The organism is Gemmatimonadaceae bacterium, from assembly GCA_036504815.1.
GTDB lineage: Bacteria > Gemmatimonadota > Gemmatimonadetes > Gemmatimonadales > Gemmatimonadaceae > PNKL01.
Window position 1 is genome coordinate 1 of record DASXUN010000011.1, and the last position, 57,671, is coordinate 57,671.

Consider the following 57,671-nt stretch of genomic DNA (forward strand, 5'->3'; position numbering starts at 1 on the left):
CGCTGCGAACGACGCCGAGCTGCTCGAGTGCGGGGACATCCGGACGCGCGCCAGCGAGCCGCTCGCGGCGCGCCTGGCCGACATCTACGAGGGGGTGCGTGAACTGCTGGCGCGCCACTCCCCACAGGCGATGGCGGTCGAGGACGTGTTCTACGCACGGAACGTCCGCACGACAGTGGTGCTGGGGCACGCCCGCGGCGTGGTGTTGCTGGCGGGACAGCAGGCCGGGCTCCCGATCTACGAGTATCCGCCGGCGGAAATCAAGAAATCCGTCACGGGAAGCGGCGCCGCCACCAAGGAACAGGTACAGTTCATGGTGACCAAGCTGCTGCGCCTCAAGCACGCGCCGGAACCGGCCGATGCGGCGGACGGCGTGGCGGCGGCGCTGGCCTGTGTGCTGCGCGCCGAGGTGACGCGACTGATGGAGGCGGCCCGATGATCGCACGCATCTCCGGCACCCTGCTCGCGGCGGACATCGACCGCATCGAGGTGATGACGGCCGGCGGCGTGGCGTACGCGCTGCAGATCCCGCTGTCGGTCGCCGAGTCGCTCCCCCGCCCCGGCGGCACCGTCGACCTGCACACGGCGCTGGTCGTGCGCGAGGACAGCTGGACGCTGTATGGCTTTGCCACGGCGGCGGAGCGCGCGCTGTTCCAGCGCCTGATGGGAACGACGGGCGTGGGTCCCGCCCTGGCGATGAACCTGCTCTCGGCGCTCGGCGGGGATCGCCTGGTGCGCGCCGTGCAGGAGAACGACCTCGCCACCCTCACGCGCGTGCCGCGGGTCGGCAAGAAGCTGGCGGAGCGGCTCGTGCTGGAACTGCGCGACAAGCTCGTGGCCAGCGGCGAGGCGACGGCGCCGGGTCGGAAGGCCGCGCCGACCGGACCGGGGGCCGACGCGGTGCGCGCGCTGATCGCGCTCGGGTATCAGGCCAGTGAAGCCGAGAAGGCCGTCCTCGCGACGATCGCCGAGAGCGGCGCCGGCGACACAGCCGACCTGATCCGCACCGCATTGACTCGCATCTCCAAACGCTGATCCCGACGGGTGCCGGCCTGCGCCGGCGCGCGCGTGACGCCGACGCGCGCGGTTTACACGAATCCACACCGACGTACATTCAGGCATGTCCCGCCCCGAAATCACCACGCCCGAAGTGCTCGCCGAGGAATCGGTCGTTGAGCTGTCGCTGCGTCCGCAGCGGCTCGCCGAGTTCATCGGCCAGGCGAAGGTGAAGGATGCGCTGCGCATTTACATCGACGCGGCGCGCGAGCGAAAGGAGCCGCTGGACCACGCGCTCTTCTTCGGTCCGCCGGGACTCGGCAAGACGACGCTGGCGGAGCTGGTGGCGCGCGAACTCGGCGTGAACATCCGCACCACGAGCGGCCCGGCGCTCGAGAAGCCGGGCGACCTCGTGGGAACGCTGACGAACCTGCGCGAAGGCGACATCCTGTTCATCGACGAGATCCACCGCCTGCGGCCGATCATCGATGAGTTCCTCTATCCGGCGATGGAGGACTACAAGATCGACATCCGCCTGAGCGAGGGACCGAAGGCGCAGACCATCACCATGCCGGTGGAGCGCTTCACGCTGATTGGAGCCACCACGCGCCTCGGCATGCTGACGGCGCCGCTGCGCGCGCGGTTCGGCATCGAGCTGCGGCTCAACTATTACCCGGCCGACGAACTGGAGCACATCGTGCACCGCACGGCCGAGGTGATGAAGGTGGAGATCGACGCCGAGGGGGCCCGGGAGCTGGCGCGGCGCGCCCGCGGTACGCCGCGCGTGGCCAACCGGCTGCTGCGCCGCGTGCGTGACTACGCGCAGGTGCGGGCGGCCGGGATCGTCACCGAGGCGGTGGCCCGCGAGGCGCTGGAGATGCTCGACGTCGACCACTTTGGCCTCGACGAGATGGATGCCCGGCTGCTGCGCACCATCATCGAGAAGTTCGACGGCGGTCCCGTGGGCGTGCAGACGATCGCCGCGGCGGTCGGCGAGGACGCCGATACGATCGAGGAGGTGTACGAGCCCTTCCTCGTGCAGAACGGGTTCCTGCAGCGCACGTCGCGCGGTCGCATGGCGACGGCGCTGGCCTACCGGCACTTCGGCTACACGCCGCCTGCGCAGCACGGCGATGCGCAGGGCTCGCTGCTGTAGCATGCGCACGGCGCGCCGCCTCCGTGCGGCGCCAAGCCGTCGAGCGACTCGCGCATGAAAGGGACCCGCACCAGCGACTACGACTTTCACCTGCCGGAGGGGCGCATTGCCCAGACGCCGGCAGCGCGGCGCGACGCGTCGCGATTGATGGTCGTGCACCGGGAGACGGGGGCGATCGAGCATCGGCACTTTGCCGATCTCGCCGACCTGATCCCGGGCGGCGATGTGCTGGTGCTCAACACCACGCGCGTCTTCCGCGCGCGGCTGCTCGGCAAGCGCGACTCCGGCGCGCCGGCGGAGATCCTGCTGCTGCGACGGCACGAGGACGGCCGCTGGGAGGCGATGGTGCATCCCGGGGGCAAGCTCAAGCCCGGCCGCACCGTGCACATCGCCCTCGGGTTCGATGCCATCGTCGAGGAAGTGACGGAGCGCCGCACGCGCATCGTGCGTCTCGTCACGGCGGGGGGCGAGGCGGCGATGATCGAGGCCCACGGGCACGTCCCGCTGCCGCCGTACATCGAGCGTGGCGACGCGGCCGCCGACGTCGAGCGGTACCAGACCGTCTACGCGCGGCAGACCGGTTCGGTGGCGGCGCCGACGGCAGGACTGCATTTCACACCCGAATTGCTCGCCATGCTCGACGCGCGCGGCGTCGAACGCGCCGAGGTGCTGCTGCACGTCGGCGCCGGCACCTTCAAGCCGGTGGACGTCGAGGAACTCGCCCAGCACGTCATGCACGACGAGTGGTACTCCGTGTCGCCGGCGACCGTCGACCGGCTGAACGCCGCGCGCGCGCGCGGCGGCAAGGTCTGGTGCGTGGGCACGACCTCGCTGCGCACGCTCGAGAGCGTCGTGGACGCGCAGCGGGTCTTCCACGCCGGCGAGGGGGAGACGCGGATCTTCATTCATCCGCCCCGCCGGGTGCTGAGTGCCGACCACCTCGTGACGAACTTCCACCTCCCCCGCTCGACGCTGCTGATGCTCGTCGCAGCCTTTGCGGGCTACGACCTGACGATGCAGGCGTACGCCACGGCGATGGCCGAGGGGTACCGGTTCTACTCGTACGGGGATGCGATGGTCATCCTGTGAGTGGGAGCGGAACGGGGAGGGGGTAGAGGCGTAGGGACGGGAGAGGGGAGTCGGAACGAGGAGGGAGGTCCCTGGCGCTCGAGGGGGGCCTCCCTCCTCGTTCCGAATCCCTTCTCCCCTCGCTGGGCCTCTACCCCCTCCTCGTTCCGCCCCCCGTCCCTTCGCGTGTAGCTTTCCTCATGTTCTCGTTCGACATCCAGTCCTCCTCCGGCCGCGCCCGCGCTGGCGTCTTCCGCACCCCCCGCGGGGTGGTGGAGACGCCGGTCTTCATGCCGGTGGGGACGCTCGCCACGGTGAAGGCGCTGGATCCGGACGAACTGCGCGGGATGCACGCCCAGATCATTCTCGCGAACGCGTACCACCTGCACCTGCGCCCCGGTGACGAGCTCGTGCAGCGACTCGGCGGCCTGCACCGGTTCATGGCGTGGAACGGTCCCATTCTCACGGACTCCGGCGGCTTCCAGGTTTTCTCGCTCGCGTCGCTGAACCGGGTGGACGAGGACGGCGTCACGTTCCGCAGCCATATCGACGGCTCGTCGCGGCACTTCACGCCGGAAAGCGTGATGCACATCGAGACGAACCTCGGCGCCGACGTGGTGATGCAGTTCGACCACGTCATTCCAGGCCAGAGCGAACTGGGCGCGGCCAAGGACGCGAGCGAGCGGTCCATCCGCTGGCTCGCGCGCTGTCGCGCCGAGTTTGACCGGTTGCATGCCGCACCCGAGGCGCCGCGCCAAACGCTGTTTCCCATCGTGCAGGGCGGCATCCATCCCGAGCTGCGGCAGGCAGCCGCGCGGTCCATCGCCGATCTGGGTGAATGGGACGGCTTCGCCATCGGCGGGCTGTCGGTGGGCGAGGCCAAACCGGACATGTACGCGATGCTCGAGACGTGTGACGCGGCGATTCCGGCCGACCGGCCGCGCTACCTGATGGGGGTCGGCTACCCCGAGGACCTGCTCGAGGGGGTGGCCCGCGGCGTCGATCTCTTCGATTGCGTGGCCCCCACCCGCATGGGGCGCAACGCCGCCGCGCTGACGCCGGACGGGCGCGTCAACATGCGGCGCGCCGAGTTCCGCGACGACGACCGGCCGATTGTCGAGGACTGCGGATGCGCCTGCTGCCGCCGCTTCTCGCGCGCCTACGTGCGCCACCTGGTCCAGGCCGACGAGATGCTGGGTGCGCGCCTGCTGTCGCTGCACAATGTACATTTCCTCATCGCGCTGATGCGCGAGGCCCGCCGCCGCATCGTCGCGGGCGACTTCGACTCGTGGAGCCGCGACTGGCTCGCACGGTACCATTCGCAACCCACCCGCTCATGAACGCCTTCGTGCCGATCTTCGCGCAGACCGCAGCTCCCGCCTCCGGCGGCGGCTCGCTGATGCCGTTCCTGTTCCAGCTCGCCGCCATCATGGCGATCTTCTACTTCCTCATGATCCGTCCGCAGCAGAAGCAGCGGAAGCAGCTGGAGACGGCCATCATGGCGCTCAAGAAGGGCGATGGCGTGGTGACCACGGGCGGCATCGTCGGCGAGGTGGTGCACATCAAGGAGACGATCGACGAGGGCAAGCCCGGCAAGGGGATGGATGATCTGGTGACCATCCGGACCGGCGACACCAAGGTCGTGATCCAGCGTCGCGCCGTCGCGCAGGTCTTCACGCCCGGAGGCTCGTCGGCCGCGTGAGCGTCCTGCCCATCCGCGTGCTCGGCGATCCGGTCCTCCGCGAGGAGACCGCTCCGGTTGCCGAGGTGACCGACGAGATCCGCCGGCTGATCGACGACATGTTCGACACGATGTATGCGGCGCAGGGCATCGGCCTGGCGGCGCCGCAGGTCGGGCGCACCGAGCGCGTGGCGGTGGTGGACGTCGAGGGGGCGGTCTACGCGCTCGTGAACCCCCAGATCATCGCCGCACAGGGACCGAAGGCCAAGGCCGAAGAAGGCTGCCTGTCGATCCCGGATGTATACGGCGACGTGGAGCGTCCGTCGCGGGTGACCGTGCGCGCGCTTGACCGCGACGGCCAGTCGTTCGAGGTCACGGCCGAAGCGCTGCTGGCGCGCTGCTTTCAGCACGAGATTGACCACCTGCACGGCAAGCTGTTCATCGACTACCTCAGCTACCTCAAGCGGCGCAGCGCGCTGGCGCGGTGGGAGGAGGAGAAGGACCGGTACCCCGGCTGCATCCGGCACCTGAAGGCGGGGGCCCACGCCAGCGAGCATCCCGAAGAGGAGCTCTAGTGCGCATCCTCTTCTGGGGGACGCCCGATTTCGCCACGCCGCCGCTTCGCGCGCTGATCGGCGAGGGATTTGACGTTGTGGGCGTGGTCACCCAGCCGGATCGGCCGCGTGGCCGGTCGCGTTCGCAGCTGGATCCGTCCCCGGTGAAGCAGGTCGCCCTTGAGGAGGGGCTCCCGGTGCTGCAGCCCGAGAAGCCGCGCGGGGCCGACTTTGTGCAGTCGCTCCATGATCTCGCCCCCGACCTCTCCGTCGTGGTGGCGTACGGGCATATCCTCCCGCGCGACGTCATCGACCTGCCGACGAAGGGGACGCTCAACATCCACGCCTCCGTCCTCCCCGCCCTGCGCGGGGCGGCGCCGATTCAGGCGGCCATCGCCGAGGGCTACGAGGAGACCGGCGTCACGATCATGCGCATGGTACCGGCGCTCGACGCGGGACCGGTGATTCACACGCTCACGACGCCCATCGAGGCCGACGAGACGGGTGGCGAGCTGACGTTACGGCTCTCCGAACTCGGCGCGACCGCGCTGATCGAGGCGCTCGCGCTCATCGAACTCGGCGAGGCCACCGAGCAGGGGCAGGATGACGCGCGGGCAACGTACGCCAAGAAGATCGAGCGCGAGGACGCGCGGGTGCACTGGGACCTGCCGGCGGACGTCGTCGCGCGGCGAATTCGCGCGTATGATCCGAAGCCCGGCGCCTGGAGCAGCGTGCGCGGCGGCGAGGTGCGGCTCTTCGGCGCCCGGGCGATCGAGGACCGCGCGGGAACGCCCGGCGAGGTGCTGGAGACGGACGAGATGGGGATGATTGTCGCGTGCGGCAGCGGCGCCGTCGCCATTCGCGAGGTGCATCCGGCGGGGAAGCGCCGGATGGCGGCGCTAGATTGGGCGCAGGGACGCTCCGTGATGGTCGGAGACAGCTGGGGCTGATTGAGGATATGGAATTCGGATTGCGATTCCGGCGTGCGATTACGGATTGCGATTGACGATCTCCAGCAAATGGGGCGCCCGGCTGAGGCCGGGCGCCCCATTCGTCTGTCGCTCTCCTCGATCGGAATCCGTAATCGCGGTTACGGCGACGCCTGCTGTCCCTTCACGATCCGCGGGGTCAGCACAGGCTGTCCATTGACGCCGGCGGTGCGCTGGCCAATCTGGCCGTACTCATTGTCGCCCCAGCAGTAGACGGTGCCGGCGGTGGCGGTCGTGCCCCCACCCGACGTGGTACCGGTCACGCCGCAGGTGAAGAGCTCCCCAGCGCTCAGCGAACGCCAAGTCAGGGAGCCGCCGACCGTCACAGGTACCGCGGTGGCCGGCGTCACCTGCGTGCCGTCGCCGAGCTGGCCCGCATTGTTCCGTCCCCAGCAGAGCGCGGCACCGGCGGTCGTGACGCCGCAGGTGTGATACTCACCCGCCGTCAGCGATGTGAACGTCTGCCCCGAGGCTGCGGGGACCGCCACGTTCGAGAATGAGGTGCTGGTATACGCGGCGGCGTTGCCCAGCTGTCCGTAGCCGTTGCTGCCCCAGCAGAGCACGCTGCCGATCGGACTTGTGGCACTCGTGCTCGCACTGACGATCGCACAGCTGTGCGCGGCGCCGACAACGAGCGACGTGGAGTCCATCTCCGTGACCAGCGCCGGCAGGGTGACGGCGACCGGAATGTTCGATGTCGCCACGGCGCCGTTGCCAAGCTGACCCGACGAGTTGAACCCCCAGCAGGACGGCTTCACGGTGCCGGCGCCGGCGTAGCGTGGCATGGCGCAGGTATGGAGCGAGCCGGCGGCGATGCCAGACCACGTCGACAACGCCGGAAGCACCGCGACGTAGTTCGAAGCCGTGACGAACGTACCGTTGCCCAGTTCGCCTTCGTCGTTCGTCCCCGAGCAGTAGGCAAGCCCTGACGGGGTCGTCATGCACGTATGGCGTTCCCCCGTGGCGATCGTGTTCACCGTCGTGGGCGGCACGAAGGTCACCGCGGTTGGCAGCGGTTGCAGCGTGCTGCCATTCAGGCGTCCCCAGCAGTACATCTGCTTCGCCACGGTGATGCCGCAGCCAAAGGTGCGACCGAGCTGAATCGTGCGGAACTGGAGGAACGGTCCGAGGAGCGTGTCGCTCGCCGTGACGGCGGCGGAGGGCGCGTACGTCGTCTTGAGCGTGCCCTTGCCAAGTTGCCCATCGTCCCCATAGCCCCAGCAATAGGCCCGATCGTTCGTGCCGATGGCGCAGGCCTGGTAGTTGCCAGCGAACACCTGAGTGAAGTCGATCCAGGCCGACGCGGTGAACGAGACGCGCTCCTGCCGCGGCATCAGTCGCGCGCGCAGGAACTGTGTTCCCGGATTCGGGCCCAGCGTCCAGGTCGTGGACGCCAGCCCGCTGGCGTTTGTGGTCGCCGTCGCCACCGAGACGCTGCCGCCTCCGGCGGTAGAGTCGGCGAAGTTCACGACGTCTCCCGAGATGGGATTGGAGAAGCGGTCGGTGACTTTCACGGTGATCGTGCCGGCGTTAGCACCCACGGCGGCTGAGGTCGCCGGACTCACGGTGGTCGTGAAAACCCGACTGGTATCCGGCGTGGCGGTCGCGGTGAACGCAATCGGCGCGATGCCGGTGACCGTGGCGGACGCCGTCTGTCCCGTGGCGGCAGTCCCGAGGACCCACGTCGCGCTGGCGTTGCCGGACGCATCCGTGGTGTCCGCGACGGCGGCGACTGACCCACTGAACAGGCCCGCGGCCCACGTGACGCGCTTGCCGGAAACGGCGTAACCGAACTGGTCCTTGACGTTGACGGTGAGTTGCTGCGCCAACGGCGCGGCCACCCGTCCGGTTTGCGCATTGCCGGCGACCAGCGTCAGTCGCGAGGCCGGACCCACGCCGGCCGTCGCCGTGAAGACCACGCTGTCCTTCACGTAGCTGCCCTGCAGGATGGCCACCGCCTTATTGGCGCCGAGCGTCGAGCCCAGCGTCCATGTCACGGACGCGAGGCCGGTTGCCGACGAAGTGGAGGCGGGCGGGTTGATGGTGCCACCGCCGTCTCGCACCTGCCAGAGCACCGTGGCGCCGGCCACCGGTTGTCCGCCGGCGTCGACGACCTTGACCGTCAGGACCTCGGCGAGCGCGGCGCCAACCGAGCCGCTCTGCGAGTTGCCGGAGAGCAGTTTGAGGCTGGCAGCGAAATCCTGCGGCTTCACCGAAGTGGGACCCGTGGTTGCCTCGCCGCACCCGCCAATGAGGGCGAGGATGGCGAGCGTCGCAGCGGTTCCAGTGGTGACAAGCTTGCGGCCGTGCATTCGCACTCCGTGCTGAGAAGGACGGGGGAGACGAATATCGTAATCCAATGGGCATGCCGCAAACCGGCACCTGTCGCGGTGCCAGTTCGCTGCTTTCTATGGACGGGCCGGGAGGTCACGAGGTAACGGTGATCCCGGAAGCGTCCAGAGGCCCCCCCTGCTATTATACAGGATCTTCCGCTCGCCGCCTCTGCCCGTGACCCACCGCAGCCACACCTCGGCCTCGATCAGCACCCCGGTGACGGACGCGCGCCGGGCGGCCGCCGACGTATGCGCCGACCTGCGGGCGGGGGTCCTTTTGGGCGCCGCGCTCGAGCGCCGCGGGGTGCGGCTCGAGAATCGGGACCGCCGGTGGGCCCAGGAGCTCATCTATGGGATGCTGCGCCGCCGCGGCTGGATCGACCACGCGCTGATCTCGCGGGTGCGCGGCGGCCTGGCCCGGCTCGACGGCGATCTTGCCGACTTGATCCGGCTGGGCGCCTACCAGCTGCTCGAAATGGGAAGCGTCCCGGCCTACGCCGCCATCGCGCAGACGGTCGAACTGGCCAAGCAGCGTCACGGCCTGGGCGCCAGCAAGCTGGTGAACGCCGTCTTGCGCCGACTGGACCGCGAACGCTCCACGCTCGGCGCCGACCTCCCGACCGATCCGGTGGATGCCCTGGCCACGGAATTCTCGCATCCGCGGTGGCTCGTCGCCCGCTGGGCGGAACGCTGGGGGCCGGAGCCGACGCGCGCCCTGCTCGAGGCGAACAACCGCGAGGCGCCGGTGATCGTGCGCCCGTGGGGCCTGGTGCGCGAACAGCTGGAAGCGATGCTCGAGACCGCCGGCCTTCACGTGGCGGACGCCCCGCTCGCGGACGATGCCATCCGCGTGGTGGGCTCGGTCAATCTCGTGGAGCTTCCCGCCTTTACGCAGGGCTACTGCTTCGTGCAGGATCCCGCGGCCACGATGGTGACTCGCTACGCCGCGATCCCCGCCGGCGGGACCGTCGCCGACCTCTGCAGCGCCCCTGGGGGGAAGAGCGTCGAGCTGGCCCGACGCGCGGACCTCGTGGTCAGCGCCGACCTCTCGGTCGTGCGCCTCGGGCGACTCCGGGCCACCAAGCAGCGGCTTGAACTGGAGAATGTCGCGCCGGTCGCCTTCGACGCGAAGCAGCCCGCAATCAGCCCCGTGGATGCCGTGCTCGTGGACGCACCCTGCACCGGGACGGGCACGTTCCGGCGCCATCCCGATGCCCGCTGGCGGCTGCGGACGAGCGATCTCGCGGTGACCGCAATGATACAGCGCGATATCCTGCGTTCCGCCGCGCAGCTGGTGAGGCCGGGCGGACTGCTGATCTACTCCACCTGCTCCCTTGAGCCGGAAGAAAACGAGGTGCAGGTGGACGCCTTCCTCGCCGCGCACCCCGCCTGGCGGCTCGAGCCGCCTCCCGCCGGCGCCGTGCCCGACTCGACCCTCGACCACGGCTTCCTGCGCGTCCTGCCGCACGTGCACGGGGCCGATGGCGCGTTCGCCGCGCGCCTCCGGAGCCCGTAAATGAGCGCTGCCAGCGTGCGCATCGCCCCCTCGCTGCTTTCCGTCGATTTCGCCCGTCTCACCGCCCAGCTCGCGATGATCGAGGCGGGCGGCGCCGACTGGCTGCACGTGGACGTGATGGATGGCTGCTTCGTGCCCAACCTGACGTTCGGCGCCAAGGTCATCGAGACGTGCGCCCGCGCCACCAAGCTGCCGCTCGACGTGCACCTGATGGTCGTCGAGCCGGAGAAGTACTTCGACAGCTTTGCCAAGGCCGGCGCCGCCGTTATCACCATTCACGCCGAGGCCGCGCCACACCTGCACCGACAGGTCGCGCGCATCAAGGAACTCGGGTGCAAGGCCGGCGTGGCACTCAATCCCGCCACTTCGCTCGAAGGCGTGCGGGAGGTTGCCGCCGATCTCGACCTGCTGCTCGTGATGACGGTGAACCCCGGTTTCGGCGGGCAGGCGTTCATCCCCGGCTCGTACGACAAGATCCGGCGCGCCCGCGCCCTGCTCGATGCCGCCGGCAGTCGCGCCGCGCTCGAAGTGGACGGCGGCATCGCCCGCGAGACGATCACCGCCTGCTGGCGCGCCGGCGCCGACACGTTCGTCGCCGGCAACGCCGTCTTCAGCGCGGCCGACCCCGCGGCCGAAGTGCGGGCGCTGCGCGCGCGCTGCGCGGAGTCGGCGTGACGGCGCGCCGCCAGTGGGCGATCGTCGCCGGTGTCGTGGTGGTGCTGGCCGGTGCGCTCTACGCCGCGACGCGCATCTTCGGTGCCGACCTGTTCCCGGTGGCACCGGGCTCCAGGGCCCCGGAGTTTCACGCGGCCACCATGGTCGCCGGCGGCCCGAAAACCAAGAACATCACCGACTATCGCGGTCAGGTGGTGCTGCTCAACATGTGGGCCACGTGGTGCGGCCCGTGCAAGCAGGAGATGCCCGGCATCCAGGCTCTGCACGATTCCCTGGGACCTCAGGGACTGAAGGTCGTCGCGATCAGCGTGGATGATCCGGGCTTCGACGACGCCATCCGGAGCTTCGTGGCGGAGCACCGACTGACGTTCGAGATCCTGCACGAGGGAAGCGGCACGATCGAGCGCGATTACCAGACGAGCGGGATTCCCGAGACGTTCGTGATCGGGAAGGACGGCGTGATCCGCAAGCGCGTCATCGGCGCGGCCCAATGGAATTCCGAGGCCAACCTGAAGCTGATGCGCGGGCTCCTCGCCGAGGAAGCGCCGTAGGCGGATGCGCGTCCTCGGCATCGAGAGCTCCTGCGACGAGACGTCGGCCGCGGTGGTGAGCGGCAGCGGCGACGCCGTGCGCCTCGACTCGCTCGTGATCCTCTCGCAGGACGTGCACCGCATCTTCGGGGGCGTCGTGCCCGAGATCGCGTCGCGGGCCCACCTCACCGCCGTCGTGCCGGTCACCCGGCAGGCGCTGGCCGATGCCGGGCTGCCGTCGACGGGCGACGGCCTGGACGCCATCGCGGTGACGCATGCACCGGGACTGGTCGGCGCGCTGCTGGTGGGCGTCGCCTACGCGAAGGCGCTGGCAACGGCGTGGCAGGTGCCGTTCCTCGGCGTGCACCACATGGAAGGACATCTCTTCGCAACCGCGCTCGATCACGCCGACGCGGTGCCGCCCTTCACCGCCCTTCTCGTAAGCGGCGGGCACACGCTGCTGCTGGATGTCGCCGCGTGGGGGGAGTACCGCTTGCTCGGCAGCACCCGCGATGACGCGGCGGGCGAGGCGTTCGACAAGGTGGCCAAGCTGCTCGGCCTGCCATATCCGGGCGGGCGGCCCATCGAGGTGGCGGCTCGCGATGGGGATCCCACGCGGCATCGATTCGCGCCGCCGATGCTGCACGGCGGACAGCAGCCGGGCGACGAGGACTACTACGACCTCTCGTTCTCGGGACTCAAGACGGCCGTGCTGCGCAAGGTGCACGCCGCCGACGCGGCCGGCACGCTCGACGAGGAGCGGCCCCACCTCGCCCGCGGATTTCAGGATGCGCTGATCACCACGCTGGCGGAAAAGACGGCACGCGCGGCGCGCGCGTTCGGCCGGCGGCGCGTGGTGCTGGGGGGCGGCGTGGCGTGCAACGTGGCGCTGCAGGAAGGCGTGCGGCGCGCGGTGGCGCCGTTTGGCGGCGCCGTCTTCGCCCCGTCGCCCCGGCTCGCCACCGACAACGCCGCGATGATCGCGCGCGCCGGCCACTGGCGGCTGGCCCGCGGCGAGCGCAGCGACGCCTCGCTCAACGCCTACGCGTCGCTCCCGATTCCCGGCCTGCGCACGTAGCGGAACAGACCGCGGCGCGCCGGAGTACACGGAGGGTTCGCCGCGCCGCGTGCGCGTTCCGCGGGTGAGTCGCCGCGGTTAGTATTGGCAGACGCGGAGGCGTGCGCCGTGCGGCACTTCCAGCATCCCTCGGCGCGCGCTCCTCGTCAGGGCCCCGCATGAACTACTGGATCAGCAAACTCATCCACCGTGTGCTGCGCCTCAAGCGACGCTGGGTGATGCTGCTGGCCGTCATCGGACCCGGCGTCATCACGATGGTGGCGGACAACGATGCCGGCGGCATCTCGACGTACGCCTCCACCGGCGCGAAGACCGGCTTCAACATGCTGTGGGCGTTCATCCTGCTCGTCCCCATGGCGTATTTCATCCAGGAGATGACGGTCCGGCTGGGCGCGGTCACCAAGCGCGGGCACGCCGAGGCCATCTTCGACGGCTTCGGCCCGGGTTGGGGCTGGTTCGCGATCTTCAACCTCGCGCTCGTGAACTGGCTGACGCTCGTCACCGAGTACATCGGCATGACGCAGGCGGCGCGCATCTTCGGCGTGCCGGAGTGGCTGACGTTCACGCTGGTCACCGCCCTGTTGATGGCCATCGTCTTCAGCGGGCGCTACTGGACCTTCGAACGCATCACGCTGTTCTTCTGCCTGTTCAATCTCGTGTACATCCCGGCCGCCATCTGGGCGATGCGCACCCACAACGTCGCCGACGGCTGGCTCTCCGTTGGACGCGGGTTCCTGACGCCCAGCTTCGACTTTGGCCCCGCCCTCGGCACGAGCGCGCTGTTCACGCTCATCATGGCGAACATCGGCACGACCATCACCCCCTGGCAGATCTTCTTCCAGCAGTCGGCGGTGGTGGACAAGGGGATGGACATCAAGGACATCAAGTACGGCAAGATCGACACGCTGGCCGGCGCGCTGCTCACCTGCGGCGTGGCGGCCTTCATCGTCATCGCCACCGCGGCGGCATTCCATCACCATCCGGGCGGGCAGATTATCGTCGAGTCGGCGGCGGAGACCGCCAACCGGATGCCGGACGTGATGGCCGGACGGCTGGGGCTCTGGGCCAAGGGCCTCTTCGCCATCGGCCTCTTCGACGCGGGACTGCTGGGCGCCCTCTGCATCTCGCTCGCGACGAGCTGGTCGCTGGGCGAAGTGTTCGGCTGGGCGCACTCGCTGAATGAGAGCGTGCGCGAGGCGCCGTGGTTCTACGTCGCGTATCTCGTGATGCTCACCAGCGCCGGCGCCGTCTCGCTGGTGGCGAGCACGCACGTGCAGGACGTGATCACGATCTTCGTGCAGGTCGTGGCCGTCGTCCTGCTTCCGTCGGCCCTCGTCTTCCTCATCCTGCTGCTCAACGACAAGCCGCTCATGGGCGAGCACGTGAACACGCCCACCCAGAACATCGCCAACTGGTCGATCACCGGCCTCGTCATCGTCGTCTCGACGGCGTATGCGCTTTCGGTGATCTTCCCCGACCTTTTCACGTAGGCGGGCCCGACCTTGACCGCCACCAACGGTTCGCTCCACCCGACCACGCACGGCGCCGAGTATGAGCTGCACTTCTTCTCGGCGCTGCTCGACCGCCCCGTCGCGGTCTCACGCCCCGACCTGAAGATCGGCACGCTCGACGATCTCGTGTTCAAGGTGGCGGAGCCGTTCCCCGAGGCCGTGGGGATCGTGGTGGCACACAAGCGCGGCCTCCCCAATGAGTTCATCCCGTGGGAGCGGGTCACGCGCATCGACCCGCACGCGATCGTGGTGATGCCACCCGACCACGCCGAACGGTATCCCTCGTTCGTGGACCAGCCTGGCTGGCTCCTGCTCAACGAGCACCTCATCGGCCGCACCATCCTCGACATGGATGGCCGCAAGGTGGAGCTCGTGAACGACGTTCACCTCCTGGCCAGCCACGGCCGCATGATCGTCGCGCACGTGGACGTCTCGCTGAACGGCTTCCTGCGCAAATGGGGGCTGGGGCTGCTCGCCTTCGGCAAGGATCGCCTGATCTCGTGGAGCTACGTGCAGCCGCTGTCCATCGAGGACGCGACGTCGTCGGACAAGGTGTCGCTGTCGCTGGCGCGCGAACAGCTGCAGGAGCTGCCCAGCGAGGACCTGGCCGACGCGCTGGAGGAGCTGTCGGGACGCGAGCAGGAGGCGATGTTCTCGGTGCTCGAACCCGAGAAGGCCGCCGACACGCTGCTCGAGACGGAGCCCCGCGCCCAGCGTCAGATCGTCGCCGACCTGCCGCCGGACCGCGCCAAGGAGATCCTCTCGGAAATGTCCGTCGGCGAGATCGCCGACCTGCTGTCGGCGCTGCCGCACGATGACCGTACGGAACTGCTCGCGCACCTGAGTCCCGAGGAGTCGCAGCGCGTGCGGCACATCCTGGGGACGCACGAGGCGACGGCCGGATCGCTCCTGTCCCAGCAGTTCGTGGCGCTCCCCAAGCAGGTCACCGCGGGCGAGGCCATCCGGACGCTGCGCGAGCGCGCGCCGGACCCGGACTCCATCTCGTACCTCTATGTCGTCACGGAGACGAACCAGGTGCTGCTGGGCGTCGTGGACCTGCGGGAGCTGGTGCTGGCGCGCGAATCGGCGACGCTGGAGGAACTGATGGTCTCACCGGTCGTCTCCGTGGACTCGGAGCTTGGCGAGCAGGATGTCGCCGAGCTGTTCGAGAAGTACAACTGGCGCATGTTCCCGGTGGTGGACGCGAGCGACCACCTGCTGGGCGTGATCGGCTACAAGGATGTGCGCCGATGAGCCCGCGGGCCGTGACCCGACGGCAGGGGCGGTCGCATGCCGCGCGTTGAGCGGACGCGCACGGTGCGCATCGCGCTTGGCGTGCTGCGCATCTACTTGATCGTGATGCTCGTCCTGCTCGCCCTGCGCGCCGTGCAGCTGTTCAGCTGACGGCATGGCGCGCGGCGCGTGGCGCGCGGCGAGTGGCGCGCGGCGGTTCCGGTCAGACCGCGCGCCGCAGAACGCGCCCTACAGGCGCGCCATCAGCAGGCGGCGCGTGTAGGGAATGAGCCCACCGGCATCCATGATCCCCTTGCGGGCCGCCGGCATCTGCACCTGCGCGAACGACTTGTCGGTGGTCGCGTTGATCACGCGGTCATCCGTGATCTCCAGCTCGTCGCCTTCGCTTGCCTCGATTTCGGGGCAGATGACCACCTTGAGCCCGAGGTTGATGCTGTTCTGCAGGAAGATGCGCGCGATGGACTTGGCGACGACGGTCACGTCGTAGCCCTTGAGCGTCGAGCACGCCTGCTCGCGGCTCGACCCGCAGCCGAAGTTCTCGCCGCCGACGATCACGCTGCCGGCCGGGAACTGCCGCGCCTTGAGAAAGGCGTTGAACTCCGTGCGATCGAAGAAGGCGAACTGCGGCGTCTCCGTGGGCAGCACCGTGGCCATGAAGCGCCCCGGATAGATGTCGTCGGTGCTGATGTCGTTGCCCAGCGTGATGATGACCTTGGCCATGACAGACTCCCGCCTCTCGGCGCTAGTTCGCGTTGGGATCGGTGATGACGCCGGTGATGGCGGACGCGGCGGCGACGGCGGGACTGCACAGGTAGACCTCGGACTTCGGATTCCCCATGCGCCCCTTGAAGTTCCGGTTGGTGGTGCTGAGCGCAACTTCGTTGTCGCCTAGCGCGCCTTCGTGCACGCCGAGGCACGGGCCGCACCCGGAGTTCATGACCACGGCGCCGGCCTTCATGAAGTCCTGCACGTAGCCGCGCTCGAGCGCCTGCGCGAAGATGCGCCCGGAGGCGGGGAAGACCAGCATCCTCGTGCCCTCGGCCACCTTCTTGCCGCGCAGGATGTCCGCGGCAATCGCCAGGTCATCGAGGCGTCCATTGGTGCAGCTGCCGATGACGATCTGCTGCACGCGCGTTCCCAGCACGTCCTTGATCGGCTTGACGTTGTCCACCATGTGCGGGCACGCGATCTGCGAGCCGAGCGTCGAGACGTCAATCTCCACGGTGCGCACGTACTTCGCGTCCGCGTCCGGCGTCACGCAGGCGATCGGGTCCGTCACCCCCGCCTCCTCGCGGAGATAGCGCAGCGTCTCCTCATCGCCTGGCACGATGCCCGACGTCGCGCCCGCTTCGACGCTCATGTTGCAGATGGCGATGCGGCCGCTCGTACCCAGCCGGCGAATGGTCTCGCCATGGAACTCGAGCACCTTGTAGTTGGCGCCCTGCGCGGTGAGCAGGCCAATGAGGTGCAGGATCAGGTCCTTCGCGCCGACCAGCGGCGGGAACTCCCCCTTCACGACGACCTTGATGGTCTCCGGCACTTCGATGTTGACGGCGAAGCCAAGGCTCCAGACCGAGGCCATCTCCGTGGCGCCGATGCCGAAGCTGAACGCGCCGAGCGCGCCATGCGACGTGGTGTGCGAGTCGGTCCCGACCACCACGAACCCCGGGCGCACGTAGCCATACTCCGGCAGGATCTGGTGGCAGATGCCGCCGGTATCGCCGCGGATGTCGTGGAACTTGCGGATGCCATTGGCCGCGACGAATTCGCGGATCTTCTTCTGGTTGGTGGCCGTCTTCGGCGACTCAGCGGGCACGCGATGGTCGAAGATGATCGCGATGCGCGACGGATCCCAGACCTTCGGCGCGTGGCCCGTGCCCTGGAAGATCTCCTGGAACTGGTTGACCACCAGCGCCGCGTTCTCGTGCGACATCGCGAGGTCCACCTTCGGTTCCACCACATCGCCGGCCTTGGTGGCGGGCAGTCCCGCGGCGCGCGCGAGGATCTTTTCAACGACGGTCATTCCCATGGGATTGCTCCGGTTCAGATGACACCCTTCGACTTGAGCGCGGCCTGCTCGCCGGGCGTGATGCCCAAGGCGCCGTAGATCTCCGTGTTGTGCTCGCCGAGCGTTGGCGGTGGCGTGTCCACCGCGCCCGGCGTCTTGCTGAACTGCGCCGTGAGGCCAAAGACCTCCACGTCCCCGAAACCGGCCAACGGCACCTTCTTCAGCACGTCGCGGTGCACCACCTGCGGCTGACGCAGCGCCTCCTCCAGGGTCAGGATGGCGCCGCTTGGCACGTCGGCCGCGTTCAGCGCCTCCACCCACGCGGCGGTCGGCTTGGTGACGAGCTTCTCCTCCAGCAGCGGCGAGAGCGCCTTGCGGTTCTTCTTGCGCGTGTCGCGCTCCTGGAAGCGGGCATCGGCCTTCAGCTCCGGGACGCCGAGCACGTCGCAGACCGCCTCCCACTGCTCCTGCTTGTTGGCGGCAATGTTGATGAAGCCGTCGGCCGTGCGGAACGTCCCGCTCGGCGCGGCGGTGAAGTTGTCGTTGCCCATCAGCACCGGCTGCTGCTTGCCGATGAGCAGGTTGGCGGCCACCCAGCCCATCAGCGGCATGATGCTGTCGAGCAGGGCGACGTCGATGAACTGCCCCTCGCCGGTGCGTTCGCGGTGGTACAGCGCGGCCATGACGGCGAAGGCCGCGTTGAGTCCGCCCACGGTGTCGCAGACCGGGAAGCCCGTGCGCAGCGGATTCAGTCGCTCGTCACCGTTCACCGACATCTCGCCCGAGAGCCCCTGGATGATCTGGTCGTACGCCGGGAAGAGCGCGTCGGGACCCGTCTGGCCGAAGCCCGAGATGGCGCAGTAGACGAGCCGCGGATTGAGCTCGGCGAGCGTCTTGTAGCCGATGCCGAGCCGGTCCATCACGCCAGGACGGAAATTCTCGACGAGAACGTCGGCATCCTTGACCATCCTCAGGAAGATCGCCTTCCCTTCGGCGCTCTTCGTGTTGAGCGTGATCGATTTCTTGTTGCAGTTCTGGGCCACGAAACTGGTGCCCATCAGTCGCTTGTTGAGCTCCGGAAGGATGCCGAGCTTGCGCGCCAGGTCACCGTCCTTGGGGTTCTCGACCTTGATGACATCGGCGCCCAGCAGGGCGAGATGCAAGGTGGTGAACGGACCCGAAAGGACGTTCGTGAGGTCGAGGACTTTGATGCCTTGAAGGATGCGAGAGGTCATCTGGAGAGAACCACTGAGGGCCACAGAGTATGACAGAGTACGATCGTGAACGTGGGCATCAGGTGGGGGTGCCGGCGGTGATGGGACCGATCTTGTAGACGCAGCCGGGGAGTTCGCGGCCGAGGAAGGCAGCGACATCGCGGGCAACGGCGATCAGGGCGCCGAGCTGGATGTCGGCGCGCTGGCCGGTGCGCTGGAGCGCGTGGACCAGGTCCTCGGTGGCCACGTTGCCCGCCGCCACCTTGGTGAATGGGCAGCCGCCGAGTCCGCCGAAGCTGGCTTCGATGGACGTGGCGCCGGCGTCGAGGGCCGCGTACACGTTGGCCATCCCCACGCCGTACGTGTTGTGGATGTGCGCGGTGACCTTGGCATCGGGATGCATGCCGAGAATGCGGCGCACGTACTTCGAGACCTGCGACGGGTGTGCGTGCCCGGCGGTATCGGCGAGACTGATCGAGGTCAGGCCGGCCTCCAGGTACGCCGCGACGATGCCCATCACGCGCGCCTCGGGCACCGCATCCTCGAAGCCGCAGCCGAACGCGCTCTGCACGCTCACCTGCACCTCGTGCGCGGCGCTTTTCGCCTCGAGCGCCGTGAGGATGATGCGCCGCGTCGCGTCGTCCGTGCCCATTCCCGTGTTCTTGCGACTGTGCGTCTCCGAGGCCGACACACCCATGCAGAACATCTCCACGCCGCAGGCCAGGCCGCGTTCGAGGCCCTTCTCGTTGAGCACGAGCCCCGAGAGCACGGCGTTGCCGGGACGCTTGGCGGCCGCGAGCTGCCGGAAGAGCTCGTCCGTATCCGCCATCTGCGGCACCTTCTGCGGATGCACGAACGAACCGACCTGCACGATGTCGAGGCCGCTGCCGATCAGGCGCCGCAGCCAGTCGAGCTTGGTTTCCGTCGGCACCACCCGCGACTCCACCTGCAAGCCGTCGCGCGGGCCGACCTCGTGAATCAGGACCTGCGCCATCTGCGCGCTCCCGTGATTGCCGTGCTCAGAGTTTCCTCGCGATCGCCTCGCCCATCTCGAGCGTCGTCGCGCTGCCACCCATGTCGTACGTGCGCACCGCGCCCTCGCGAATGACCGCCGCCGTGGCCGCCTCGAGCTTCGCCGCCTTGTCCGTCTCGCCCAGCCAGGCGAGCATCATCTTGGCGGAGAGGATCATCGCGATGGGGTTCACCTTGTATTGCCCCGCATACTTGGGGGCGCTGCCGTGGCTGGGCTCGAAGACGCCCAGCTTGTCGCCGATGTTCGCCGAGCAGGCGAAGCCGAGGCCGCCGACCATCTGCGCCGCCAGGTCGCTGATGATGTCACCGAAGAGGTTGGTCGCCACCAGCACGCTGTAGCTCGCCGGATTCTTCAGCAGCCACATGGTGATGGCGTCGACGTTCGCGTCGTCCATCGCGATGCCCGGGTACTCCTTGGCAATGCGCTTGCCGATCTCGAGGAACATTCCCTCGGTGGCGCGCACGACGTTCGCCTTGTGGACGACGGTGACCTTCGGGTAGCCGTGCGTCTTCGCGTACTCGAAGGCGGCGCGGATGATCCGCTCGCAACCCTTCTTCGTGTTCACCTTGCAGGTGATCGCGTATTCGTCGCCCGGAATGTCGGCGAAGTGCGCGAACGGCTTGCTGAGCTGCTTGAGCGTGGCGCGCAGTTCCTCGGGGACGGGGCTGAACTCGACGCCGGCGTAGAGCCCTTCGGTGTTCTCGCGGAAGATCACGAGGTCGATGGCGTCCCTGTAATTCAGCGGATTCCCGGGGTATGCCTTGCACGGGCGCAAGCAGGTATAGAGGTCGAACATCTGCCGCATGCGCACGATCGGACTACGATACGTCAGTCCTTTCCCCTTCAGCCCGGGGATTAGCTCGGCCTCGGCGTCCTTGGCCGGCTTGGACGTGATGGCGCCGAACAGCGCGGCGTGACTTGCCTTCAGCAGGTCCACGGTGCGCTGGGGGAAGGCCTCGCCTTCGGTGCGCCAGAACTCCCAGCCGATGTCCCCGTGGGTGTATTGCGCGTCGAACTTCAGCGCGTCGAGGCAGATGCGGGCCGCCTCCATCACCTCGACGCCCACGCCATCCCCTGGCAGCCATGCAATGCGGTACTGGCTCACGACGAGACTCCTGCGCCCGTACGGACGCTCAACGGCCGGAGTCAGCGCGCGGCGCGCAAGCCAACCCCGAGCGAGTGGATCGAACCTGACTCGGCACACGGGGGGCGCGGGGCGGTCGCGTACGGCCGCCACCCGAGGAAGCTACGGGTCGCTCGCGGCAATTACCACCGAGAAAGTGCCTGACGGCGTGCCAGCTTCCACCTGACGGCGCTCGGTGGATCACGCGGCGCCGCCAGAGCGCACGATGCGCATGAATGTGCGGCGCACTGCAGGAAAAAACCTTGTCAACGAAAGTACCGCGGCGCACGTTAGTGCGAGTATCCGGCGTCCGTAGGCCCCCTAACGCCGAACATCGCGGATGTCGCGCGACGCCGTGCGCTCTTCTGCGGCGCATTGCAGCCCATCCCCAGCGCGTGTGCTGGGATCTCCACCCCGAGACACTTCATGGCGAGGGACCACTTCATGTGGAATCGAGCGCGGCACAGCATTCGCTGGTGCCTCTCACTCCTCACGCTCGCGGCAGCCGCATCGGCTGGCGCGCAGCAGGGGACCGGCACGATCACCGGCACCGTGGTCGAACGTGGATCCGACAAGCCCATCGACGCCGCCCAGGTCACGGTGCTGGGCACGCGGCTGGGAGCGCAGGTGAATGCGCAGGGCGCGTTCACGATTCGCGGCGCACCGCTTGGCGCACAGAAGATCCGCGCGCAGTTCATCGGCTTTGAGCCCGTCGAACAGACCGTGACCGTCACCTCCGCCGGGGTGAAGGTCTCCTTCCAGATGACGCGCGCCGCGTTTGCGTTGAGCGGCGTCGTCGTGACCGCCACCGGCGAAGAAAAGCGCCGCGCGGTCGGCACGGCGATGGCCACGATGGACACCATGTCCATCGCGCGCACGGCGGCGTCCAACCCGCAGCAGCTGCTCGCCGCGGCGAGCACGGGCGTCAGCGTGCTGGCCAACTCCGGCCAGCCCGGCGCCGGCGCCACGCTGCGCCTGCGCGGCGTCAATAGCGTGAGCCAGGGCAACAACCCGCTCATCTACATCGACGGCGTGCGCGTCTACAACGGCAACGGCCCGGTTGCGGTCGGCGGCGGCCAGCAATCGTCGCCGCTCAACGACATCGCGCCGGACGACATCGACCATATCGAGATCGTGAAGGGCCCGTCGGCGACCACGCTGTACGGCACCGAGGCGTCGGGCGGCGTCATCCAGATCTTCACCAAGCAGGGACGCGCCGGTGCGCCGCAGTGGACGGCCACCCTCAGCTCCGGCTTCAACTTCCAGGGCCACGTCGGGTTCAAGGACGACCCGACCGGCATGTGGTTCAACAAGTGCCGCGGCCCGCTCAACGTGAACGGCAACGGCGTCAAGTTCGAGGACCTCGGCTGCCCCGAGAGCGGCAGCTGGCTGAGCGACGGTCCGGTCCAGCGCATCAGCCTGAACGTGCGCGGCGGGACGCAGGGCGGCACCACGTACTACGTCGGCAGCAACTGGGACGACGAGAAGGGCACGCTCCCCCGCAGCGGCCTCCACAACCGCGGCCTGCGCGTGAACCTCGGCTTCGTGCCGGCGAAGTTCTTCAACCTCGCCATCAACTCGTCGATCGCGCAGAACTCCAGCCAGGGCTTCGCCGATGGCAACAGCGCCGGCGGCGCGGCGCTGAACATCTCGCGCGGCACCAACTCGAACTACAAGACCACCGGCTGCAGTGACGCCACGGTGACGTGCGTGAACAATGCCGACCTCTTCAAGTCGGACATTCTCAACACGACCGTGCACTTCATCACCGGCGCGGTGCTGACCTACCAGCCGACCGAGGGATTCAGCAACCGGCTCGCGGTGGGCTATGACAACAACAACGCCGAGATCAACTACGTCGTGCCGTTTGCCAACCTGCGCCTCCCGCTCGGCGCGATGTGGCAGACGCTGTGGCACCGGCAGCTGATCACGGCCGACTTCTCCAGCACCTACCGGCATGCGCTGGGCGAGAAGTGGACGACGTCCAGCTCGCTGGGAGGCCAGGTCTTCGACAGCCGCCTGTATTCGACGTCGCTGGAAACCGACAACTTCTCGGGTCCCGGCTACCCGACGCTGGTCAGCGGCTCCACGCGCCTGATCAACGACGTCAACAACCAGCGCGTCATCAATGCCGGCTTCTTCGGGCAGGAGATGATCGGCTGGCGCGACATCCTGTTCGTCACGGCCGGCCTCCGCATCGACGGCAACAGCGCCTTCGGCAAGAGCTTCGGCCTGCAGTCGTACCCCAAGATCAGCGCCTCGTACGTGATCTCGGACGAGTCGTTCTGGCCCCGCCAGTGGGTGCCGTCGCTCAAGCTGCGCGCCGCGATCGGTTCGTCGGGCAAGGCGCCGGGCGCGTTTGACGCCGTTCGCACGTGGGATCCGGTCGCCGCGGAAAACGGCAAGCCGGGCTTCGCGCCGAACCAGATCGGCAACGCCGACCTCGGGCCGGAGCGGTCCGAGGAAACCGAAGTTGGCTTCGACCTGGCCGCCCTGGACGGGCGCCTCAACGTGGCGTTCACGCACTTCAGCCAGACCACGAAGGACGCGCTGATTCCGGTCATCCAGGCGCCGTCGCTCGGCTTCAGCAGCAGCCAGCTGGAGAACGTCGGCACGCTGGAGAACAGCGGCAATGAAGTCACGGTCTCCGGTGACCTGCTGCGCCTCAGCAAGGCGACGCTCAGCGCCAAGGTGGGCATGACCACCCTGAGCAGCAACGCCGTGGATGTGGGCGGCCAGACGCTGACCATCTTCACCAACGGCCGCACCTACGTGCGGGCGGGCTATCCCGTGCCGTCGTACATGGGCAAGCGCGTCACCAACCCAGATGCGATTGCGAGCCCGATCTACAACACCTTCGACTATGTCGGCTCGGTCTTCGCGACGCGCACGTACAACGCGACGCTGACCCTGCAGATGTACAAGCGCTTCACGTTCGAGGCGCTGGGGGAATGGCAGTTCGGCGGGCACAACCTGAACGCCGCCGGCTACCAGAACGCCAACCTCCGCGTCTGGCGTCCGTGCTTCGCGGCGCAGGAGGCGCTGAAGAAGGCGGCGGCGGGCGACTCGTCGGCGCTGGGCGGCTTCACCGCCCTGGCGCGCGCGCGCTGCACGATCACCTCCTCGGAGCGCGATTACTCGCTCTGGGTGGAGAAGGCCGACTTCTTCAAGCTCCGCAGCATCTCGGTGACGTACGACATGCCGAACAAGTGGCTGCCGGGCTCGCGCAACGCCGCGCTCACGATTGCCGGCCGCAACCTCTTCAAGTCCACGCCGTACACCGGCTTCGACCCGGAGAGCGCCGACAAGACCGACAACACCTTCGGACGGCGCGACTACTACACGTTCGGGCCGTACAAGACGTTCATCATGACCCTCCGCGTGGGATTCTGACCATGACCTATACCTCACGCTTCCAGAGCATTCGCCACCTCGCGGCCGCGGCCGCCGTGGTGGTCCTGGCGACGGCCTGCGAAATGACCGTCACCAACCCCGGACCGATCCAGGATGACGCGCTCAACGTGCCGTCCGCGGTCCCCGCGATCGTGAACGGGATGTCGGGCGACCTGTCGCTCGCCCTTGGCGGCATCGCCACGCGCACCGGGCTCGCATCGGGCGAACTGACCCACTCGGGCAACTACGCCGACGAAGGCTTCTTCTTCGCCGGCACCTTCTCGGGCCTCAACGCCAACACCGACTGGGCCAACGCGCAGCGCGCGCGCTGGACGTCGGAGTCCGGACTGGAGCGCATGAAGACGGTGCTCGGCAGTTCGTTCGAGTCGAACGCCGACACCCCGCGCGCCTATCTGTACGCGGGCTTCGCCAACCGCCTGCTGGGTGAGAACTTCTGCACGGCGGTGATCGACGGCGGGCCGGCCCAGAGCGACAGCGTCTACTTCCAGCGCGCCGACTCGCTCTTCACCCGGGCGTACACCATCGCGACGGCGCTCAACAACACCACCGTCAAGAACGCGGCGCTGGCCGGTCGCGCGTCGGTGCGCGCCTGGCTCGGCAACTGGACAACGGCGGTTGCGGACGCCGCCCTTGTGCCGAACAACTTCGTGTTCAACGCGATCTACGGCATCGGCACCAGCCGTGAGAACATGTACCTCGCCGAGCAGACGATCACGCGCCGCGAAGTGACGGTGTGGGGGACGTACTGGGCGAGCGTCAGGGATCCGCGCTTCCCGTGGGACACGGTGAAGACGGGATCGACCCTGACGAAGGGTCAGGACGGCAAGACCATCTTCTTCCGCCAGACCAAGTACCTGTCGCTTGGCCCGACGGCGCCGCTCGTGAAGGGCGCGGAGATGCTGGTGTTGCGCGCCGAGGCGGCGTTGCGCAGCGGCGACATTGCCGGCATGACGGCGTTCCTCAACACCGCGCGCGCCCAGTACACCGGGCTCGCTCCGCTCACCGCGCCGGCAACGACCGCCGCGGCGTGGACCCTCCTGCAGACCGAGCGCGGCGCGGTCACCTGGCTCGAGGGACGGCGCCTGTGGGACATGCGCCGCTGGAATGCCGAAGGGACCAACACGTTCCTGACCGGGCGCAACAAGTGCATCCCGGTCAGCGACAACGAGTACGCTTCGAACCCGAACCTGCACAAGTAACCTCGCAGCACGCAGTCCACGGCGGGCTCCCCGGCAACGGGGAGCCCGCTGTGCTTCGGCAGCCGATTGGCTGGCGCCCTCCGTGCCAGCGGGCAAATTCCCAGAGGCTCCATTCGACCAACCTCTGCAAACAGGCAGGTCATGACCGTCGCCCGCTTTCTCACCGTCCTGGCGCTCAGCGCCGCCACCGCCGCCGTCACGCTTGCGCAGGGTGCGGCCAGTTGGATGCGCTACCCCACCCTGTCGCCCGACGGCAAGACGATCGCCTTCACCTATCGCGGCGACCTCTACCGCGTGAGCGCGGCCGGCGGCATGGCCACCCAGTTGACGCAGCATCCGGCGCAGGACTTCATGCCGGTCTGGAGCCACGATGGCACGCGCATCGCGTTTGCGAGCGATCGGCACGGCAACTTTGACCTGTACGTGATCCCGGCGACCGGTGGCGAGGCCCAGCGCCTCACCTACCACTCGGCACCCGAGTATCCGTACAGCTTCACACCCGACGACAAATCGATTGTCTTCGGCGCCGCGCGCATGGATGCCGCCGCCAACCGGCAGTATCCCGCCAACTCGATGCCCGAACTATGGTCGGTTCCCGCCGCCGGCGGCCGCCCCGTGCAGATCCTCACGACACCCGCGGAGGACGCGCGCTACAGCCGCGACGGCTCTTTTCTCGTTTACACCGACAACAAGGGTCGCGAGAACGTTTGGCGCAAGCATCATGTGTCGTCGGTGGCGCGGGACATCTGGGTTTATGACGTGAAGGCGGGAACGCACCGCCAGGTCACGACCTTCCCGGGCGAGGATCGCCAGCCGGTGCTCGCCGACGGCGACCGGGCCTTCTACTACCTCAGCGAGGAGAGCGGCACGTTCAACGTGCACAAGCTCCCGCTCGCCGGCGGCAAGTCGCAGCAGCTCACCGCATTCAAGGGACTGCCGGTCCGCTTTCTCAGCATCGCCGACAACGGCACGCTGGCCTTCGGCCACGACGGCCAGCTCTACACCATGCTGCCCGGCGGACAGCCGCAACGCGTCGCCGTGACGATTGCGGCCGATGCCAAGTCCAACGGTGACCTCGTGCTTGCGGTGACCGGCAACGCGCGCGAACTGGCGGTTGCGCCGAGCGGCAAGGAAGTGGCGTTCGTCTTCCGCGGCGATGTCTTCACGGCCAGCGTCGAGGGCGGCGTCACCAAGCGCATCACGAACACTCCCGCCGTCGAGACCGGCGTGCGCTTCTCCCCGGACGGCAAGGCGCTCGTCTACGCCTCCGAACGCGACGGCAAGTGGGCAATCTATGAAGCGCGACGCGCCCGCGACGTCGAGCCGTACTTCTACGCCGCGACGGTTGTCAAGGAATCGCCACTGGTCGCCAACGAGCACCAGAATTACCAGCCGCTCTTCTCGCCCGATGGCAAGGAGCTGGCGTTCATCGAGGATCGCAACACGTTGCGCGTGCTCAACCTCGCCTCCCGGCAGGCGCGCACGCTGCTCGACGACAAGTCCATCTTCGCCAACACGCCCAGCCAGCGCTTCTCGTGGAGTCCCGACGGCCGGTGGATGCTGTTCGACCTCTCGGTGCCGGGGATCGCCCCGGGCGAGATCGGCCTGGTGCCAACCGACGGCAAGGGCAGCGTGACCAACCTCACGCAGAGCGGCTTCGACGACGGCGACGCCAAGTGGATCCTCGGCGGCAAGGCGATGCTCTGGTTCAGCAATCGCGACGGCCTGAAGGCGGTGGCACAGTCGGGCGGCAGCCAGCGCGATGCCTACGCGATGTTCTTCACCAGGGATGCGTGGGACCGCTTCCGCCTGACCAAGGAGGAGTACGCGCTGGTGAAGGAGCTGGAGGACAAGGCGCCGAAGCCGAAGCCCGATACCGCCAAGGCGAAGGGTGACAGCGCCAAGGCAAAGGCGGACAGCGCGGCCAAGGCGGAGCCGGTGAAGTTCGAGTTCGATGGCATCGAGACGCGCAAGGCGCGCCTGACCATCCACTCGTCGTCGCTCGGCGACGCGCTCGTCAGCAAGGACGGCGAGACCCTCTACTATCTCGCGCGGTTTGAAAAGGGGATGAACCTCTGGTCCACCAACCTGCGCACCAAGGAGACCAAGCAGGTCCTGGCGTTGAACGCCAACAGTGGGAGCATGACCTGGGACAACGAGCAGAAGAGCATCTTCCTGCTCGCCGATGGCGCCATCGCGAGGATCGACCCGGCCGCCGCCAAGCGCGACGCCGTGCCGCTGAGCGGCGAGCTGACGCTCGACGTGGACGCCGAGCGCGAGGCGATGTTCGACCACGTCTGGCGCAAGGTCCGCGACACGTTCTACACCAGGGGCTATCACGGCATCGACTGGACCGCGATCCGCCCCGTGTATGCCAAGTACCTGCCGCACATCGGCACGTCGTTCGAGTTCGCGGAGATGCTGGCCGAGATGCTCGGCGAGCTGAACATCAGCCACAGCGGGGCGACGTATTCGCAATCATCGCCGACTGACGATGCCACCGCGTCGCTCGGCATCTTCCTCGACCAGTCGTACGCCGGTGCCGGCGTGAGGATAGCGGAGGTCATCAAGGACGGCCCGCTCGACAAGGCGGGGATCACGGTCAAGCCCGGCATGATTCTCGAGGCGATCGACGGCCAGCCCATCAGCCCGTCGCGTGACCTGTCGGAGTTCCTCAACCGCAAGGCGGGCAGGAGCGTGCTGCTCGCCTTCGCCGATGGCACGGCGAAGAGCGAGGTGGTTGCCAAGCCGGTCACGCCCGCCGAGGAGAACCGGCTGCTGTACGCCCGCTGGGTGCGACGCAACGCGGACGAGGTGGACCGCCTGAGCAATGGCCAGCTCGGCTACGTGCACATTCCGGGGATGAACGACGGCGCGATGCGCACGACGGTCGAGGATGTGATGGGCAAGTACGCCACCCGGAAGGGCGTGGTGGTGGACACGCGCTTCAACGGCGGCGGTGACCTCGTGGCCGACCTCGCGATGTTCCTGAGCGGGAAGAAGTTCTTTGACTACACCACCGACACCCGCTCCACCGGCTACGAGCCGAACTTCCGCTGGAGCAAGCCGAGCGTGTCGCTGGCGAACGAAGCCAACTACTCCGACGGCCACTGCTACGCGTACGTGTACAAGGACCAGAAGCTGGGCCCCCTCGTCGGCATGCCGGTTCCCGGCACGTGCACGTTCGCCGGGTGGGAAGGACTCGAGGGCGGCATCCGGTGGGGCGTGCCCGGCGTGGGCGTGAAGGATGTGAACACCGGCAGGTATCTCGAGAACCTGCAGACGGAGCCGGACATCCGGGTGATGAACGAGTACGCGGTGGTCAGCCGCGGCAAGGACCAGCAGCTCGAGGCGGCAGTGGCGGCGCTGCTGCAGCTCATCAAGTGACCCGTCCGGCGCGACGCGCGCCGGAGGCGCGGGGCTTGCTGCGCAAGCCCGCGCGCGCCGCGGCGCGCGCCGTCGCGCGCCAACGCCTGGAGCGGGCCGTGGAAAAGGCGTCCCCACTCCTGCTCCCCAGGGTCGGGGAACCGGCCGCGACGATCGGCAACGAGGAGGTGCACGACTTCCGCGTCGCGTTGCGCCGCCTGCGCAGCTGGATTCGCGCCGCGGACGACCTGCTGCGCGACGACCTCCCGCGGCGCGAGCGCGTCGCCCTGCGCCGCCTGGCCCGCTGTGCCGGCGCGGCGCGCGATGCCCAGGTGGAGTGGCAGTGGCTCACTTCCCCGGGCGAACCCTTCAGTGCACCGGCGGCGCGCGCCGCCGCCTGGCTTGCCGGCGAACGACTGGCCATCTATGCGCGCGAGCGGGAGCGCCTGCAGCGCCGCACCGCCGAGCGTTGGCCCGACGTGGCCGCGGCGGTCGCCGCGGCGCTCGCCCGCGCGACCGACCCGACGGACGTTCCACCCGAATCGCTCGGAGCCCATCTCGCCCCCGTGATGCGCCGCCATCTCGACACGGCTCGCGCCGCGCTCGACCGCATCGAGCACCGGACGCAGGTGAAGGTCATCCACCGCGCGCGCATCGAGGTCAAGCGCCTGCGGTATCTCGTGGAAACCGTTGACGCCCAGTCGCCGAGCGGGGCACGGGCCCTGCGACAACTGCGGCAGCTGCAGGACACGCTCGGCGAACTGCACGACGCGCACGTGATCACCCTGCAGCTCGATCCCAACCTGGTCCCGCGCCGCGGACGGCGGCGGCCAACCGGCCGCCCTGCCCTGCGTGACCTGCGGGCACTGCGCGCCGCCGTGCGCCGGCGGGAACTCGCTGCCTTCCGGCATGCCATGGACCTGCTGGCTTCGCCGACGGCGGCGGCCTCGTGGCGAGTGCTCGAACAGCTCCCCGCGCGCCTGACGGCCGCCGCAGCGCCCCGCACGCGACGCCGTGTCGCCCCGGCCGTTACGCGGACCGCGTAGGCGTTACATGGAGGCGCCTTTCAGCGCGCCGGTGCGCCTGCGATGTTTCAGGATCCACCCAGAGCGCATCCTCCCATGACCTCCGAGCCACGGTTCGTGCTGCTCGCTTCCTTCGCCAACGGGTTCGCCGCCGACATCGCACGCGAACGCCTCGAGGCGGACGGTATTCCCGTACTCCTGAAGGGACCGCAGGTGGGGATCTTCGGCGGCGGCTTCCAGGGGACTACGGTGGGCGGCGTGGAGCTGTTCGTGCCGTCACCGGAACTGGATCGCGCCAAGGATCTCCTCGACAACTGATCGTTCCGCCCGCGACGCCAACCCTGAAATCCAGCCTCCCTCCCGTGACCGTCCCAACTCTGCGCTCCTTTGTATTGGCCGCCACGGCGGCCCTCCTCGGCACCTCCTCGTTGCTCGCACAGACGCCGGCGCTGCGCGTCGAACGAGACGGACGACCCGCGGTGACGCTGACCCTCGACGCGCTGCGCGGCCTCCCCGGTGACACCATCAGCCTCGCCTCGCATGGCGGACCCGCGGTGCGCTATCGCGCGGTCAGGCTGCTCGACGTGATGGCGGCCGCCGGTTCCCCCATCGACTCGCTCCGGCTCGGCCGCGCGGGATGGATCGTCGTCGCGCTGGCGAAGGACGGATACAGTGCGGTCTTCTCGGCCGCCGAGCTCGAGCCGAAGCTGGGCCCGACGCGCGCCTACATCGCGTATGAGCGCGACGGCGCGCCGCTGACCGACAAGGAGGCACCGTACCACGTGATCGTCCCGACCGACGCGCACGGTACCCGCAGCGCACGGATGGTGACCACCGTGCGCATCCTCGACGCGCTCGCCGTCTCCCGAACGCCCTGATGCGCCGCCTGCCCGCGCTGGCGACTGCCCGGCTCCAATTGCGGCCGTTTCTGCTGAGCGACGCACGCATCGTGCAGCGCCTGGCTGGCGAACGCGCCGTGGCCGACACCACGCTGCGCATCCCGCATCCGTACGAAGACGGGATGGCAGAAGCGTGGATCGCGACGCACGAAGGCGCCTGGACCCGTCACGAGGAAGCGACGCTCGCGATTGCGGAGGCCGAGGCCGGCCTCGTGGGCGCCATCTCCGTTCGCATTGATCTCGCCCAGCGCCGCGGCGAACTCGCGTACTGGATCGGCCAGCCCTACTGGGGACGCGGCTACGCCACCGAGGCCGTGCGCGCCATGCTCGGCTTCGGCTTCGACCGCCTGTCGCTGCATCGCCTCTGGGCGCAGCATTTCACCCGTAATCCGGCCTCCGGACGGGTGCTGGCCAAGTCTGGCATGCGCCACGAGGGGACGCTGCGCGGCCACCTGATCCACCGGGGTGTACCAGAGGACGTGGAGATATGGGGAATCCTCGCCGCGGATCGTCCGTAAGGTTGAGCATGGGGCGATGCGCCGCACCCCTTGGCGCGCGGCGCGCTGGCCCCGCGCACTACTCCGAGCGTATTTTCCCCGTTCGAGGCACGCGTCACTTCCCCCGGAGAACGCGATGGTCCTGATCCACGAAAGCCCGACCGGTGGCATCCCGCGCAAACCGCGGGACAACGAGCTTGACGTCTACGGCGTCACGCACATCGGCAAGGTGCGGAAGCAGAATCAGGATCACTTCCTCATCGCCTCGCTGCACAAGCATCTCTCCATTCACCAGACCAGCATCCCCGCCGAGAACTTGACCGGGGGCGGCACCGACCGGCTTGCCTTTCTCGCGATGGTGGCCGACGGCGTCGGCGGCTCGGCGGGCGGCGAGGAGGCCAGCCGGTTCGCGCTGGACGCCATCACGGCCTACATCACGCGCTCGGTGCACTGCTACTACGCCGCCGATCCCAACAATGACGCGGAGTTCACCCACGTCCTGCAGGAAGGGGCGATGCGCGTGCATGCCCGGCTCAACGAGCGCAGCACCGAGGCGGACCGGGCCGGCATGGCGACGACGCTGACCGCCTTCCTCGGCGTCTGGCCGCGGGCGTACGTGCTGCAGGTGGGCGACAGCCGGTACTACACGCTGCGCGACGGCGCGCTGCACCAGATGTCGCGCGACCAGACCGTGGCGGAGGACCTGATTGCCGCCGGTGTCATCCGGCGCTCCGACCCCGGGCACGAACGCTGGAAGCACGTCCTCTCGAGTGCGATCGGCGGACCGGAGGCCTCGCCGGTGGTGACGGCCATCGAGAACGACTGGTACCACGTGCACCTGCTCTGCAGCGACGGACTCCCCAAGCACGTCAGCGACGAGCAGATCACCCAGCGGCTGCGCGCGATGACCTCCTCGCGTCAGGCCTGCGAGGCGCTGCTGCAGGACGCCCTCGACGGCGGCGGCAGCGACAACATTTCGATCATCGTCGGTCGCGCCGTGCCGTTGTCAGCCGACTGAGCGCTCGCCCCGGCGCCGCGGGAGGCCGGGGCCGCATCGCAGGCTTCGCGCCTACGGCTCCAGCGGCTATCTTCCCCCTATGATCGCCTCCTCCATCGTCGTCCAGCCGTTCGAACTGCACGTCGGCCCGCTGACCCTCACCGGGTTCGGCCTCGCCATGCTGCTCGCGTTCGTCGTGGCGCAGTACATCGGCCAGGTGGAGCTCGACCGTCGGGGGCACGACTCCGAGATCATGGGTGACGTGCTCGTCGGCGCCGTGATCGGCGGCCTGGTCGGGGCGAAGGTCTACTACGCCATCCTGTTTCACGATCCGCGGGCGCTGCTGCACACGGCGGGCTTCGTCTTCTGGGGCGGCCTGATCGGCGGCATTCTCGCCACGGCCTTGGTGATCCGGTGGCGCCGCCAGCCGTTCACGCGCATCAGCGATGTCTCGGCCGCGGGACTCGCGGCGGCCTATGCCATCGGCCGCACGGGGTGCTGGGCGGTGGGCGACGACTACGGTCGCCCGTGGGATTCCCGCTGGGCCGTGGCCTTTCCCAACGGCTACCCGGCTTCCACGGTGCAGAATCTCGTGGAGCAGTTCGGGGTGAAGGAACTTGCCGGTCGCCCGCCGCTCGAAGTGGTGTCGGTGCATCCCACGCAGCTTTATGAGGTGGCGATGGGGATGGTGATGTTCGCCATCATATGGCGGCTGCGCGACCACAAGCACGCCGAGGGATGGCTGTTCGGCCTGTATTGCGTGTTGGCCGGCCTCGAGCGGTTCATCGTGGAGTTCTTCCGCGCCAAGGATGATCGCTTCGTGGGGCCGTTCACGATGGCACAGATGATCGCGCTCGCCTTTGCCGTGGGTGGCGCGATCTGGATGCAGATGCGCCGTGAGGCGGGCGACGGCCGGCCGGGGATCTACGCGCGGCAGCGCGCCAGGAACTGACGACCGCCGCGGGCGGCGCCTGGCGCCGCCTAGCCCGTTTCGAGGACGACGACGGCACCCGCCGTCGAATCGGTGTGGGAGAGCGTCAGCCAGTGGCGCGTGACTCCCAGCACCTCGGCGCGCTGCTGCGCGCGCCCGTGAAGCACCAGTTCCGGTGCGTGGCCGGGACGTGAAATCACCTCGATGTCCTTCCATCCGATCAGTCGCGCGCTCTCGGTTCCCGCCAGGGCCTTGAACGCCGCCTCCTTGGCGGCGAGACGCGCCGCGAGGTGCATCGCCGGGCGAGCCCGGGCGGTGGCGTAGGCCACTTCACGATCCAGGAAGAGCCGCGCCAGCGCGCGATCGCCCTTGCCGTGCAGCAGTTGCTCCACGCGCCCGATTTCCACCAGGTCGAAACCCACACCGACGATCACGGAATCTCCCGCGCGACAAAGAGCCTCAAGCGTGCACGTGAACTCCCGCTTTCGGCAAGCACCAGATAGGCGCCGTTGGGAATCTGCCGCCCGGTGAGCGTCCACGTCACGTCGTCCGCGCCGGCGATCACTTCGGCAGTCCAGACGAGGCGTCCGGAGAAGTCATAGATGCTCACCCGACCGCCCTTGCCGGCAAACGGCCACGTGAAGGTCACCGAGTTGCCGCGCACCGGATTGGCCGACGGCAAAAGGCGTGTGGCCGACCCCGCGCCACCGCCTGTTGACGACAGCGCACCATTCGCAAAGACCGCGAGTTCGTCAACCCACCACGGCAGGTTGGACGTGAGAAACGAGAGCATTACGCGCTTGCCGCGCAGGCCGCCGATGCGCACGTCTTCGGGATACCACTGCACGGCACCACCTGCAAGGCGCGCGACCGCGCGCCACGTGCGACCGCTGTCGGCCGAGACGCGCACCAGGCCGAACGGCGTCTCCTTGTAGCCGTCGCCGCTGTACTTCGTCCAGAACGTGACGCTCACGGTGTCGACGGTGGCGGGCACCGCGAATTCCGTGGATCGCATCTCCATGTTGCCGGTGCCGCGGAAGGAGGCGCGCCCGGCATAGCGCTGCGCTGTGTCGGCCACGAATCCCGTAAGTGTCCAGGCCGTGTCGCTGGCCTCCGCGCCGGTCACCGCGAGCAGCGACCACGTCAGGCGCTCGCCGCCGGCCGTGACGCCGATCGTCGCGGGACGCGCCGCCACGCCCCCCTGCGTGACGAGCCGTCGGCTGTATCTCCCCCCCGACGCCGAGTCGATCGCCACCGCCGCCGCCTGTCCCGCGATGGTCAGCGTGGTGCCGGCCACCGAGGCGGCCGGCCCGCGCACGCGCACTGGCGGGGTGCCGCTCTCCAGCACCCACCGGTCCGCGCGCAGGCCCGTCGTGGGACTCCGGTACGCCCGCGGATTCCCCGCCATCTCGATCGCGTCGAGTGCGAAGGGGAGGTTGTCGGTGAAGAGTTGCTGCAGCAGCGACTCGTTGTCCGGAAACTCGAACCCGTAGTATCCCGTCGGCCCGTAGCCGCTGGTCAACTCCGGGTTGATGCTGATGGTGCCAAAGGTCGCGCTCGCCCAGTCGGTGTACTCGCCGTTCGTAGGATAGAGCATCCAGGCGGTGCCCGCCGCATAGAACGTGCGCGCCGAACCCGGCAGATGATCGAGCGCGGCCGGCGCGGTGTTGGTTCCGCCGAGCACGCGGTACGCGTCGATGTCGGCTCCCAGCACGCCGTAGCGCGCACCCGGGGGAAAGAGCAACAGTCCCGCGTACGTGTGGTAGGTGACGGAGATGACCGGCGGATGTAGCGCATGCCACGCCTGCAGCGCGCTCACCTCGGGTTCCGAGGCCGGTGCGGGGCCGCGATAAATCTCCGACGACGCGTTCGGTGAGGAGCCGACGTTGTCGAGGCCCCAACTGGTGCTGTGGTTGCGGTTGAGGTCGACGCCGATTTCGCCGCCCGCCATGGGCCGGCGGTTCTTCCGCCACAGCCGGTCGGTCGTGAAGGTGTACTCGTAGCCATCCGGGTTGACCACCGGCACGATCCAGATGTCGCGCGCGGCGAGCAGCGAATCGACCCGCGCGTCGGTGGCGGTCGCAAGCCGCTGGATGAGGCGCAGGGCCATTTCCGTCGCGGCCCATTCGCGCGCATGGTGTGTCGCGACGAAGAGCACGTTCGGCCGGGCGGGCGCGTCGCCGCGCGCCCCGACCTTCACGGCGAGGATTGGGCGTCCCTCAGACGAACGTCCCACCGTGTCCACGCTGACCCGCGCGTTGGACGCCGCGAGCGAGTCCACCCACGCGCGGATGCCGCGGCGCGGATCGTCGTAGGACCGGTAGACCACCGTGGCCGTGCCGACGACGGACAATTGCATCAGGCGGCGACGGTCCGTATCCGGCGCGGTGACGAGCTGCGCCTGCACGCCGAGGCCCTGCAGCCGGGTGAGTTCGGCCGGCGCGGCGACCACGAGCACCGCCGCCCCCTCGGTACCGACCACATCGAAGCCGTTCGCCTGCAACACCGTGGGGGCCGCCCCGGTGACGCGATAGGTCAGGTGCTGCTGGGCCGACGCAAGGGCGGGCGTGAGCGCGAGCGCGAGTACCAGGACCAGTGAACGAAGACCACCGTGCGTGCCGCGGGGGCCGGTTCCGTCGCGCAACTCCACGATCGTGGCCCACCAGGCGTCCGCGGCGAGGAAGAACTGTTCGAGCGCGCGAACCCACGCCGCCCACGTCGCGCCACGCGCGTCCGTCGTCGCGGCGGTGGCCGCGATGCCGCACGTCTCGACCAGGTCGAGGGCGCGCCACACGGCCCCGCCTGCGTCGATCACGCGCGCCGCGAAGGCGCGCCGGTCGGGGGCCGACTTGGGATGGTGCGTCGCCGCCATCTGCTCCACCGCCTCGGTGAGCGTGCGGCGCAGGCGGTCGGCCTGAAAGGCCGCGACCTGTCCTTCCACCGTGCGCACCCGCGCCGCGCTCCGCCGCGCGGCGAGCATCGGCGTGAACAGGCGCGCATGGTCGGCGTCGCGCAGCCAGCGCGCCGCTCCGAGCGCGCGCAGCGGCCGCGTGAGCTCGGGGAGCGTGAACTCGGCGTCGCGGTCGGTCACGGGCTCAGGCGTCGAAGGTGCTGTAGCGGTAGTCGCCGTCGAGCTCGCGGCGGCAGATGGCCGCGCGTTCGCCGGTGCGCGCCTCGAAGCGGAGGATGAAGTCCGGGAGGCGCTCGCTCGTGAATGCGTCGCGGGCCATCCCGGCCACCGCGATGGCCGCTTCGATCGCCTCCGGCGTCCCCTCCACCTCGAGCAGCACGTCCATGCGCGGATACCGCTCGACGCGGCAAACCGTGCCGAGCACCTCGTACTGCTCGATGTCGCGGTCGATCTCGCGGATCACGACATATCCCAGGCGCGCCAGCACGTCGGCCATCGCGATCCCGTCACCGCAGGGCGTGGAGATTTCCTCACGCACCTTGTACCCCGTGTCGTAGCTCGTGGGCCCCTTGAAGTCGAGCACGGCGCGGCGGCCGGCCGCGTCCTCGTAGACGCGCAGGCGCAGCACATGGTCCTTGGCGAGCAGCTCGCGCGACGGCAGGTCGTAGCGGCTGTCCGAGAGCGCCCCGCGGAAGACCTCGCGCGCGCCGGCGGCCAGCAGCCGCGCGCGCAGCGCGGCGGGATCGGCGACGACGCCCTTGAGCTCGACTTCACGCATCGCAGATCGCGCGCAGGGCGGCGTCGACGTCGGTGAAGTCCTCGAAGACCGCGTGAGGGTCATGCGCCGCGAGATCGGCCGTGGTGAAGTGCCCGGTGGCGACGGCCACGGCGCGCGCGCCGATGCCGCGCCCGCACGCCACGTCGGCCGGCGTGTCCCCGATGATGACCACGTCGCCGCCGCTCACCGGGCGCTGCAGCAGCACCGACGCGCGCTGCTGCGCGATGGCGGGGAGCGCCGGCCGGTCCTCATGATCGGAACCGAACGCCCCCACGCGGAACCGTTCCGGCGCGAGGCCCGCCGCGCGCAGCTTGAGCACCGCACCCGCCGCGACATTGCCGGTCAGGAGTCCCAGCAGCACGTCGGCGCGCGCCTCGAGGGCGTCCACCAGCGCCGGAATGCCAAGATGCATGCGCACCGCATGCTCGCCCGACGTCACCGTGTGCTCGAGGCGCCCCAGATAGTCCGCCAGCAGGGCCGGCATGCGCGCATCGATGTCCGCATCGCTGAAACCGGCCAGATGCATCGACTCGCGGACGATCTGCTTGTCGGTCTTGCCATCGTACCGGTAGTGCGTGGGGCCGATCGTGCCGAAGTGCACCATCAGCGCCCCTTCCATGGCGCGCCGCCCGACGCCGCCGCTCGCGAGCAGCGTGCCGTCGATGTCGAAGAGCACGACGCGGGTCATGAGCGGGTGAGCAGCAGGCCGGTGAGCACGGCGGCCGCGCCCATTCCCTGCGCGAGCGTCGGCGTCTCGCCAAGCGCCATCCACGCGAACAGCACGGCGATGATCGGCTGCAGGTTGCTGAACATGGAGGTCCGCGTGGGCCCGATGAGACGAATGCCGCGATACCAGATGAGGTAGGCGATCACGAGCGCGAAGAGCGCGCCGTAGACGACCGATCCCCATGCCGCTGCCGGCAGCGCCGTCCAGTCGGTGCGCATGATCGCCGGCAGCGAGAGCACGCCGAGCGGCAGCGCCCCGCCCACCAGCGTGAGCGCCGAGACCTGCACGCCGTCCACGTGGTGCGTGTACGGCTTCAGGAAGACCGTGTAGATGGCCCAGCTCGCCGATGCCATGAGGATGAGCGCGTCGCCGACGATCGAGGCGTCCCCCGCCCCGGCCGCCGCGCTGCCGCTCATCACGACGGCGATGCCGGCGATGGAAAGCGCGATGCCCGCATAGCCGCGCGCGTGCAGCCGTTCCACGCCGCGCAGGCGACCCAGCATGGCGATCAGCACGGGCGTGCCGGCCATCACCAGCGAGGCGCTGCCGGCGCGCGTGCGCGCCATCCCTTCGACGAAGAGCGCCTGGTAGACGCCGTGTCCCAGCACGCCAAGCGCGAGCAGTCCCCACAGCTGGCGGCGCGGCGGCAGCGGCAGTCCCCGCGCCCGCGCAATCACCAGGAGCGTCACCGCGGCGAGCGTCACGCGCACGGCATTGAACGCCAGCGGCTCCATGAACCGCAGGCCGAACTTGACCACCGAGAAATTCACGCCCCAGATGGTCGCCATCAGGAGCAACAGCAGGTCGGTGATCCAGAGCCGGTGCGCGGGATGCGCGGCGGGCGCGGTCGTTGCGTGCATCAGGGAAACTTAGTCCCGCGGCGGGGCCGACGGCGGCGCATCGCCCGCCACGCCACCGCTCCAGCGGAAGAACATCACGGTGATGATTCCGAAGATCACCGCCGCCCCCGCCAGTTCCATCACTCCGCCGGCGAGATGCTGGTCCTCCAGCGGCGACCAGGCCGGCCACGGCGGCGCAAGCTCGTAGATGCCGTACATCGGAAAATCGCGGATCAGCATGACCATCGCGATTCCGGTGTGCACCAGCGTCGACAGGAACAGGTAGAGCACCCGCACGGGCATGCTGAACCACGGGCGCGTTGGCGCGTCAACGACAATCGGCCACCAGAGCACGAGGCCGCCGGCGAGCCAGAGCATGTCGATGACGAAGGCCCCGGCCTGGGATGGCATCAGCAGGTCCACGACCGCCGGCACGTGCGTCGTGATGGCCACGAGGTTGAACACCACCGCGGCGATGAGCGGCTGCGAGAGCACGGCCAGCACCCGGCGCGTCGCGCCAGACGCGGGGATCGCCGCGGCCAGCGGCCGTCGCGTGGCGAGCAGGAGGAGCGGCGGCGTGACGAGCGCCAGCGCCACGAACTGCACGGCGTGCGCGCTCGACAAATAGCCGGCCGCGAGCGGCCCCAGCGGCCAGTCCAGCACCTGCCAGACGAGGCCAACCCCCGTCCAGCCGCCCCAGTAGACGAGGCGCGACTCGCCCATCGTGCGGCCGCGGCGCGAGAGGGTGTGATACGCGATCGCGAGCACCGCCACCATCAGCCACACGCCGGGATAGTACTGCGGCTCCCACGTCCACGGCTTCCCCGAGGCGGAACACCACCATTGCATCGCTACTTCCCCCTCGCCGGCCGCACCTTGAGCAGGCGCGGAATGTCCTCCGCCCAGTCCAGCTGCCGCGTGCCGAACGGATAGAGCACGTGCGCCGAGTCATCAGCCGTGAAGACGAGCACCGTCGCCGGATGCCCCACCTCGTACCGGCCGTCCGGCCCCGCCGCGCCGCGCATCGCCGGCGGCAACCCGATGGCGCTCATCACGCGCGCCACGTCGGCCTCGTCGCCGCGCAGCCCGACGAACGACGCATCGAACTGGTCGAGCCAGCGGCGCAGCGCGGGGAGCGTGTCGCGCGCCGGATCTGTCGTGACGAAGACGAAGCGCGCCTTCTGCTGGTCTTCGAACGGCAGCTTGCGCAGCACCGCCGCGACGTTGGCCACGTGCACGGGACAGACGTCGGGACAGTTGGTGTAGCCGAAGAACAGGAATGTCAGCAGCCCGTGCGTCTCCTTCGCAAACTCGAACGGCGCGCCCCGGGTGTCGGTGAGCGTGAACGCGGGACGCGGCAGCGCGGGCTCGATGGCGACGCCATGCTTGGGGGCAGGCGCGGTGCACGCCGCGGCGCCGAGCACGGCGGCCGCGAGCGAATGGCGGAGCAAACGCAGCGGGGGCATCGGGAGAAAACTAATAAGGCCCGCGCCCGGCCGTGTCGACGCGCGTCGACTCGCCGCCCCACCGTACCCGACGTAGTATTCCCGCATGTATTGTTCCTTTGCCCTCTTCGCCGACGCCGCCAACCTCTCGCAGGAAGGCAAGCTGAATGTGCTCGGCGTCTTCGATGCCCTGCACGTCGCCTCCGTTCCGGCGGTGCATCCGCGCGCCACGCTCGTCGTCCGCCTCAAGGCCAGTCCCGATGATGCGGGGACGCACGCGCTCGCGCTGGCCTGGCTCTCGCCGAGCGGTGAGGAGATCTGGTCGTCGAGCGGCGAGGTCGAGGTGCACGCGCCGCCGCCCGGCGCCGTGGAGGTGGACATCCCGGTGATCGCGGCCATCGACCTGCCCATCGCGGAAGGCGGCGTGCACCTCATGCGCGTCGAGCTCGACGGAGAAGTCGAGGCGGAGGTGGGGCTGCACGTGCACATCGGCAGCACCGTGGCGCCGCTCGCCGCCGGCGGGCTCGTCTCCTAATCGCCCAGCCCGGGGACGCCGTCGCGCCCCGCGGCGGTGCGCACCGCGCGCTCGATCGCCTGCTCGAGCGCCGCGACCGCCAGCATCTCGGCGCGCACGGGATCGGCCGCGGCGCCCGTCAGCGGCCCGAGCGCAAAGATGACGTCGCCATCCACCAGCGAACCCGCCGGCCGCACCCGGCGGTGCAGCGCGGCCCCGGCGGCACGCGCCACGCCCTGCAGCCCCAGCTTGTCGAGCACCCCGTCGACGACGATGACGGCAATCGTGGTATTGTGCGCGCCGCCGAATGCGCCGCCCATTCCATGCGCGGCGAGCAGTCGCTCGGTCTCCGCAAACCCGCCGTCACGGCGCGCGCCGGCGATCACGCGGCCCTGGGCATCGCAGATGTCCCCGAACGCATTCACGGCCGCGATCGCGCAGGCGGCCGCTCCGCCGGCATCGGCCACGGCGATGCCCACGCCTCCCTTCATGCACGCCGGCGCGCCAAGCACCTTGCCGACGGTCAGTCCGGTGCCCGCACCGACACTACCCTCGGCGACATCTCTCGACTCGGCGATCGCGCACGCGTCATAGCCCATCGCCGGCGTCGGGCGCGCCCTGAAGCTCCCCAGCGGCTGCAGATCGAAGAGCACCGCGGCCGGCACGATGGGCACCACCCCGTTGCCCACGGGAAAGCCGCGTCCCTGCTCTTCCATCCATCTCATCACGCCATCGGCGGCGGCCAGCCCGTACGCGGAACCGCCGGTCACTAGCACGGCGTCCACGCGGTCGACCAGGTGCCCCGGCTCGAGGGGCGCCAGTTCCCGCGTGCCGGTGGCGCGCCCGAAGACGACGCAGGCGCCGCGCAGCGGCGCCGTGGCGCCCCGCACCACCGTGCATCCCGTCGCGCCCGCTTCGTCCGTCGCGTGCCCCACCGCGATGCCGAAGCGGCGCAGGTCCGCGCCGCGGCCGACGCCGGTCATCGGGCGCCCCGCTCCTTGAGTGGATCACCGTCGCGCGGCGGCCCCTTGGCCGCGCAGTCGCGGCAGCGCACCACGCCCTTCATTTCGCACATGTTGCAGATGAACGTGCCGCACTCCTGGCAGGGATAACCCTCGGAGGCGCGTTCCTCGCGCCCGCAGGCGCGGCAGACCATCGCGTCTTTTTCCGTCATCGTCGTTCCCGGGTCAGGCACGGCCGCGCGGGCGGTCGGCGAGGTTGTATTCCTTGATCTTCTTGATCAGCGTCGCGCGCGCAATGCCCAACTCGCGCGCGGCGTGCGTGCGGTTGAAGTGGTGCGCCTTCAGCGTGCGGTCGATGTGCGCGCGCTCGACGTCGGCCAGCGTGCGCGGGGTGTGATGCGCGACGTCCGCCCCGCTTGACGCCGTGATCTCGCGCGCGAGGTGGCGGGCCTCGATGCGCGCGGCGCCGCGCGCCAGCAGCAGCGCGCGCTCGAGCGTATTGCGCAATTCGCGGATGTTCCCCGGCCAGCCGTAGCGCAGCACCGCATCCAGCGCCTCCTCCGAAAGCGCCCCCGGCGCCTCGGGGAGCGTCGGCGACAGCTCCGCCAGCACCTGGCTGAGCAGTTCCAGCATGTCCTCGCGGGTCCGTTCGCGCAGCGGAAGCAGCCGGATGGGCATCACCGCCAGGCGATAGAAGAGGTCCTCGCGGAAGCGGCCCGCCGCCACCTCCTCGCCCAGGTCGCGGCTCGTCGCCGCCACCACCCGCACGTCGGGGACGATCTCCACGGCGCCGCCGTGACGGCGGAAGCCGCGCCCTTCCAGCGCCCGCAGCAGCTTCGGCTGCAGTTGCGGCGCCAGGTCGCCCACCTCGTCCAGGAACAGCGTGCCGCCGTCGGCAATCTCAAAGAGGCCGCGCCGGGCCGGCTTGCCGCCCGACCCTTCCTCGCCAAACAGCTCGAGGTCGAGCGACTCGGACGTCAGCGCCGCACAGTTCACCTCGACGAACGGCCCCGACACGCGCGGACTCTGCTGATGGATCAGCGCCGCGACGCGCCCCTTCCCCGACCCGCGCTCGCCCGTGATCAGGCCCGTCGTGCGTTCGCTCTGCGCCAGCACGCTCACCTGCCGTGCGAGTTCGCGCATGGCCGGCGACGAACCGACGAGCACCTTCGACCCCGCCACGCGCTGCTCGAGCAGGTATCGATTCATCCGCCGCAAGTGCGATTTCTCCAGCGCGCGCTCCGCCGCCGCCGCGAGATGGCTGAGGTCCACCGGCTTCGTCAGGAAGTTCTCGGCCCCCTTGTGCAGCGCGTCGACAGCCATCGGCACGTCGCCGTAGGCGGTGACCATGATCACCACGGGATCATCCTCGCGGATCTTCGCGAGGACGTCGAAGCCGGTGATGTCCGGCAGCCGCACGTCGAGCAGCACCAGGTCCGGACGGAGGCGCCAGTACGCGTCGACGCCGTCGTTGCCAGTGTACGCCTCGGTCACGACGTGCTGTCCGTCGTGGCGGAAGAACATCGCGAACGCCGAGGCGATCGCGACTTCGTCGTCAATGATGAGAATGGAGGCCATCGGTCAGGTAGCGGGGGTGAGCGGAAGCTCGACTTCGAAGGTCGCGCCCTGGCCCGGTTCCGACCTGGCCCGCAGCACGCCCCGATGCTCTCGAATGATGCCGTCGGAGATGGACAGGCCCAGGCCCGTCCCCGCTCCGCGCGGCTTGGTGGTGAAGAACGGATTGAAGATGTGCGGCAGCGCCTCCGGGGCGATCCCCGCACCGTTGTCGCTGATGGTGACGACGAACGACTCGCCGCGCACCTCGCTGCTGACCTCCAGGCGGCGCTCGCCGGGCTGGTGCGCCACCGCCTGCTCGGCGTTCGACAGGAGGTTGATGAAGACCTGCTGCAGCTGGAAGGGATCGGCGAGCACCAGCGGCGGATCCGCCATCAGCGTGACCGAGAGCTTGATCTCCTGCATGCGCAGCGCATAGCGCCGCAGGTCGATGGTGTCGCGCAGCGCCTGGTTCACGTCGGTCGGAATCCGTTCCGGCTGCCCCTGGCGCCCGAACGCGAGCAGCTTGCCCACGATGCGCGATGCCCGCTTGGCCTCGCGCGAGATCGACTCCATGGCCTGCGTCGCGTCCTCGCCGCCGACCCCCCGCTCGAGCACCTGCGCGTAGGCGAGGATGCTCGTGAGCGGCGAATTGACCTCGTGCGCGACCCCGCCCACGAGCTCGCCCATCGCCACCATCCGGTCCTGGCGGATGGCCTGGTCCAGCAGCATGCGCTCATCGGTCACGTCGCGCGCAATGGCGAGCACGCCCGTCACGCGGCCGCCCTCGCTGATCGGCGCCACGATCAGCGTGGCGTACCCGCGCACGCCCCCCGCCCGCGTGAAGCGAATGGTGTTGCGCGTGCGATCGCCGGCCAGCGCCGCGACGAAGGCCTGCCACATCACCGGCGCCTCCGACTCGTCGACGAGTTCGGAGAACGGATGCCCGAGCAATTCCTCGCGCGACTTGCCCGCCACGCGCACCATCGACCGGTTGACGGCCGTGAGGTTGCCTTCCTCGTCCACGCAGACGATCGCATCCTCGGCCGCCTCGACCAGTCGCGTGTAGCGCGCCTCGGCGCGCTCGAGCGCCAGCGTGTGCTCGCGCTCCTCGGTCACGTCGCGGGCGATGCCGAGCACGCCGACGGTCACGCCGGCCCGCCGCATCGCCGACACCGAGACGGCCAGCAGCCGCTTCACGCCATCGCCCCGCGTCAGGTGCATCTCCACGTGCCGCAGCTTGCCGGCCGTGGCGTCGCGGACGGCGTCCTCCACTTCCTTCGACTCCGCCGGCTCGAGGAAGGCGTGGTACGAGCGCCCGAGGATCTGGCCGCGGTCGAAGCCCACGAGTTGCTCGCCCGCCGGGTTCACCGACGTGATGGTGCCGCGCGTGTCGAGCGTGAAGATCGCATCGGCCGCCATCTCCACCAGGTCGCGGTAGCGCGCGTTGGCCACCAGCATCTCGTCGCGCGCTTCCACTTCATCGGTCACGTCGCGGAGCGTGATGACCAGGCGATGCACCTGCTGTTCGTCTTCCATCGGCGCGAGGCGCACCGACACCTGGCGTCGGTTGCCATCGCTCGGCAGCACCGAGCCGTCAATGCGCGCCGGTTCGCCGCGCCGCGCGCGCGCGATGGCCTCGGCCCAGACGGTGGCCTCGCTCGCCGGCACCAGGCCGCCGATGCGTGCGCCGGTCAGCTCGGACGCAACCCCGAACAGCCGCCGCGCCGCCCGATTGGCAAACTCGACCGCGCCCTCCGCCGACGTGATCAGGATCGCGTCGGTCGTGTTCTCCACCACCAGCCGGTGCTGCTCGGCCAGGGCGTGCATCGCGGTCTGGTCGCTGATCGACACGACGGCGCCGCCCGTCCCCGGATGCGGCGCCGCCAGCACGTCGAGCACGCGGCCGTTCCACGCCGACCGCAGCTGCTCACGCGCCGTCTGGCCGCCCAGAATCGCCCGGCCCACCGCGGTCTCCTCGCCCAACGGCCGCGGTTCGTGCAGGACCGTGTCGTAGAAGTCGCGACCGCGGGCGCCGTCGGCCGACGGCAGCCCCGCGATTTCGAGGAACCGGGCGTTGTGGCGCACGACGCGCGCCTCGGCATCGAGCACGACGATGCCGTCGCCGATCGCCTCGAATGCGGCGCTGATCTCGCGCTGCGCCTCGGCCGCCTCTTCCAGCAAGCGCGCGTTCACGATCGCCACCGCCACCTGCGACGCGAACTGCTGCAGCATGCGCGCGTCTTCGGCGTCGAACGGCTGCTCGCGGTTCACCAGGCTCAACACACCCACCGCCTCGCCCTCAGACATCATCGGTGCCAGGATCGTGCGGCGAACCCCGGCCAGGCGGCGCGTCGGCTCGAAGGCATCCGGCTCCGCCTCCGCGTCGTTCACGATGATCACGCGCGCTTCGCGCACCGCGCGCCCGGATATCGAGGCCTGCATCGGCAGGAACATGCCCTGCAGAGAGCGCGCCGCCCCCTCGGCCGACACGATCTGCAGGAACTCATCGCGCCGCAGCGCAATGTCGGCGCCGCCCACCCCAAAGAGCGCAATGGCGTGGCGGAGCGCCAGGCGCAGGACTTCGGGGAGGCGTGTCGCCGAACCGAGCGCTTGCGCCAGCGAAGCGAGCGCCCCGGTCTGGCGCCGTTCACGCTCGCTTTGCGCATAAAGTGCCGAGTTCACCAGCGCCGTCGCGGCATGGGTCGCCAGCGTCTGGGTGGCTTCGAGCTCGTCGTCGCTGAAGCCATCCGCTTCCCGGGCGTAGGCGCCGATCAGCCCCACCATCCGGAAGCCCTGCATGATGGGGACGGCAATCAGCGCGGTGGAATCGTCGGCGCGACCCTTCATCCGCGCCGGACGTCCCGTCCTTATCACCTCGCCGAACGCCGAGAAGACCAGCTCGGCGGCGTCGAGCGGCGCGCGTCCCTCCGGCGTCACGTGCACGGTCGCGGTCGGCGCGTCACCGGCAACTAGCGGCGGGCGCGCGACCACCACGCCGTTAGCCTGCACGACCCGCAGCAGCTGAAGCGCCACCTCCATCTCCAGCTCGTCGCGGTCGAGCGAACGCAGCAGCGAGGAGGCGGCCTCATGGAGGCGATGCACGTGGGCCGCGCGCCGCGCGGCGGCCGCCGCCTCGCGGTCGCGATCCCAGAGATGCGCCTCGAGCAACGCCGACTGCTCACGCGGCAGCGACTTCAGCAGCGCGCGCAGGCGCGCGTCGATGGACGCGAACCCGCCTTGGGCGATTGGGAGAGGGTCAACCACGATGGTATCTGGACGGTGACACAAGAACTTACAGTATCATCTCGCTGTCCATAATCCATACAGCAATTCCCGTAAATCGAACAGGGGTGGCCCTATGCCCTGCTGGGCAGGAACCCGGTTCTCGGGGCTTGGAGACTGGCGGCTAATCAAAGCGCCCCCACGCACCCTTCTATACTAGGCGCGAGTCGGCCGGCATCAGGAATTGGGCTCCGAGCGGAGCGATCACCATCGCAAGGCGTCGGGCGTTGATCAGATCGCCGTCGACTTGGGCCGGGACGTCATCCTCGGCGGTCTCGATGCTGATCGCGGCGCCGCGAGCAAAGGTCCACCGGTGATCGGCGTGGCGTCGGCGCAGCAGCATCTCGAAGATGGAAAAGTTGAGCGCGTCCAGCAGCGAGCGCGTCTCCACGATGACGAGGTCGAGCTGACCGTCCACCAGCGACGCGCCGGGGGCGATCTCGATCAGTTCATTGAATACCCGGCCCAGGTTGAGCACCATCGCCACCGACGCCTGTCGTTCGATGATGCGCCCATCGACCACGGCCCGCACCCCGAACCGCCGCGGACGCGACGCCGCGGCCGTCGCCGACACGACATACGAAGCGGCACCCAGACGCTCCTTGAGGATCCCGTGGGCGCCCGCGATCATCGCCGCGTCAAGCCCGAGGCCGACCCCGATGCCGACGCGGCGGTGCCCATTGAGCACGCCCACATCCATCCGGTGGGCGGTCCCTCGCAGGAGCTGTGCCACGGCGCGCGGCGGCGACAGCGAGATGCCGAGTGCCCGCGCCAGCTGGTTGCCGGTGCCGGCGGCGAGGATGCCGATGGGCAGCGCGGCGCCCATCGCCGCGAGCCCCGTGACCGCTTCCATGACCGTGCCGTCGCCGCCAAGGATGAACAACTGGTCGTGCGACGCCGCCAGTTCGCGCGCCACGCGCTCGCCGTCGCCGGCGGCGCGGGTATACGCCACCGTCGGCTGCAGGCCGGCCGCGGCGAAGGCGCGGCGGACGGCGGCCTCACTGTCCGCGCCGCGGCGCGACGCGGGATTGACGAGCAACGCCGCGCGTGCCGTCAGAACTGCCACGCCCGGAAGAGATCGAAGCCGAATTGCCGTGGAGTGGGAACGAAGCCGCGCACCACCGCGTCGCGCGTGCACAGCGCCGCGCTCGTCGAGGGGTCGAGACCGGCCGACGCCGACACGCCATAGTTGAAGCGGTAGTCGACCTTGAGTCCCATCGCTTCGGTGAGCGTCAGCGGATCGAACGAGCCGCCCTGCCCCAGCAGCTGCCCGATGCTGCACAGCCCGGCATCGAGGCGCACGAAGGCGCGTTCCGTCAGCTGCTTGGCGCAGTTGAACCGGGAGCCGCTAAGGATGCTGCTGCCGACGTCGCGCAGGCCGCCCGTGTACTGGTCGAGCCCGGCGGTGGTCACCTGCGCATCGGTGCAGAGCCCCGTCGGCACCTTGCTGCCGATGACGCTGCCGAAGGATGACAGCACCACACGCGCGGCGGTGGTGCGCGCGCCGCCCGTGGTGCCGAGAATCTCGTTGCTCGGTCCGCCGGTGATGAGGTAGCTCAGGATGTCACTGTCGGCGACGCGGTTCGAGTCGGGCGTGGAGAACTTGGCCAGCGGCGACCCGAGCGTGCCGTAGATGTTCACGCGCACCCGCACGTCCTGCCGCGCCGAGTTCTGCGAGAACGTCCGTACGGTGTGCAAGGCGCGGATGTCCATTTCGGCGAGGTTGGGATCGGGATCGCCGCGGAACCGCACCTCGCCGCCCTCGACGTCGAAGGTGCGCTGCACCGGGCCCGCGTTCAGCCGGTACGAGCCGCGCAGCGTTTGCAGCGTGCCGCTCAGCGCCAGCTGGTACCGTTCGGCGTTGCGGCCGCGCTGCACCTGCGCCGCGGTAATGCGCACGGATCCGCCGAGCGTGATGTTGGCCTCGTTGGACCGCAGGGTGACGTCTCGCCCCATCGTCACCGGGACGTCGCGGATGCTGAGGTTCTCGATGACCGATGACGGCGCGCGCGGCAGGATGCCGTGGTCCGCCAGCGCCGTGGTGTCGATCATTGCGAGGTCGTCGAGCGAGATCAGGTTCTTGGAGTAGATGTCGGGGATGTAGATCGTCCCGCGATCGACGGTCAGCGCGCCGGTGAGCGTGGACCGGCTCTTGGCGCCGGCCACGCGCAACTCGCCCGTGAGGTCGATGTCCGCCACGCGCGGCTTGTTGATGACGTTGAATCCGCGCGCGTTCATGAGCAGGGCGAAGCGAGGGTTCTTGAGGTCGCGCACGCCCAGCCATCCGCTCATCGCGGCGCGCCCCTCGCGCGCGCCGCCGCTTCGCGCCGAGATGTTGCCGAGCACGATGGAATCGCCGAGGAACCGCACGTCCACGTCGAGGTCGCGCCAGGTCGTGCCCAGGTTCGGGATCTCGAAGCCGCCGCCGTTCACCCGCAGCGCGCCGGTGGCGCGCGGATCGTGCAGCGTGCCGCTGATGTTCAGGTCGAGCGCCAGCGAGCCCCGGGCCTCGGTGATCGCCGACGTGAGCGTCTCGAGCAGCACGACGCCCGCCGAGTCGCTTCGCAGCTGCGCCCGCAGCGGGGCGTACTCGAGCAGGCGACGCGACACCGGGCGCAGGGTGAGGTCCACCGGCAGCGAGGCGTCGAGCCGGAGCGCCGTGACATCCTTCCGCATCGTGCGCACCGACGCGTCGAGCACCTGGCGCGCGTACCGGCCGGTGGCCGTCGCGCGTTCGATCTTCATGCCGGCGACCGTCGCGTCGTGGAGCGTCGCGTCCAGGGCGATCTCCGGCGCGTCGCGCGTGCCGGTGATCGCTGCCGACACCGAGACACTCCCCGCCATCGGGGTCGCCGCCTGCATCAGCTCTCCGAAGTCGCGCAACGGGAACTCGCGCACGTCGACGCGCCCGTTGACGGCTGCCGAATCCGGGAAGTTCCCCCGCAGGGCGATCCGTCCCGCGGTGCGTCCGACCATTACCAGCGAGTCAACGTGCCAGCCGCCGGCGTCGCGCCGCAGGCGCGAGGGGTTCAGGAGCGCCCAGTCATTGTCCGCCGTGGACAGGCGCAGCCGGTCGAGGCGCACGTCCGTCGTGTCGCGCGACCAGCCGAGGTCGGCGCGCGCCGTCGCGACCGGACCGTTGGCGAACTCGGCCCGCACATCTGCCGAGCCGCGTCGCGCGGCCGGCAGGTCGAGGTCCGCGGTCAGCGCGTCGAGCCGCACCGTGCCCGCGGTCACGCCGTCAAAGCGCGTGCGCACCTGCCCGCGCAGCGAATCCATCGGGAGCTGGAGGCGAGCGCTCGCCTCGAGTTCGCGCACGCTGTTCGTGCCGACGTGCACGTCGCGCCCGCGCGCCGCAAGGTTCACGCGCGCCGCGGGCCACGTGCCGGCCACCGCGCCATCCAACCGCAGGACCCCGTCGAGCGCCTCGGTGTCCGCTTCGGCGCGCGTCGCCGAGTCGGCGCCGGCGCCCGTCAGTCGCGCCAGCGTCCGGCGGAACCCGCCGAGGGAATCAAGCGCCACGCGGAACGTCACCGAGTCGCCCGCGCGCCCCGGGGCGAGCGCCAGCCGGCCGCGCGCCAGCACCGAGAAGGCCGCGCTCTCGAGGTCGAGCGTGTCCACGGCCAGCGTCCCCGCGAGGAAGCGCACGCGCGCGCCGCCGCCGAAGATGCGCACGCTGTCAACCAGCGAGCGGTCGAGGTTCAGCGCGGCCGTGCCGCGCAGGTTCGGCAGCGAGTCGCCGGAGATGTCCGCTGACCAGCGCATCCCCAGGCTCGTATGCGGCAGGTCCCGGCGATCGAGAAAGCGCGGCAGGTCGATGCCGCTGACGCCGCCGCGCGCCGTGGCGCGATAGACCGGGAAGTTCACGTCGAAGGAACCGTCCACTTCCAGCCGTCCGGCGTCCCCCACGAGATCGGCAACCACGCCCAGATCCTCGGTCGTCCCCTTCACGCGGAGCGGACCGCTGTACTCGCCGCGGGCCGGCAGCCCCGGATACGAGCGCGCGATCGCCGTCAGCGACAGCGGCAGCGCCGCCAGCCGCAGGTCGTAGGTCATGAGCTTCTCGCCCCACGTCACGCGCCCCGAACCGGTGAAGTGCGAGACCGGCGAGTCGCCGTCGTGGTGCGTGATGTCCGCGTCCGAGAAGCGCACGTCGAGCCACGACGAGTCGAGCACGGCGCGCCCGGCGACGAGGCCATTGAGCCGCGCGAACGAGGTGTCGAGCGCCTGCAGCGTGCGCAGGTCGAGCTGTGCCAGCTCCACCGTGGCGCCATGGAAGGCGGTGAACGCCGGAAAGAGGATGTCCAGCTCGCCGCGCATCGTGCCGCGCGTGATCGCCCCCGGCACGTTGGCGTCGGCGAAGGTGAAACGCCCGTCATCCAGCCGCCAGCGGTTCACGGGCCCGCCGCGCGCGCGCACCGTCCCGGTGATCGCGCCGCGCCACGGCAGCGGCAGCGGCTCGCCATTGAACCGCTCGATCAGCTTGAAGTCGAGCGGCAGCGCCTCGAGCGCGACGTCCTTGACGATCAGCACCGGCGCGCCGACGCCGAAGGTCATGCTCCCGCGCAGGTGCGAGTTCGTGGACCGGATGTCCATGTTCGTGAGCACGTAGTCCATCACGTGCAGGTCGCGCTCGTTCCGGATGTGCAGGTCCATCCGGCCGCCGCCCGTCACCGGCAGGCCGGTCCAGACCCACGCCACGTCGCGCATCGACACCGAGTCGCCCCGCACGTGGATGTCGTAGCGCGTGGGCAGTCCGTGCCCCCACACCACCTTGCCCTTGGCGCTGCCGTTCGAGCCGGGCAGGTCGAAGCGTGGAATGTCGACCCAGAGCGAATCGCCGCGCCGCCAGACGGTGCCGCGCGCATTGCGGACGTTGAACGGCGGGTACCGCTCCGTCACGTCGAGCCGCGCGATCTCGAAGTGGTGGCCGCTCGTGTCGGGGTCGGCCACGTGCGCGTGCGCCAGCTGCAGCGCGACTCCGCTCCACTTCCACACCTTCTCGTACTCGTTGGGGCCGATGCGGTGCACGCCGCCCACCGTGTCGGCCAGCGCCGCGGCGATGGCACTGTCGCGCCGCACGCCGTGCAGCGAGTCGGCCGGTGTCCACGGCAGCTGCACGCGCACCTCGCCGCCGCGGATGCGCACGTTCGACAGCGCAATGCGGCTCCCGAAACCGCGCCGCGGCCCCGTGCTCGGCGGCCCCTCGGGGAAGATCGACCGGTAGTTCCATTCGTCGTGCCGGCGCTGCAGCCGCACGAACGGGCGCTGGACGTCGAGCGACCGCAGGGCGATGACGCCGTCGACGATGTCGCGCGGGTCGTACGTCAGCCGCACCGGGCCGGTGGCGAGGAAGAGCGAGTCGTTCGGCTCGCGGAACTCGAGCGAGTCGATGGTGAGTCCCGTGAAGAAGCTCCCGCCCAGGGCCCCGACGTGGATCGTGCCGTGCGTCGCGCCGGCCAGCACGCGCTGCACCTGCGCCCGGATCCATTCGCGCCCCGCCGTCGAGCGCGTCAGCCCGCCAAGCATCGCGGCGAGCGCCGATCCCATCAGCAGGATGACGATCGCGCTGGCGAGGGCGACGTGTCGGCGGCGAGCCATGCTAGAACGCCTGGCCGATGGAGAACTGGAAGGCCAGCTTCTTCACGAAATTGTGCTCGCGTCGCGGCGTGAAATCCGCGGGACAGCTGCCGTTCGCCTGCGCCAGCGTCGTCGCGCCGCCGCCCGGCGCGCTGGTGGCCGTCACGCGCAGCGTGTTCCCCGGGCTGACGCAGAACAACTGGCCGCCCAGCGCGATGGGCGTGTCGAAGAAGGCCGCGCCGCTCGCGCGCTGGTACGGGTTGTAGCCGATGTCCACGCGAATCAGCCCCACCAGCGTGCGCACGCGCGCCCCGACGCCCGGGGTCCACTGCACCGCGCCCAGGTTCAGGCGCTGCGCGGTGCCGCGATTCCAGACGCGCCCGGCATCGGCGAAGAACGCCAGTTGCAGCACGTCCGCCAAAACGGGACTGCGCACGCGCGCCTCGAGGTTCGCCACCAGCATCGCGTTGCCGCCCGTCGGGATCGTGCGCGGATTCGCCGTCGCGGCGCGCGCGCGGAAGTAGACCTCTTGCGCGGGATCCGCCGGATCGCCGCCGATGGTGCCATCGGCGCGCACCGTATCGTACGCGGCGACGTTGTACACCACCGGGCCCAGTTCATTCTGACGGAAGCCGCGCACCGTCGTCGCGCCGCCGGCATAGAGCCGCTCCTGCACCGGCACGTACGCGTCGCCCACCGACGTCTGGAAGGTCGGCCCGAGCACGGCGCCGATGCGCACGCGCGCCGCGAGGACGACGTCGGTGCCAAGTGGCAGGTATCCGGCGCCGTCGAGCGTGAGCCGCGTGAACTGCAGCCGGTTGTCCGAGCCGATCGCGCTCGAGGCGTGGCGCACCTCGGCGCGCAATACCGTGCCGCGGTTCGGGCTCGACGGATTGTCGGTGCGCTCCTCGGTGAACGAGACGCCCAGCACCGCCAGCCGCTGGCGCCGCAGCAGCGCCGCCTGGTCGCCGCTGTCGCAGGCGTTGAAGACCGCGCACAGGAAGGCCGGCGACGATTTCGTGTCGCCGTATTCCATCGTGTACGAGGCGTTCTGCGTGCGCCGCCCCATGCCGTGCGCCAGGGAGAGCGCGCCGCCGATCGGCGTGGTGCGCAGGTAGGCGTTGTACTCCGAGCGGCGCTCGCTGAAGAGCGTGAGCGACGGCTGCACCGAGGCCCGCGCCGACAGGGCCGGCGTGAGGGTCAGGCCGGTCGAGTAGTTCAGGCGGCCGCCGAACGCGTCGTGGCGCGCGTCCCCCGAGCAGAGCGACTCCAGTCCATTCAACGGCTTGCCGACGCCGATGCGCGAGACGCGCGCGCGCAGGTCGAGGCGCGTGGCGCGCCGCGCCACGTTCAGGTGCGTGTAGTCGGAGTAGGCGCGGAAGCAGTCGAGCGTCCCCCAGCCGCCGCCCACGCGCGCACTCTGCATCGGCCCCTCGGCCACCAGCACGTCGATGCGCACGGTCGAGTCGGGGCGCGCGCCGCCCGTGTCCGGCTCGACGCTCACCTGCGCGAAGAGCTGGTTGGCGTAGAGCGCCCGCTTGGCGCGCTCCAGGTCCTGCTCGCGGTACCAGCGGCCGACCGCAAGCGCCGTGAGGCGACGCACCACGGAGGTGTCGATCACCGGCGACGCGCCGCGCGGCCGCACCTGCACCCGCACCTCGCCGATGCGCGAGCGCGCGCCGGGGAGCGCCATGAACGAGACCGTCGCGGTGCGCCGGTCGACATCCGTCTCGTAGTTCACCAGCACTTCGGCGTCGGGATAGCCGCTGTTGCGCAGCCGCCGCTGGAGCGTGTCGCGCGTGGCGGCGAGCGCGAAGCGGTCGAAGGGCGCGCCGGCGCGCAGCGGGAGCGCGCGCTCGACGGCCTCACGCATCGGCACGTCGGCGAGGCCCGCGATGTCGAGCGTCCGCACCCGCGTCGGGTAGTCCTCGGTGATGCGGAACTTCACCGCGACCTGCGACGGGCCGAGGCGCGTGACGATCGTGTCGACCGCCACGCCCAGGTACCCGTGGTTGCGGTAGAAGATGACCAGCCGCAGGACGTCGCGCGGAAACTCCGCCTTGTCGAGACAGTGCCGCGTGCCGAAGACGCGCGTCCACCGTCGCGCCCAGCTGGACGGCGTGGTGGCAATGCCGTTCGCGAGCTCGGCGGACGGGAAGGCCGCGTTCCCCTCGAACTCCAGCCGCAGCACCTCGGTGTCAGCCTTGTCGCAGACGATGTCCTGCGCCCCAAGAACGGCCGGGAGCACGAAGGCGGCGAGGAAGGCGAGCAGTGGACGCGTCACCGAAGAAATTTCTTACTGTGCTCTAATAGTTGTCAACAACCGAATTAGGATTTGGAATCCGGAATGGGATCTAGGACCGCGAATTCGGACTCCGATTTGCGACCGTTTGGTGGGTCATGCGGGAGTCGGGTGACACTTGGATGGTTGCTCCGTCAGATGCTTGTCACATGACGCTTCCTCCTCTCGACTTCGCCTCGTACGAGACGTCACCGCCGGCCGCGTACGACGGCGACCCGATCTGGCGAACCCGCATGTTTCGCATGTCGTCATTCCTGGGCGCCCGGTGCAGCACCGATGTCGCGTGTCTGGGGGCCCGCGTCTCCCTCGATGTTGCCCACCAGTTCGTGCGCGCCGTCTCGTCAATCAACGCGAACATCGCCGAAGGCTACTCCCGTGGCGGCACGGCCGACCGCCTTCGGTTCTACACCTACGCGCTCGGATCGACTCGCGAGGCGCTGGCGTGGATCGACGCGCTGGGCACTGCCCCGTGGCAGCCACGTGAACTGTACCGCGACCTCCTGGTACAGGTTCGCCGTCAGCTCCTCACCTTCATCAGGTCGCTGCGACCAGCCGCCGGGGAAAGTCGAAAGGGGGCGCGGACACGCCCCCATCGTGAATCGCCGTCCTGATTCGCAGTCCGGAATCTCATTCCGGATTCCCGATCCTCAATCGTCCTTCTGCCCAAACACCGCAAGATTGGACGAATGCCCCGGGTTCACCTTCTTCTCCGGGTAGATCCAGTGGTACGCCTGGTTGACGGCGACGGCGGCGTCGGCGAAGCCGGTCGCGATCAGCTTGAGCTTGCCAGGGTACGTCACGATGTCGCCGGCGGCGTAGATCCCCGGCCGCCCCGTTTCCATCTGCGAGTTCACGACGATCTCGTCCTTGGCGAGCGTCATCCCCCACTGCGTGAGCGCGCCAAGGTCGCTGACGAAGCCGAGCATCGGCAGCACCACGTCGCAGCGCACGCGCCGCGTCGCCTTGGTCTTCACGTCGCGCAGCTCCAGCTCGTGCATCCGCCCGTCCACCGCGTGAATCTCGTGCAGCTCGTGGAAGGTGAAGAGCGCCGTCTCCCCCGCTGCCACGTCCGCCTGCACCGCCTCCACCGTCGCGTGGTGCGCGCGGAAACGGTCGGTGCGGTGGACGAGCGTCACCGAGGCGGCGCGCCCCCGCAGCTGGTGCGCCCAGTCGAACGCGCTGTCGCCGCCGCCGATGATCACCACGTGCTGCCCGGTGAATCGCGCCGGATCGAGCACGCGGTCCTCGATCCCGCGCCCATACCACGGCGCCGCGCACGCCTGCGGCAGCCGCCGCGGCGAGAACGCGCCGATGCCGGCGGCGATCACGATGGACTTCGTCGGAAACTCATCCGTCGCCGTGCGCAGCACAAAATGTCCGTCCGCCTCATCCAGGCCGGTCACCACCTGTCCCAGGTGGACGGGCTGCGCGAAGCGCGCCGCCTGGCGCTCGAGCGAGCGGACGAGATCCTTCGCGAGCACCTCGGGAAAGCCCGCGACATCGAAGATCAGCTTCTCGGGATAGAGCGCCGCGAGCTGTCCGCCGGGCGCGTCGAGCGCATCGACGATTTGCGCGGACGCACCGCGCATGCCAGCGTAGAAGAGCGCAAACAGCCCGGTGGGGCCGGCGCCGATGATGGTCAGGTCCCGCAATTCATGCCGCATGCGTGAAAGGTCGCGAGGCCCGCCGCCCGAAACAACCCGGGGCGGCTTCCCCGCGGCTGGAATATCGTGCATTCTCGTCCACGGGCCGCGCGTGCGGCGCATCCGCGCCCGCACGCCGCCGCCCGCTCTCCGAACCTGACTTCGCATGGAAGAGACCGCAGGACGACTCATCGAATACGCCGGCCAGTTCCGCCTCCTCCGCAAGGTGGCGCGCGGCGGCATGGCGACCGTCTATGAGGCCGAGCAGATCGGACCCGCGGGCTTCACCAAGCAGATCGCGCTCAAGATCATCCACGACCGCTACGCCACGCAGCCCGAATGGCTGCAGCTCTTCATCGACGAGGCGAAGCTCTCCGCCAACCTGGTGCACGGCAACATCGTGCAGATCTACCAGCTGGGCGAGGTGGACCAGGAGTACTTCATCGCGATGGAGTTCATCAAGGGCGTCACGCTGCGCGCGCTCATCGACCGGCACCGGCAGATGGGCGAGCCGATGAGCCCCGCGCTCGCCGCCTACATCGCCAGCCGCGTCTGCCGCGCCCTCGATTTCGCCCACAACTTCGTGGACCGCACCGGACACCGCCTCGATATCGTCCACCGCGACGTCTCGCCCGGCAACGTGCTGCTCACGTGGGACGGCCACGTGAAGCTGGCCGACTTCGGCATCGCGAAGGCGAAGACGATGATCGACCCGGCCGCGCAGCGCCCGCTCATGATGGGCAAGAAGCACTACATGAGCCCGGAGCAGATCCTCGGCGGGCAGGTGGACTGGCACAGCGACGTTTTCGCGATGGGAATCGTGCTGTTCGAACTCCTCGCGCTGAAGCCGCTCTTCACCGAGGACGAGACGGAGGCCGCCATCGACGAGGTGGTGGTGGCGCCGATCCCGGACGTCTCGCGCTTCATCGTCGACATCCATCCGACGCTCGAGGGGCTGCTGCGCGCCGCGCTCAGCAAGGGACGCGAGGACCGCCCGAGCGCCGCCGACTTCGGGCGCGTGCTCGACCAGTATTGCGTCCTGCACCGCGAGCCCGGCTCGCCCGAACGGCTGCAGGCGCATCTCGCCGGCCTCTTCCCCGACAGTTACCGCCCGCCTACCGAGCCGACGCAAACCGCGGCCTCGGCGTACACGGCGCGCCCCGCGCGTACCCGGCCGTCGCTCATCCGGCGCATCCTCGGCATGCAGTAGTTTTCAGCGGGTGGATCCGCGTCCTGCGCTCGCGTTCACCCGGCGTCCCCGACCTTCCGGCTATCTTTCGACATGACCCTCAAGATCTACACGCGCACCGGCGACGAAGGCGACACGGGACTGTTCGGCGGCGGTCGTGTCAGCAAGGACCACCCGCGCGTCGAGGCGTACGGCGACATCGACGAACTGAACGCCTGCATCGGCGTGGCCCGGTCGGCGGAGATGATGCCCCGCATCGACGAAGTCCTCGCCCCCATCCAGCGCGACCTCTTCGCGATCGGTGCGCTGCTCGCGACGCCCGACCTGGTGAAGATGCAGGAGCAGCTCGCCAAGGCGCGCATTTCCGACGAACGCATTGCCCAGATGGAGCAATCGATCGACGACGGCGAGGCCGAACTCGAGCCGCTCAAGTCGTTCATCCTGCCGGGCGGCACTCCCAAGTCGGCCGCTTTGCACGTGGCGCGCACGATCTGCCGGCGCGCCGAGCGCGCGGTGGTCCGGCTCCAGCGCGACGTCGAGGTGCCGCAGGTCGTGATCGTCTACCTGAACCGGCTGTCCGACTTGCTCTTCGTGCTGGCGCGCGTGGCGAATCGCCGCGCCGGCGCGGGCGAAGTGACATGGTGAGAAGGACAGGAACGCGCACCGGCACGGACGCGGTTGCGGGCGTGGGCGGCGCGTACATCCCGGCACCGGGCGCCGCGCCAACCGTCGATCCGGACGGCACCGCCCGCGAAATCGTCGTGCACGGCTCGCGCATCGTGGTGCGCGCCGGCGCGCTGACCGATGCCGCCGCGCTGGTGCGCGAATGCGCACCGGGGTGCCGGCCCATCATCATCACCGACGCCAACGTCGCGCCGCTCCATGCGGAGCCCAT

The 57,671-nt window shown here is 69.5% G+C and carries 49 protein-coding genes (1 of these 49 running past the window's edge); 28 read left to right on the forward strand and 21 right to left on the reverse strand.

Annotated features, from left to right (window positions below; genetic code table 11):
* From ruvC to fmt, 8 genes are all read left to right on the forward strand, one after another.
* On the forward strand, positions 1-439 hold a 439-nt coding region (gene ruvC, locus VGJ96_04785; GenBank protein ID HEY3286423.1), incomplete at its 5' end, for a crossover junction endodeoxyribonuclease RuvC.
* Entirely contained in the window at positions 436-1,035 is a 600-nt protein-coding gene (gene ruvA, locus VGJ96_04790) for a Holliday junction branch migration protein RuvA (GenBank protein HEY3286424.1), read from the forward strand. The genes ruvC and ruvA, both read left to right, overlap by 4 nt.
* Positions 1,036-1,120: 85 nt before the next feature.
* Positions 1,121-2,152, forward strand: coding sequence for a Holliday junction branch migration DNA helicase RuvB (gene ruvB, locus VGJ96_04795; protein ID HEY3286425.1), 1,032 nt, complete (start codon positions 1,121-1,123; stop codon positions 2,150-2,152).
* Positions 2,153-2,206: 54 nt separating this feature from the next.
* A complete protein-coding gene (gene queA / locus VGJ96_04800; GenBank protein HEY3286426.1) occupies positions 2,207-3,241 on the forward strand; it encodes a tRNA preQ1(34) S-adenosylmethionine ribosyltransferase-isomerase QueA in 1,035 nt (344 codons plus the stop codon).
* Between the two features lie 179 nt (positions 3,242-3,420).
* Positions 3,421-4,560, forward strand: coding sequence for a tRNA guanosine(34) transglycosylase Tgt (gene tgt, locus VGJ96_04805; protein ID HEY3286427.1), 1,140 nt, complete (start codon positions 3,421-3,423; stop codon positions 4,558-4,560).
* Positions 4,557-4,922, forward strand: coding sequence for a preprotein translocase subunit YajC (gene yajC, locus VGJ96_04810; protein HEY3286428.1), 366 nt, complete (start codon positions 4,557-4,559; stop codon positions 4,920-4,922). The genes tgt and yajC overlap by 4 nt, the downstream gene beginning before the upstream one ends.
* Positions 4,919-5,476 carry a peptide deformylase gene (def, locus tag VGJ96_04815; GenBank protein ID HEY3286429.1) on the forward strand — a complete coding sequence of 186 codons (558 nt, stop codon included), beginning with the start codon at positions 4,919-4,921 and terminating at the stop codon, positions 5,474-5,476. The genes yajC and def overlap by 4 nt, the downstream gene beginning before the upstream one ends.
* Positions 5,476-6,405, forward strand: a complete 930-nt coding sequence (gene fmt / locus VGJ96_04820; protein HEY3286430.1) for a methionyl-tRNA formyltransferase — start codon at positions 5,476-5,478, stop codon at positions 6,403-6,405. Before def ends, fmt begins: the two co-directional genes overlap by 1 nt.
* Positions 6,406-6,545: 140 nt before the next feature.
* Here the strand turns inward: fmt and VGJ96_04825 are convergent, their stop codons facing one another.
* On the reverse strand, positions 6,546-8,756 hold the full coding sequence (locus VGJ96_04825; protein HEY3286431.1) for a hypothetical protein: 2,211 nt from the start codon (positions 8,754-8,756) through the stop codon (positions 6,546-6,548).
* Positions 8,757-8,952: 196 nt separating this feature from the next.
* Here VGJ96_04825 and rsmB point away from each other — a divergent pair, with 196 nt between their 5' ends.
* The 6 genes from rsmB (at position 8,953) to VGJ96_04855 (ending at position 15,341) form a co-directional block, all read left to right on the forward strand.
* Positions 8,953-10,293, forward strand: coding sequence for a 16S rRNA (cytosine(967)-C(5))-methyltransferase RsmB (gene rsmB / locus VGJ96_04830; GenBank protein HEY3286432.1), 1,341 nt, complete (start codon positions 8,953-8,955; stop codon positions 10,291-10,293).
* Positions 10,294-10,968, forward strand: coding sequence for a ribulose-phosphate 3-epimerase (gene rpe, locus VGJ96_04835; GenBank protein ID HEY3286433.1), 675 nt, complete (start codon positions 10,294-10,296; stop codon positions 10,966-10,968).
* Positions 10,965-11,519, forward strand: a complete 555-nt coding sequence (locus VGJ96_04840; GenBank protein HEY3286434.1) for a TlpA disulfide reductase family protein — start codon at positions 10,965-10,967, stop codon at positions 11,517-11,519. Before rpe ends, VGJ96_04840 begins: the two co-directional genes overlap by 4 nt.
* Positions 11,520-11,523: 4 nt before the next feature.
* The gene (gene tsaD / locus VGJ96_04845) at positions 11,524-12,576 is read left to right on the forward strand and encodes a tRNA (adenosine(37)-N6)-threonylcarbamoyltransferase complex transferase subunit TsaD (GenBank protein ID HEY3286435.1); all 1,053 of its coding nucleotides are present in this window, start codon (positions 11,524-11,526) and stop codon (positions 12,574-12,576) included.
* Positions 12,577-12,734: 158 nt separating this feature from the next.
* Positions 12,735-14,066 (forward strand): divalent metal cation transporter, encoded by a 1,332-nt coding sequence (locus tag VGJ96_04850; protein ID HEY3286436.1) that lies wholly within the window; start codon positions 12,735-12,737, stop codon positions 14,064-14,066.
* Between the two features lie 12 nt (positions 14,067-14,078).
* On the forward strand, positions 14,079-15,341 hold the full coding sequence (locus VGJ96_04855; GenBank protein ID HEY3286437.1) for a CBS domain-containing protein: 1,263 nt from the start codon (positions 14,079-14,081) through the stop codon (positions 15,339-15,341).
* Between the two features lie 228 nt (positions 15,342-15,569).
* On the opposite strand, the gene VGJ96_04860 is transcribed toward VGJ96_04855, so the two are convergent.
* The 5 genes from VGJ96_04860 to VGJ96_04880 are packed head-to-tail and all read right to left on the reverse strand — an operon-like array spanning position 15,570 to position 20,701.
* Positions 15,570-16,061: a 3-isopropylmalate dehydratase gene (locus tag VGJ96_04860; protein ID HEY3286438.1), complete on the reverse strand. Its 492-nt coding sequence runs from the start codon at positions 16,059-16,061 to the stop codon at positions 15,570-15,572.
* 22 nt (positions 16,062-16,083) lie between these two features.
* Positions 16,084-17,364 carry a 3-isopropylmalate dehydratase large subunit gene (locus tag VGJ96_04865; protein HEY3286439.1) on the reverse strand — a complete coding sequence of 427 codons (1,281 nt, stop codon included), beginning with the start codon at positions 17,362-17,364 and terminating at the stop codon, positions 16,084-16,086.
* Positions 17,365-17,384: 20 nt separating this feature from the next.
* The gene (locus VGJ96_04870; GenBank protein HEY3286440.1) at positions 17,385-18,584 is read right to left on the reverse strand and encodes a CoA transferase; all 1,200 of its coding nucleotides are present in this window, start codon (positions 18,582-18,584) and stop codon (positions 17,385-17,387) included.
* A 58-nt stretch (positions 18,585-18,642) separates the two neighbouring features.
* Entirely contained in the window at positions 18,643-19,557 is a 915-nt protein-coding gene (locus tag VGJ96_04875) for a hydroxymethylglutaryl-CoA lyase (protein HEY3286441.1), read from the reverse strand.
* Between the two features lie 25 nt (positions 19,558-19,582).
* Positions 19,583-20,701, reverse strand: coding sequence for an isocitrate/isopropylmalate dehydrogenase family protein (locus VGJ96_04880; protein HEY3286442.1), 1,119 nt, complete (start codon positions 20,699-20,701; stop codon positions 19,583-19,585).
* Positions 20,702-21,163: 462 nt separating this feature from the next.
* On the opposite strand from VGJ96_04880, the gene VGJ96_04885 reads away from it, so the two are divergent.
* The 9 genes from VGJ96_04885 to VGJ96_04925 all read left to right on the forward strand — a co-directional run bounded on the left by VGJ96_04885 (position 21,164) and on the right by VGJ96_04925 (position 33,068).
* Entirely contained in the window at positions 21,164-24,112 is a 2,949-nt protein-coding gene (locus VGJ96_04885) for a TonB-dependent receptor (protein HEY3286443.1), read from the forward strand.
* 2 nt (positions 24,113-24,114) lie between these two features.
* The gene (locus VGJ96_04890) at positions 24,115-25,332 is read left to right on the forward strand and encodes a RagB/SusD family nutrient uptake outer membrane protein (protein HEY3286444.1); all 1,218 of its coding nucleotides are present in this window, start codon (positions 24,115-24,117) and stop codon (positions 25,330-25,332) included.
* A gap of 141 nt (positions 25,333-25,473) precedes the next feature.
* On the forward strand, positions 25,474-28,719 hold the full coding sequence (locus VGJ96_04895) for a S41 family peptidase (protein ID HEY3286445.1): 3,246 nt from the start codon (positions 25,474-25,476) through the stop codon (positions 28,717-28,719).
* Complete coding sequence (locus VGJ96_04900) at positions 28,716-29,744, forward strand: CHAD domain-containing protein (protein HEY3286446.1); 1,029 nt, start codon at positions 28,716-28,718, stop codon at positions 29,742-29,744. Before VGJ96_04895 ends, VGJ96_04900 begins: the two co-directional genes overlap by 4 nt.
* A 75-nt stretch (positions 29,745-29,819) precedes the next feature.
* Positions 29,820-30,041 (forward strand): DUF2007 domain-containing protein, encoded by a 222-nt coding sequence (locus VGJ96_04905; GenBank protein ID HEY3286447.1) that lies wholly within the window; start codon positions 29,820-29,822, stop codon positions 30,039-30,041.
* Between the two features lie 44 nt (positions 30,042-30,085).
* Positions 30,086-30,601: a hypothetical protein gene (locus tag VGJ96_04910; GenBank protein ID HEY3286448.1), complete on the forward strand. Its 516-nt coding sequence runs from the start codon at positions 30,086-30,088 to the stop codon at positions 30,599-30,601.
* Positions 30,601-31,140: a GNAT family N-acetyltransferase gene (locus VGJ96_04915; protein ID HEY3286449.1), complete on the forward strand. Its 540-nt coding sequence runs from the start codon at positions 30,601-30,603 to the stop codon at positions 31,138-31,140. Before VGJ96_04910 ends, VGJ96_04915 begins: the two co-directional genes overlap by 1 nt.
* Before the next feature lie 115 nt (positions 31,141-31,255).
* The gene (locus tag VGJ96_04920; protein HEY3286450.1) at positions 31,256-32,137 is read left to right on the forward strand and encodes a protein phosphatase 2C domain-containing protein; all 882 of its coding nucleotides are present in this window, start codon (positions 31,256-31,258) and stop codon (positions 32,135-32,137) included.
* 79 nt (positions 32,138-32,216) lie between these two features.
* Complete coding sequence (locus VGJ96_04925) at positions 32,217-33,068, forward strand: prolipoprotein diacylglyceryl transferase (GenBank protein ID HEY3286451.1); 852 nt, start codon at positions 32,217-32,219, stop codon at positions 33,066-33,068.
* 29 nt (positions 33,069-33,097) lie between these two features.
* Here VGJ96_04925 and acpS read toward each other — a convergent pair whose 3' ends face one another.
* From acpS to VGJ96_04960, 7 genes are read right to left on the reverse strand one after another with little or no spacing between them, the layout of a single operon-like run.
* On the reverse strand, positions 33,098-33,481 hold the full coding sequence (acpS, locus tag VGJ96_04930; protein ID HEY3286452.1) for a holo-ACP synthase: 384 nt from the start codon (positions 33,479-33,481) through the stop codon (positions 33,098-33,100).
* Entirely contained in the window at positions 33,478-36,138 is a 2,661-nt protein-coding gene (locus tag VGJ96_04935) for a M14 family metallopeptidase (protein ID HEY3286453.1), read from the reverse strand. The genes acpS and VGJ96_04935 overlap by 4 nt, the downstream gene beginning before the upstream one ends.
* Before the next feature lie 4 nt (positions 36,139-36,142).
* Positions 36,143-36,736 (reverse strand): CYTH domain-containing protein, encoded by a 594-nt coding sequence (locus tag VGJ96_04940; protein HEY3286454.1) that lies wholly within the window; start codon positions 36,734-36,736, stop codon positions 36,143-36,145.
* Positions 36,729-37,424 carry an HAD hydrolase-like protein gene (locus VGJ96_04945; protein ID HEY3286455.1) on the reverse strand — a complete coding sequence of 232 codons (696 nt, stop codon included), beginning with the start codon at positions 37,422-37,424 and terminating at the stop codon, positions 36,729-36,731. The genes VGJ96_04940 and VGJ96_04945 overlap by 8 nt, the downstream gene beginning before the upstream one ends.
* A complete protein-coding gene (locus VGJ96_04950) occupies positions 37,421-38,323 on the reverse strand; it encodes an EamA family transporter (protein HEY3286456.1) in 903 nt (300 codons plus the stop codon). Before VGJ96_04950 ends, VGJ96_04945 begins: the two co-directional genes overlap by 4 nt.
* Before the next feature lie 9 nt (positions 38,324-38,332).
* Entirely contained in the window at positions 38,333-39,151 is an 819-nt protein-coding gene (locus VGJ96_04955; protein ID HEY3286457.1) for a cytochrome c oxidase assembly protein, read from the reverse strand.
* A gap of 2 nt (positions 39,152-39,153) precedes the next feature.
* Positions 39,154-39,768, reverse strand: a complete 615-nt coding sequence (locus VGJ96_04960) for an SCO family protein (protein HEY3286458.1) — start codon at positions 39,766-39,768, stop codon at positions 39,154-39,156.
* 85 nt (positions 39,769-39,853) lie between these two features.
* Here VGJ96_04960 and VGJ96_04965 point away from each other — a divergent pair, with 85 nt between their 5' ends.
* Positions 39,854-40,282 carry a hypothetical protein gene (locus tag VGJ96_04965; GenBank protein HEY3286459.1) on the forward strand — a complete coding sequence of 143 codons (429 nt, stop codon included), beginning with the start codon at positions 39,854-39,856 and terminating at the stop codon, positions 40,280-40,282.
* Here VGJ96_04965 and VGJ96_04970 read toward each other — a convergent pair.
* The 7 genes from VGJ96_04970 to VGJ96_05000 all read right to left on the reverse strand — a co-directional run bounded on the left by VGJ96_04970 (position 40,279) and on the right by VGJ96_05000 (position 53,926).
* Entirely contained in the window at positions 40,279-41,244 is a 966-nt protein-coding gene (locus tag VGJ96_04970) for a P1 family peptidase (GenBank protein HEY3286460.1), read from the reverse strand. The two genes, VGJ96_04965 and VGJ96_04970, sit on opposite strands and share 4 nt — an antisense overlap.
* Entirely contained in the window at positions 41,241-41,435 is a 195-nt protein-coding gene (locus tag VGJ96_04975) for a hypothetical protein (protein HEY3286461.1), read from the reverse strand. The genes VGJ96_04970 and VGJ96_04975 overlap by 4 nt, the downstream gene beginning before the upstream one ends.
* 13 nt (positions 41,436-41,448) lie before the next feature.
* Positions 41,449-42,801 carry a sigma-54 dependent transcriptional regulator gene (locus VGJ96_04980; GenBank protein HEY3286462.1) on the reverse strand — a complete coding sequence of 451 codons (1,353 nt, stop codon included), beginning with the start codon at positions 42,799-42,801 and terminating at the stop codon, positions 41,449-41,451.
* Between the two features lie 3 nt (positions 42,802-42,804).
* Positions 42,805-46,044 (reverse strand): PAS domain S-box protein, encoded by a 3,240-nt coding sequence (locus tag VGJ96_04985; GenBank protein HEY3286463.1) that lies wholly within the window; start codon positions 46,042-46,044, stop codon positions 42,805-42,807.
* 169 nt (positions 46,045-46,213) lie between these two features.
* The gene (locus VGJ96_04990; GenBank protein HEY3286464.1) at positions 46,214-47,128 is read right to left on the reverse strand and encodes a diacylglycerol kinase family protein; all 915 of its coding nucleotides are present in this window, start codon (positions 47,126-47,128) and stop codon (positions 46,214-46,216) included.
* The gene (locus VGJ96_04995; protein ID HEY3286465.1) at positions 47,116-51,663 is read right to left on the reverse strand and encodes a translocation/assembly module TamB domain-containing protein; all 4,548 of its coding nucleotides are present in this window, start codon (positions 51,661-51,663) and stop codon (positions 47,116-47,118) included. Before VGJ96_04995 ends, VGJ96_04990 begins: the two co-directional genes overlap by 13 nt.
* 1 nt (position 51,664) lies before the next feature.
* The gene (locus VGJ96_05000; GenBank protein HEY3286466.1) at positions 51,665-53,926 is read right to left on the reverse strand and encodes a BamA/TamA family outer membrane protein; all 2,262 of its coding nucleotides are present in this window, start codon (positions 53,924-53,926) and stop codon (positions 51,665-51,667) included.
* Positions 53,927-54,093: 167 nt separating this feature from the next.
* On the opposite strand from VGJ96_05000, the gene VGJ96_05005 reads away from it, so the two are divergent.
* A complete protein-coding gene (locus VGJ96_05005) occupies positions 54,094-54,555 on the forward strand; it encodes a four helix bundle protein (GenBank protein ID HEY3286467.1) in 462 nt (153 codons plus the stop codon).
* A 36-nt stretch (positions 54,556-54,591) separates the two neighbouring features.
* Here VGJ96_05005 and VGJ96_05010 read toward each other — a convergent pair whose 3' ends face one another.
* On the reverse strand, positions 54,592-55,608 hold the full coding sequence (locus VGJ96_05010; protein HEY3286468.1) for an NAD(P)/FAD-dependent oxidoreductase: 1,017 nt from the start codon (positions 55,606-55,608) through the stop codon (positions 54,592-54,594).
* A 145-nt stretch (positions 55,609-55,753) separates the two neighbouring features.
* Here VGJ96_05010 and VGJ96_05015 point away from each other — a divergent pair, with 145 nt between their 5' ends.
* The 3 genes from VGJ96_05015 to aroB form a co-directional block, all read left to right on the forward strand.
* Complete coding sequence (locus tag VGJ96_05015; GenBank protein ID HEY3286469.1) at positions 55,754-56,797, forward strand: serine/threonine-protein kinase; 1,044 nt, start codon at positions 55,754-55,756, stop codon at positions 56,795-56,797.
* A 72-nt stretch (positions 56,798-56,869) separates the two neighbouring features.
* Entirely contained in the window at positions 56,870-57,421 is a 552-nt protein-coding gene (locus tag VGJ96_05020; GenBank protein ID HEY3286470.1) for a cob(I)yrinic acid a,c-diamide adenosyltransferase, read from the forward strand.
* A protein-coding gene (aroB, locus tag VGJ96_05025; GenBank protein ID HEY3286471.1) for a 3-dehydroquinate synthase crosses the window boundary here: on the forward strand, positions 57,418-57,671 show its start. Its footprint extends 928 nt past the window's final position; only the first 254 of its 1,182 coding nucleotides appear in the window; the start codon lies at positions 57,418-57,420; the stop codon falls past the right edge of the window. Before VGJ96_05020 ends, aroB begins: the two co-directional genes overlap by 4 nt.

Bases quoted from the DNA above. Each gene is read 5' to 3' on its own strand.
- VGJ96_04995 (HEY3286465.1), bottom strand. From the start codon at position 51,663: ATGGCTCGCCGCCGACACGTCGCCCTCGCCAGCGCGATCGTCATCCTG.
- VGJ96_04865 (HEY3286439.1), bottom strand. From the start codon at position 17,364: ATGACCGTCGTTGAAAAGATCCTCGCGCGCGCCGCGGGACTGCCCGCC.
- VGJ96_05015 (HEY3286469.1), top strand. From the start codon at position 55,754: ATGGAAGAGACCGCAGGACGACTCATCGAATACGCCGGCCAGTTCCGC.
- ruvA (HEY3286424.1), top strand. From the start codon at position 436: ATGATCGCACGCATCTCCGGCACCCTGCTCGCGGCGGACATCGACCGC.
- VGJ96_04940 (HEY3286454.1), bottom strand. From the start codon at position 36,736: ATGCGTGAAGTCGAGCTCAAGGGCGTCGTCGCCGATCCCGCCGCGCTG.
- VGJ96_04875 (HEY3286441.1), bottom strand. From the start codon at position 19,557: ATGGCGCAGGTCCTGATTCACGAGGTCGGCCCGCGCGACGGCTTGCAG.
- VGJ96_04860 (HEY3286438.1), bottom strand. From the start codon at position 16,061: ATGGCCAAGGTCATCATCACGCTGGGCAACGACATCAGCACCGACGAC.
- VGJ96_05005 (HEY3286467.1), top strand. From the start codon at position 54,094: ATGACGCTTCCTCCTCTCGACTTCGCCTCGTACGAGACGTCACCGCCG.
- tsaD (HEY3286435.1), top strand. From the start codon at position 11,524: ATGCGCGTCCTCGGCATCGAGAGCTCCTGCGACGAGACGTCGGCCGCG.
- VGJ96_04970 (HEY3286460.1), bottom strand. From the start codon at position 41,244: ATGACCGGCGTCGGCCGCGGCGCGGACCTGCGCCGCTTCGGCATCGCG.
- VGJ96_04975 (HEY3286461.1), bottom strand. From the start codon at position 41,435: ATGACGGAAAAAGACGCGATGGTCTGCCGCGCCTGCGGGCGCGAGGAA.
- VGJ96_04850 (HEY3286436.1), top strand. From the start codon at position 12,735: ATGAACTACTGGATCAGCAAACTCATCCACCGTGTGCTGCGCCTCAAG.
- VGJ96_05010 (HEY3286468.1), bottom strand. From the start codon at position 55,608: ATGCGGCATGAATTGCGGGACCTGACCATCATCGGCGCCGGCCCCACC.
- VGJ96_04890 (HEY3286444.1), top strand. From the start codon at position 24,115: ATGACCTATACCTCACGCTTCCAGAGCATTCGCCACCTCGCGGCCGCG.
- rpe (HEY3286433.1), top strand. From the start codon at position 10,294: ATGAGCGCTGCCAGCGTGCGCATCGCCCCCTCGCTGCTTTCCGTCGAT.
- VGJ96_04945 (HEY3286455.1), bottom strand. From the start codon at position 37,424: ATGACCCGCGTCGTGCTCTTCGACATCGACGGCACGCTGCTCGCGAGC.
- VGJ96_04965 (HEY3286459.1), top strand. From the start codon at position 39,854: ATGTATTGTTCCTTTGCCCTCTTCGCCGACGCCGCCAACCTCTCGCAG.
- VGJ96_04925 (HEY3286451.1), top strand. From the start codon at position 32,217: ATGATCGCCTCCTCCATCGTCGTCCAGCCGTTCGAACTGCACGTCGGC.
- VGJ96_04870 (HEY3286440.1), bottom strand. From the start codon at position 18,584: ATGACCTCTCGCATCCTTCAAGGCATCAAAGTCCTCGACCTCACGAAC.
- VGJ96_04825 (HEY3286431.1), bottom strand. From the start codon at position 8,756: ATGCACGGCCGCAAGCTTGTCACCACTGGAACCGCTGCGACGCTCGCC.
- VGJ96_04920 (HEY3286450.1), top strand. From the start codon at position 31,256: ATGGTCCTGATCCACGAAAGCCCGACCGGTGGCATCCCGCGCAAACCG.
- queA (HEY3286426.1), top strand. From the start codon at position 2,207: ATGAAAGGGACCCGCACCAGCGACTACGACTTTCACCTGCCGGAGGGG.
- VGJ96_04895 (HEY3286445.1), top strand. From the start codon at position 25,474: ATGACCGTCGCCCGCTTTCTCACCGTCCTGGCGCTCAGCGCCGCCACC.
- VGJ96_04915 (HEY3286449.1), top strand. From the start codon at position 30,601: ATGCGCCGCCTGCCCGCGCTGGCGACTGCCCGGCTCCAATTGCGGCCG.
- VGJ96_04955 (HEY3286457.1), bottom strand. From the start codon at position 39,151: ATGCAATGGTGGTGTTCCGCCTCGGGGAAGCCGTGGACGTGGGAGCCG.
- VGJ96_04950 (HEY3286456.1), bottom strand. From the start codon at position 38,323: ATGCACGCAACGACCGCGCCCGCCGCGCATCCCGCGCACCGGCTCTGG.
- VGJ96_04960 (HEY3286458.1), bottom strand. From the start codon at position 39,768: ATGCCCCCGCTGCGTTTGCTCCGCCATTCGCTCGCGGCCGCCGTGCTC.
- tgt (HEY3286427.1), top strand. From the start codon at position 3,421: ATGTTCTCGTTCGACATCCAGTCCTCCTCCGGCCGCGCCCGCGCTGGC.
- ruvB (HEY3286425.1), top strand. From the start codon at position 1,121: ATGTCCCGCCCCGAAATCACCACGCCCGAAGTGCTCGCCGAGGAATCG.
- VGJ96_04885 (HEY3286443.1), top strand. From the start codon at position 21,164: ATGTGGAATCGAGCGCGGCACAGCATTCGCTGGTGCCTCTCACTCCTC.
- VGJ96_04905 (HEY3286447.1), top strand. From the start codon at position 29,820: ATGACCTCCGAGCCACGGTTCGTGCTGCTCGCTTCCTTCGCCAACGGG.
- VGJ96_05020 (HEY3286470.1), top strand. From the start codon at position 56,870: ATGACCCTCAAGATCTACACGCGCACCGGCGACGAAGGCGACACGGGA.
- yajC (HEY3286428.1), top strand. From the start codon at position 4,557: ATGAACGCCTTCGTGCCGATCTTCGCGCAGACCGCAGCTCCCGCCTCC.
- VGJ96_04980 (HEY3286462.1), bottom strand. From the start codon at position 42,801: ATGGCCTCCATTCTCATCATTGACGACGAAGTCGCGATCGCCTCGGCG.